We start from the raw sequence: 57,671 nt of genomic DNA, 5'->3' as shown, positions 1-57,671 counted from the left end.
GGATCCGGGCGAGGTCGGCAGGATCGTCTCCACGGACCCCAGCGAGGCGCTCGCGGGCCACGAGGTCATGGAGATCGACAGCGGCACCCTGGGCCGCTCCGCGCGCGGGAAGGTGCCCCTGCGCGACGCACAGGGCGACATCGTCGGGGCCGTCTCGGTGGGCATCGAGTACGACAGCGTCAGGGCGCGGCTCATCCACGCCATTCCGGGCCTGTTCGCGTACGCGGGCGGCGCCCTCGCGGTGGGTGCACTGGCCGCCTACCTGATCTCGCGCCGGGTCCAGCGGCAGACCCGTGACCTGGCGTTCTCCGATATTTCGGGGCTGCTGTCGGAGCGTGAGGCCATGTTGCACGGCATTCGCGAAGGCGTCGTCGCACTGGACCGCGGCGGCCGGATCCGGCTGCTCAACGACGAGGCGCACCGGCTCCTGGGCATCGGCGACGAGGTGATCGGGCAGTCGCTCGACGACGCCCTGGGCCCGGGTCGTACGACCGATGTGCTGGCGGGCCGGGCCACGGGCACGGATCTCGTGACCGTCCGCGGACAGCGCGTCCTGATCGCCAACCGCATGCCCACGGACGACGGCGGCGCCGTCGCCACCCTCCGGGACCGCACCGAGCTGGAGCAGCTGGGCCGCGAGCTCGACTCGACGCGCGGCCTGATCGACGCCCTGCGCGCCCAGGACCACGAGCACGCCAACCGCATGCACACGCTGCTCGGCCTGCTCGAACTGGAGATGTTCGACGACGCCGTCGAGTTCGTCGGCGAGGTGGTGGGCGACCACAGGGCGACCGCGGAACAGGTGACCGAGAAGGTGCACGATCCGCTGCTCGCGGCGCTCCTGGTCGGCAAGGCGACGGTGGCCGCGGAGCGCGGAGTCGCCCTGTGGATCTCCGACAGGACACTCCTCCCCGACCGGTTGATCGACCCGCGGGGACTCGTCACGATCGTCGGGAATCTGGTCGACAACGCGGTGGACGCGGTCGCGGGCACCCCCCACGCGCGCGTGGAGGTCGATGTACGGGCGACCGACGACCACACAGTGGAGTTGCGGGTACGCGACACGGGACCCGGCGTCCCCGCCGCCCGACGGGAGTTGATCTTCACGGAGGGGTGGTCCACCAAGAAGCTGCCCTCCCACGGGAAGCGCGGCATCGGCCTGCCCCTCGTGCGCCGGCTCGCGGAACGGCAGGGCGGCAGCGTCCGCGTCGGCGAGCCGGACGGCGGGGGCGCCGAGTTCACCGTCGTCCTGCCCGAGGCGCTCACGGATCCCGGCCTCGCGCAGGACGCCACCGAAGCACCCACGACCACCACGGCCGACACCGTCGCCGATGCCATGGCCACCCCCACGAAGGAGGACCCACGATGATCGAAGTGCTGGTCGTGGACGACGACATCCGCGTCGCGCGCGTGAACGCGGCCTACGTGCAGAAGGTGGCGGGCTTCCGCGTGGTGGCCGAGGCGCACAGCTCGGCCGAGGCCCTGCGCGAGGTGGAGGCCCGGCCGCAGATCGACCTGATCCTCATGGACCACTACCTGCCGGACGAGACGGGTCTGGCGACCGTTCAGGAGATCCGGCGCCGCGGCCACCAGACCGACGTGATCATGGTGACGGCGGCGCGAGACGTCTCCACCGTGCAGGCCGCCATGCGACTCGGGGCGCTGCAGTACCTGGTCAAGCCGTTCGCGTTCGCGGGGCTGCGCGCCAAGCTGGAGGCGTACGCGGGGCTGCGCCGCACCCTGGACGGCGGCGGCGAGGCCGAACAGGCCCAGGTCGACCGGATCTTCGGCGCCCTCTCGGCCGACACCGAGCCGGACCTCCCGAAGGGGCACTCCCTCGGCACGGCGGAGCTCGTCCGCAGGGCGCTGGTGGACGCGGAGGGCCCGCTCTCGGCGCAGGAGGTCGCCGACCGTACGGGGCTGAGCCGGCAGACGGCCCAGCGCTACCTGAAGCTCCTGGAACGTACCGGTCGGGCCGGCCTGACCCTCAAGTACGGCGATGCGGGCCGCCCGGAACACCGTTATGTCTGGGCGACCCGCACCTGAGCCACGTACATAGCGCTGACGTGGTCAGCCGGCGGCCTTGTCCACGAACTCGGTGGTGTAGGTCTTGCTCAGGTCGACCTTGGCGTTCTTGATGTTCGGGTTGAACGCCTTGAGCACACTCTCAACGGTCTCGGGGCCGTTCTTGGGCATCACGCCGTCCGTCGTGAACATCGGCAGCGTGGCCTTGATCGCCTCGGCGTACAGCTTCTTGTCGCCCTGCGAGTAGTCGGCCGGCATCTTGGCCGCGATCTCGTCGGCGCTGTGCGTGGACATCCACTTGAGCGTCTTCACGAACGCGTTGGCGAGCTTCTGGACCGTCGGCTTGTGGCTGTTGACCCAGTCGGTCTGCATGTAGAGGCTCGACGACGGGTACGGGCCGCCGAGCGCCTCCTGGGAGCCCTCCGGGGTCCGCATGTCGACGAGGACCTTGCCGAGCTTTTTGTCCAGGATCGTGGCGACGGTGGGGTCCGTCGTCATACCGCCGTCGATGGCGCCCTTCTGGAGCGCGGAGACGAACGTCGGGCCGGCGCCGACGGCCACCGGCGAGAACTGACTCGGCTGGACGCCGTTCTTGACCGCCAGGTACTTCGTGAGGAAGTCCGTCGAGGAGCCGAGGCCCGTGATGCCGAGCTTCTTGCCCTTGAAGTCCTTGGGCGAGGAGATGGCCCCGGACGCCTTGTTGGAGACGATCTCCACCTCTCCGGGAGCGCGTGAGAACTGCACCACGGACTCGACGGCCTTGCCCTTCACCTGAAGGTCGAGGGTGTGGTCGTAGAAGCCGACGGCCCCCTGGACCTGGCCGGAGACGAGCGCCGTCTCGGCCTGGACACCCGCGGGCTCACTCAGAAGTTGGACATTCAAACCCTCATCCTGGAAGTAGCCGAGCCGGTCCGTGAGCATCGCCGGCATGTAGATGACCTTGTCCAGGCCACCGACCATGATCTTGACGTGCTCACCCTTGCCGTCCGCCTTCTTGCCGGAGCCGGTGCTCGTACTGGCGGCGTCGTTGGCGCACGCCGTGAGCGAGGAGAGGGCGAGCAGACCGGTCGCTGCGAGGGCACAGAGCCGCGCGGTGTTACGCATGGTGGTTCACGTCCTTGTGAAGAGACTGAAGAGACTGAAGCGAATGAAGCGGGTGGGAAGAGCGGTGCGGGGAAGCGCCGGTGGCGCGCCGAAAGGCAGCCGTCAGCTGTCCGAATCCGCCGGCTTCCAGCGGAAGATGCGGCGCTCGGCAAAGGTGAGCAGCCCCTCGGCGAGCAGGGCCACGACGGCGAGGATGACCATCGCCGCGTACACACCGGCCGCGTTGAACGTGCCCTGCGACTGCGCGACGAGCAGGCCGACGCCCTTGGTCGCGCCGATGTACTCGCCGACGATGGCGCCGATCAGCGCGAAGCCGAAGCTCACATGGAGGCTGGTGAAGATCCATGACGTGGCGGACGGGATGACGACCTGAAGCGTCACGCGGCGGTCGCTGGCGCCGAGGATGCGGGCGTTGGCGACCAGGTTCCGGTCGACCTCACGGGCTCCCTGGAAGGCGTTGAAGAACACCGGGAAGAACACCAGGACCACGGCGGAGGCCACCTTCGAGGCCGGGCCGAGGCCGAACCAGATCACGAAGATCGGGGCGAGCACGATCCTCGGGATCGAGTTGAGGACCTTGATGTACGGGCCGAGGACGTCGGCGAGGAAGGTGATGCGCCCGAGCGCGATACCGAAGACGACACCGGCGATCACACCGATGATCCAGCCGACGAGCGCTTCGTAGAGCGTGAACCAGACCTGTTCGCCCAGCGAGCCGAGCGCCGTGCCATGGGTGGTCCACGTCCAGATCTGGTCCCAGATCTTCGAGGGCATCGAGAAGTTGAACGGGTCGATGATCGCGGCGCGCGAGAGGACCTCCCAGAGGCCGAGCACGGCGACGAGAAGCAGGACCCGGGCGCCGCTGATCAGTACCTTGCGCCGACGGGCGGCGCGGGCCTTGGTGACGGCGCGTTCCGGCTTGGCGGCGTCGGTGACGGGCACGGCGGTGGCGGTCTCAGGCGACATCGGCGGCACCCCTCTCGCGCGTGATGCGGACCTCTTCGCCCAGGGACTCCCAGATCTCGCGGTAGATCTCGATGAACTCGGGCAGCAGGCGTACCGATTCGACCTTGCGGGGGCGCGGCAGGCCGATGTCGAAGACCTGCTTCACGGTGGCCGGGCCCGCGGTCATGACGACGACCTTGTCAGCCAGCGCGATGGACTCCTCCAGGTCGTGGGTGACGAAGACGACCGAGGCACCCGTCCCCTCCCACAGCTCCAGGAGCTCGTCCGACATCAGGGCCCTGGTCTGCACGTCGAGCGCCGAGAACGGCTCGTCCATGAGCAGGATCTCGGGGTCGTTGACGAACGTGGCGGCGAGCGCGACCCGCTTGCGCTGGCCTCCGGAGAGCTGGTGCGGGTACCGGTCCTCGAAGGAGGCGAGGCCGACGCGGGCCAGCCACTCGCGGGCCTTGGCCTTCGCCTCGGCCTTCGGCACGCCGCGGAAGCGCGGACCGGCCATGACGTTGGACAGCACCGTTCGCCAGGGGAACGTCGCGTCCTGCTGGAACACGAATCCGACCTTGTCGCCGACTCCCTCGACGGGCTCGCCGGCCACCAGAACCTCGCCGTCGGTGGGTTCCTCCAGACCGCTGACGAGGGTGAGGGTGGTCGACTTGCCGCAGCCCGTGGGGCCGACGACGGCCACGAACTCGCCGCGTCCGACGGTCAGATCGAGCTCCCTGACCGCGGTGTGCAGGCCGCCCGAAGGTGTCCTGAAGGTTTTGCTCGCGCCCCGCAGTTCGATGGCGGGGCCGGTGTCTGTGCTCATGGCCGGAAGGTAGATGTGACCTGGGACACCGCATCAGTCTTCTGGGCGCAAGGTGTACTTCTGCTTGCAAGAGGCTGTTGTGCTCGTTTTGCTCGCGCTACAACAGCTGAGCCGAAACACGGGCTTAACAGCTCGCCTGGGCTTGAGGGAGAGAGGCCCGATGATTGACGTCCTGGTCGTGGACGACGACTTCCGTGTCGCCGAGATCAACGCGAAGTACGTGGGAAAGGTTCCCGGCTTCCGGGTGGTGGCCCGCGCTCACAACGCCGCGCAGGCACTGGCCTTCGTGGAGCGCCAGCGCATCGACCTCGTGCTGCTCGACCACTACCTGCCCGACATGACGGGCCTCGAACTCGCCCACCGGATGCGGGAGAACGGCCACAACACCGACGTCATCATGATCACGGCGGCCAGCGACGTCCTGACGGTGCAGGCGGCGATGCGCCAGGGAGCCCTGCACTACCTGGTCAAACCGTTCACATTCGCCGCGCTGCGCTCGCGGCTCGACTCGTACGCGGCGCTGCGCCGCACCGTGGACCGGGTCAGCGGCCGCGGCGCTGCGGGCCAGGAACAGGTCGACCGGATTTTCGGTGCGCTACGGGCACTGCCCATGCCCGCGTCGCCCGGCCTGCCGAGCGGTCAGTCGGAGCCGACCACGGATCTGATCTGCGATGTGCTGCACCGAGCCGACCATCCGCTGTCCGCCCACGAGGTGGCGGCTCAGACCGGCCTGAGCCGCTCCACGGCGCAGCGGTATCTGCGCCACATGGAACAGTCGGGCCGGCTCCACCTCTCGCTCAAGTACGGGGATACCGGGCGTCCGGAGCATCGCTATGTGTGGGTGGCGCCCTGAGGTGGCCGGCGGTGGCCCGACGTGACCTGAGCACTCTGGGGCAGCCGCGCGGGGGCCGGCCACCCCTGTGGGGCGCGGTCCTCAGACGGCTCCCGCCCCGGTCAGCGCACGCACCTCCGTCTCCGCGTGCTTGGCCTCGTCCGGTGGCTCATGTGAGGTGACCGTGCCGAGCCAGCCCGCCAGGAAACCGAGGGGAATGGAGACGAGGCCGGGGTTCTCCAGCGGGAAGTACTGGAAGTCCACGCCGGGGAACAGCGAGGTCTCGCTGCCGGACACGACCGGCGACAGGACCACCAGGACGAGGGCGGGCACGAGACCTCCGTATACGGACCACACGGCGCCGCGGGTGGTGAAGTTCCGCCAGAACAGGGAGTAGAGCAGCACGGGCAGGTTCGCGGAGGCCGCCACGGCGAAGGCGAGGCCCACGAGGAACGCCACATTGAGGTCGCGGGCGAGCAGTCCCAGGGCGATCGCGACCACGCCGATCCCGGCGGCGGCGACGCGGGCCACGGCGACCTCGCTGCGCGGCTTGGCGTGGGGGCGGCGCAGGGACGCGTACAGATCGTGGGCCACGGAGGCCGAGGAGGCGAGCGTGATCCCGGCGACTACGGCGAGGATCGTCGCGAAGGCGACGGCCGCGACGACGGCGAACAGAACCGTTCCACCTGTGGAGTCCGGGCCGCCGCCCAGGTCGAGCGCGAGCAGCGGAACCGCCGTGTTCCCCGCCGCGTTCGAACCCCGCACGGCGTCGGAACCCACGATCGCCGCCGCACCGAAGCCGAGCACGATGGTCATCAGGTAGAAGCTGCCGATGAGTCCGATGGACCAGATGACCGAGCGGCGCGCGGCCCGTGCCGTCGGAACGGTGTAGAAGCGCGACAGGATGTGCGGCAGTCCGGCCGTGCCGAGCACGAGCGCAAGGCCCAGGCTGATGAAGTCGAGCCTCGCGGTCCAGTCGCCGCCGTACTTCAGTCCGGGCGCGAGGAACGCGGCTCCGTGTCCGCTGCGCTGCGCCGCCGTACGCAGCAGCTGGTCGAAGTCCCCGTGGAAACGCACCAGGACGAGCACGGTCAGGGCGATCGCCCCGCCCATGAGCAGGACCGCCTTGACGATCTGGATCCAGGTGGTGGCCCGCATCCCTCCCAGCGACACATAGATGACCATGAGCCCGCCGACGCCGACGACCGTCCACGCCTGTACGGCTCCGCCGGTGCTGCCGAGCAGCAGCGCGACCAGGCTGCCCGCACCCACCATCTGCGCCACCAGATAGAGAACGGACACCGTCACCGAGGAGGTTCCCGCCGCGATCCGCACGGGACGCTCTCGCATCCGGGCGGCGATGACATCGGCCAGGGTGAACCGCCCGCAGTTGCGCACGAGTTCGGCAACCAGCAGCAGCACGACGAGCCAGGCCACGAGGAAGCCGACCGAGTAGAGCAGGCCGTCGTAGCCGAAGAGCGCGATCAGGCCGGAGATCCCGAGGAAGGAGGCGGCCGACATGTAGTCGCCCGCGATGGCGAAACCGTTCTCCATGGGCGAGAACAGCCGGCCGCCCGCGTAGAACTCCTCCGCCGATCCCTGCCTGTTGCGGCTCACCCATGTGGTGATCGCCAGCGTGACGGCGACGAACACGCTGAACAGCAGCAGCGCCAGTGTCTGATGGTTCCCGGTCACCGCTGGCCACCCTCGATCACCCGGGTCATCTCCTGGGTGTCCCAGCGCAGTTCGAGTGCCGCGCGGTCCCTTCGCAACCGCGCGTGGCGTGAGTAGAGCCACGTCAGAAGGAAGGTGCTGAGGAACTGCCCGAGCCCCGCCAGCATCGCCACATTCACCGCGCCCGCGACGGGCCTGCCCATCAGACCGGGGGCCGTCGTCGCCGCGAGGATGTAGGCGAGGTACCAGGCGAAGAAGGCCGCGGCGGCCGGAATGACGAACCTCCGGTAGCGGCTGCGTACTTCCTGGAAGGCCGCGCTGCGCTGCACCTCCAGATAGATCGCCGCCGCGCTCCGCTCCGGGGAGGCGGCCTGGGGAGGTACGGCCGGGGCCGGTGCCCCCGTGCCGTCCAACTCGCCCCACCCGGAGGCCAGCGCGTCGTACCAGGGATCGCCGAGAACACCGCGATCACCGGGCCGGGTCTGCGCCGCCTCGCGCCCGTCGTGCTTCTCCACCGAACTCTCCTTGTCCGCGGGCCACTTAGGCCGCGAGCCCAAGGATGGGCAGAACGGGAAGATCCCGGACTCTTCTCACATCTCCCTTCACCCCATTAGGTGATGGCCGACCCCGGTGGCTGAACAAGGCCGTGCCGATAGGCGTACCGCACTGCCTGAGCCCGGTCCTTGAGGCCGGTTTTGGCGAAGAGATTGTTGATGTGTGTCTTCACCGTCGCGGTGGAGACGTGCAGGGCGCGGGCGATCTCCTGATTGGTGAGCCCTTCGGCGATGAGCCCCAGAACTTCGGCCTCTCGCGAGGTGATTCCGTCGGGCGGCTCCACGGGCGCGAGGGCCGGCGCAGGCTCCGAAAGACGCTCCAGAAGTCGGCGCTGGATCTTCGGGGAAAGACCCGCGTCACCGGAGAGCACGTCCTCGACCGCCCGCACGATCTCGTCGCCGCCCGCATCCTTGGTCAGATAACCGCGGGCTCCGGCCTTCAGCGCGGGGAACAGCGACTCGTCGTCCGCGTAGGTGGTCAGGATGACGACCTGGGTCCCGGGGTGCTCCGAGCGGATGCGCCGCGTCGCCTCCACCCCGTCACAGCGCGGCATACGCAGGTCCATGAGGACGACGTCCGGGGCGAGTCGGGCAACCAGCGCGACGGCCTCGTCGCCGTCGCCGGCCGCTCCGACGACCTCGATGCCGGGCAGTAGCCCGAGCAGCATCACGATGCCTTCGCGCACGACCGTCTGGTCATCGGCGACCACCACTCTGGCGTCCCTACGCGCCGCACCGCCCCCTGGCGAACCTGTCGCGTCCGCCGCGCCTGTCTGCGAGCCTTCCGCGTCCGCACCGCCCCTTTGCGAACCTGCCGAGTCCGCAACGCGATCCGTCCCGTTCGCCCCCGGCTCCGTCCCGCTCATGCGGGTACCTTCAGCTTCACTGCGAAACCCTCCTCGCACGGCCCTGCCACGAGCGTGCCGCCGAGCAGCTCCGCACGCTCCCTCATCCCCAACAGACCGTAGCCGGAGCCACTGACAGTGAGCTCCCCCGTCGGCGTGGCCGAGCCCGAATCCCTTACCTCAAGGGTCACTTCGGCGGTGCCGTACTCCAGTCTCACCTGGGCCTTCGCGCCGGGCGCGTGCTTGCGTACGTTCGTCAGGGCCTCCTGGGCGACCCTGCGTACTGTCTGTGACGCCTCGACGGACAACGGCCGCCGCACCCCCTCCACCGAGACCGTCGCACCGTCCGTGGCGACGAGTTCGCGCAGGAAGTCCTCCAGCGGGGTCATCTCTCCGCGCAGTGCCGAGAGTGCATGGCGCGTCTCGGTGAGCCCGTCGCGTGCCATGCCCCGGGCGGCGACGACGCGCTCGTGGATCTGGTCGAGATCCGCGCCCCGCTCGATGAGCAGGCGTGCCGCTTCGAGGTGGACGAGCTGGGCGGAGAGGCTGTGCGCCAGCACGTCGTGGATCTCCCGCGCGATCCGGGCTCGCTCGGCCAGGGCGGCGGATTCCGCCTCCGCGGCGCGCGCGGCCCGTTCCTGGCGGAGCAGCCGCTGGGCACTTCCTCTGGCCTCCGCGTCTAGGCGCAGGACGTATCCCGCAAGGCAGAGCCCGATGGTGGTGACCGCTGTGGTGAACCATGCGTCGTTGTTCAGGACCGCGAACCCTGTGAGCGCGCCGGCCGTGAGGGGTATGGCCGCGACCAGGGGCAGCCGCTCAAGAGCGGTGACGGCGCAGCCGCACCAGAGGACGAGCGCCGGTCCTCTGAACCCCGTCTGCTCCGCCGCGAATGCCGCACCCAGCAGGACGGCGAGCAGACCCACGGAGGGCCACAGCTGGTGTTCCAGCGTGGTCCGGAAGAACCCCCAGGCGGCGGCGCCGCAGGCGATGAGCGCGACCGGCGCCAGGGCAACGGTCCAGCCGTGCACGCCACGCTCCGCTGCCGCGGTCCACACGAGAGCCGTGAGCGCGACCGCTCTCACGACGCGAGCAAGGACCCGCCGCGCCCGCGTGAGCCCTTCGCGGGAGAGCGCCTCCCGCGAAGGCCAGCTGGTCCAGGCTCCGGACGTCACACACGGTCCTTCCACGACGGCACGGGCACGCCGTCACGGTACGCCCCGGCCCCCTGGGGTGCAGGCCGCAGGGACTGCGCACGCCAGATGAGGACTCCGGAGCGGACGAGCAGTGTGGCGGCCAGGGCGAGCATGAGCGCGGCGCTGCCCTGTTTGATACCCAAGGCCGCGCCGGCTGCGTAGAGACCGGCCCGTACGGCGATTCCGACGACCCAGACGGCGCCGCCGGCCTTGGTGCTCTTGCTCCACACGGTGCCGTCCTGCGCGGTCCAGATCCGGGTGGTCCAGGCCCAGCCGGTGCCGAGGGCGATACCGACGAGCAGCTCAAGGCCCATGAGCGAGGCCGAGAGGGCCTGGTGGTGGGAGTCGAGGAGGCCCGGCTCGCGCAGCGCCATGAAGACGAGCACGGCGGGCACGACCCACCAGCGCTTGTCCATGGTGATCTGCTGCGCCTTGAACTGACGGACGACCACCAGCACGACGACTGCGACGATCACCAGCACATTGGTGAGCCCGGACATGGCGGCCTCCGACTTTCCGTGACTTCGAGGACTTAGAGCAGTTCGAGAACTTCGCCGCACGACGCCGAGCAGCGGCGTCGAGCAACGTCTTCGAAGTTACGGAAAAGGCCAGTTCACGGGATCGGAGCTGGGGTGGATCGTGGGTGGATCAGCCGGCTCCACCCACGGGTGGAGCCGGCGTCCGGGTCGCCCCTAGGCGTCGATGCGCGAGCGGTCGAGCGTCGCGGCCGAGCTGCTGATGAACTCCTTGCGCGGCGCCACGTCCGTGCCCATGAGCAGATCGAAGACCTGCTCCGCGGCGTCCAGCTCGCCGATGTTGATACGGCGCAGCGTGCGGTGACGCGGGTCCATCGTGGTCTCGGCCAGCTGGTCGGCGTCCATCTCTCCGAGGCCCTTGTAACGCTGGATCGAGTCCTTGTAGCGCACGCCCTTGCGCTGGTACTCGAGGAGCGTCTCGCGCAGCTCGCGGTCCGAGTACGTGTAGACGTACTTGTCCTGGCCCTTCTTCGGCTGGACGAGTTCGACGCGGTGCAGCGGCGGCACCGCGGCGAACACGCGGCCCGCCTCGATCATCGGCCGCATGTAGCGCTGGAAGAGGGTCAGGAGCAGGGTGCGGATGTGCGCGCCGTCGACGTCGGCGTCGACGAGCAGGATGATCTTCCCGTAGCGCGCGGCGTCGATGTCGAAGGTCCGCCCGGACCCGGCTCCTATGACCTGGATGATCGCGCCGCACTCGGCGTTCTTCAGCATGTCCGACACGGACGACTTCTGAACGTTGAGGATCTTGCCGCGGATCGGCAGCAGCGCCTGGAACTCGGAGTTCCGGGCCAGCTTGGCGGTGCCGAGCGCGGAGTCCCCCTCGACGATGAAGAGCTCGCTGCGCTCCACGTCGTCGCTGCGGCAGTCCGCCAGCTTGGCCGGCAGCGACGACGACTCGAGGGCCGTCTTCCTGCGCTGCGCGTCCTTGTGCTGGCGGGCCGCGATCCGCGTACGGGCCGCGGCGACGGCCTTCTCCATGACGGCGCGGGCCTGGGCCTTCGCGTCGCGCTTGGTGGAGGTCAGGAACGCCTTGAGCTCCTTGGCCACGACGTTCGCGACGATCCTGTTGGCCGCCGAGGTGCCGAGCACCTCCTTGGTCTGGCCCTCGAACTGCGGCTCGGCGAGACGCACCGTGACGACGGCCGTCAGGCCCTCGAGGGCGTCGTCCTTGACGACGTCGTCCTCGGCGACGCGCAGCAGCTTCTGAGCGCGCAGCACCTCGTTCATCGTCTTGGTGAGCGAGCGCTCGAAGCCGCTCACGTGGGTGCCACCCTTGGGGGTGGCGATGATGTTGACGAACGACCTCAGTGTCGTGTCGTAACCGGTGCCCCAGCGCAGCGCGATGTCCACGCCGAGCTCGCGGGTGACCTCGGTCGGCGTCATCTGACCGTGGTCGTCGAGGACGGGGACGGTCTCCTTGAAGGTGCCCTGCCCTGAGAAGCGGACGACGTCGCAGACCGGCTTGTCGGCGGCGAGGTACTCGCAGAACTCGCTGATGCCGCCGTCGAAGCGGAAGGATTCCTCGCCCTTGCTGCCGCCGTCACCGAGCCCGTACTCGTCGCGCACGACGATGGTCAGGCCCGGCACGAGGAACGCGGTCTGGCGGGCGCGCTGGTGCAGGTTCTCCAGGGAGAGCTTGGCGTCCTTGAGGAAGATCTGGCGGTCGGCCCAGTAGCGCACGCGCGTGCCGGTGCGGTTCTTAGGGATCCGCTTGACCTTGCTGAGCCGTGCGGCGGAGTCGAAGGTCGCGTCTGGTCCCGGCTTGGCGAAGGCGCCGGGGACGCCGCGGCGGAAGCTGATGGCGTGCGTGTTCCCGCCCCGGTCGACCTCGACGTCGAGTCGCGCGGAGAGCGCGTTCACCACGGAGGCGCCCACGCCGTGCAGGCCGCCGGAGGCCGCGTAGGAGCCTCCGCCGAACTTGCCGCCCGCGTGCAGCTTGGTCATGACGACCTCGACCCCGGAGAGTCCGGTCTTCGGCTCGACGTCCACGGGGATGCCGCGGCCGTTGTCCCGCACCTCTACGGAGGCGTCGTCGTGGAGGATGACCTCGATGTGGTCGCAATAGCCGCCGAGGGCCTCATCGACGGAGTTGTCGATGATTTCCCAGAGGCAGTGCATCAGGCCACGGCTGTCCGTCGACCCGATGTACATGCCAGGGCGCTTGCGTACGGCCTCGAGCCCCTCAAGGACGAGCAGGTGCCGCGCGGTGTAGTTGGAACTGTCCTTGTCCACGATGCCGCCTGCTCCGGTCAGCAGCGCTGTGGACGGCACGGACGTTTCGGCGGTCACGCAGTTCGCTCCTCGCTGAATTTCAGTTGGAACCCTTTTGGGTAAGGGGTCGGCTTCGGTCGCCGCTCAGAGGGTACCGAGGCCTGGTAGAGCCGTTGTAACGCAACCCTCGCCTCTGCCCAGACTAGTCCAGCATCGTATGAGTGTTCGATCCCTCGATGGGGTGAAGCGCACATCACGTTCCCTTCGAGGCATGAACCATTTAGGCTCCGGGCACGTCCTCATGAACAACCGACAAGCCAGTCGGCGGGGACCGACCTGACGGAACGCGCGAACCCGTAAGACACGTTAAGAGACGTAATACGGCACATTCGCCGCCAACCGGCAGCAGACAGCCCCTCGGAAAGATTTTTCGAGGAAAAGCCACGAGCGGGAACGTTTTCGGCCTGGTTGGATGTTGACCCTGGTACGACAGCTCGTCGAGCTAGAGAAGAGGCGACGTGACTACTGTTCTGACCCCCGCGAGCCCACTGACGGCCGCTGACCGCTGTGACCGTTGCGGCGCCCAGGCGTACCTGCGTGTCGTCCTCATCAGCGGTGGTGAACTGCTCTTCTGCGCCCACCATGGTCGCAAGTTCGAGCCGGAACTCAAGAAGATCGCCGCTGAGATACAGGACGAGACGGAGCGCCTGACCGCCGTTCCGGTAAGCGCCGAAACCGAGGAACGCTGACGCCTCGCACAACGACGAGCCAGCTCCGGCCCAGGCCGGTGATCGGGCGGCCATCCCTGCACCACAGGGGTGGCCGCCCGTCCTCGCATCAGCCCACATGTGCCCGTGGGGCACCCTGGGCGCCTCAGACAGGCTTCGGCATGACGCGCATGGCCTCCGACACGCGGGTGTAGACGCCGGGGCTTCCAGGGCGCCCACAGCCGTTCCCCCACGACACGAGCCCGATCAGGCGCCCGTGCGCCACCAGAGGGCCGCCGCTGTCCCCCTGGCAGGCATCCCGCCCGCCCCGCAGCACTCCCGCGCACAGCATCGTGCGAGCGAGGAACGTCCCCTCGGAGCGGCCCGGATAGGCCGCCTTGCACACGGAGCCCCGGAGCACCTTCACGTCCGCGGCCCGCAGCATGGTCGCGTAGTCACCGGTCCCGGTAGTGTCGCCCCAGCCGTAGACAGCGGCGCCGGTCCCGGCCGCGTACGCAGAGTCCCCCGCCCCCGCCATCGGGATCACGTACCGCTCGGGTAGCGGCTCGTCCAGTGTGACGATCGCCACATCCCCGGAGTTGGTCTCGGGGTCGTAGTCGGGGTTGACCCAGGTGCGGCGTACCGGGATCTCCGTGCCCGAGTGGGTCCGCAGGTCATCACGCTTCGCGATGACCTTGAGGTCATCCACGGCGCGCGGCGTGGTGCGCAGGACCTCGGGGCTGAGGCAGTGGGCGGCGGTCATGACGGTCGACCGCCCGACCACGACGCCCCCGCAGAACTGCCCGGACCGCGTACCCCCGAACCGGTCACGACTGGAGAGCGCCACCACCCACGGACTGTCGGCCACCCGGACCGGCCGGCCCCCGATGACAACACTGTCCGCCGCTGACGGGGCGGGGGAGGCCAGGGGCAGCAAGGCCGCCGCCGCCAGCAGGGCAGGCGCCCGGAACAGGGTTCGGACGAAGGGACGACGCATTCGCTGTCCTCACACTGGGTTGTATCGACCCACCCAGCGTGAGCGAACTTCGTGCGTCATGCACACGAGCACATCGAAGGGCCCGGCCCCCACAGGGGAGCCGGGCCCTTCGATGACTACCTACCTACCGACCGGATCCGGTCCGGGCGGTCGCGCTTTTAGTCCAGGTAGTCGCGCAGCACCTGCGAGCGCGACGGGTGACGCAGCTTCGACATCGTCTTGGACTCGATCTGACGGATCCGCTCACGCGTGACGCCGTAGACCTTGCCGATCTCGTCGAGGGTCTTCGGCTGACCGTCAGTGAGACCGAAACGCATCGAGACGACGCCCGCCTCGCGCTCCGACAGGGTGTCGAGGACGGAGTGCAGCTGCTCCTGGAGGAGGGTGAAGCTGACCGCGTCGGCCGGCACGACCGCCTCGGAGTCCTCGATGAGGTCACCGAACTCGCTGTCGCCGTCCTCACCCAGGGGGGTGTGGAGGGAGATCGGCTCGCGGCCGTATTTCTGGACCTCGATGACCTTCTCCGGGGTCATGTCGAGTTCCTTGGCCAGCTCCTCCGGGGTGGGCTCGCGGCCCAGGTCCTGGAGCATCTGACGCTGCACGCGCGCGAGCTTGTTGATGACCTCGACCATGTGCACCGGGATACGGATGGTGCGGGCCTGGTCGGCCATCGCGCGGGTGATCGCCTGACGGATCCACCACGTCGCGTACGTGGAGAACTTGTAGCCCTTGGTGTAGTCGAACTTCTCGACCGCGCGGATCAGACCGAGGTTGCCCTCCTGGATCAGGTCCAGGAAGAGCATGCCGCGGCCGGTGTAGCGCTTGGCCAGGGAGACCACCAGACGGAGGTTGGCCTCCAGGAGGTGGTTCTTGGCGCGGCGGCCGTCCTCGGCGATGATCTCCAGCTCGCGCTTGAGCTTCGGCGCGAGCTTGTCGGCGTTGGCGAGCTTGTCCTCGGCGAACAGGCCGGCCTCGATGCGCTTGGCGAGCTCGACCTCCTGCTCGGCGTTGAGCAGCGGGACCTTACCGATCTGCTTCAGGTAGTCCTTGACGGGGTCGGCGGTGGCGCCAGCCGCGGCGACCTGCTGCGCGGGCGCGTCGTCCTCGTCCTCGTCGGACAGGACGAAGCCCTGCGCGCCCTCCTCGCCGGGCTCGCCTTCGGCCTTGGCCGTGCCGGGGGTCTCCTCGGCCTCGTCGTCGGCCTCGTCGTCCTTCTTGCCGGACGTCTTCTTCGCCGCCGCCTTCTTGGCGACGGTCTTCTTGGCGACGGCCTTCTTGGCCGTCGTCTTCTTGGCTGCGACCTTCTTGGGTTCGGCGTCCTCAGCCTCGGCCTCTACGGCCGGGGACTCGGGAGTGGCCGTGGCAGCGACCTTCTTCGCCGTGACCGTCTTGGCGGCGACGGTCTTGGTGGCGGTGCGCTTGACCGGGCTCTTAGCTGCGACGCTCTTGCGGGGGCGCTTCGGCTCCGCGGCACTGACCATCAGCGTCACACCCTCTTCCTCGAGGATCTGGTTGAGGCTGCGCAGAACGTTCTTCCACTGAGTGGCCGGAATCTGGTCGGCCTCGAAGGCACGGCGCACGTCGTCGCCGGCGATCTGGCCATCAGCCTTTCCCCGCTCAATGAGCGCCATGACAGAGACGGACTCGGCGATCTCCGGCGGGAGCGTACGGGATGTGCTGGCCGACACGAACAACCTCTCGGAACGTTGGAAAACGGCTTCCGGCCCCGTCCTGTGAGGACCGGAGCCGACGACCGCCGGCTTGGGGATGGGCCGACGGCGCGGGCGGGGGCCGGGGAGATGGACAGCGCCATACGCGGCTGCTGTATTCCCTCCTCGACTGTCGCCTCTTAGGTCATCGCGCTGTTCCGAGGAGCGTTACGCCCAATCTGCGTGGCCCGAGTCACACCCCGTAAGCGCTCAAAAACTAATGGATACGGTCAAACATGGCCACTCTTCGGGTACCCAGCTCGAACCGGCGGAACCCGCGATCCACGCATGTGTCGCCGGATCGCGCCGGGTCCGGGGGGATCGGGCGCGATCCGGCGACACATGCGGAACAGATGGTGGGCTCACCCGGACCGTGCGGTGCATCGGACACCAGGGGCCTGCACCGAGGCGCCGGATCACCGAATCGCCGTGGAAGGCGTCAGTGCTCGCGGGGCGCCGGGACCACACGTTCGACATCGGGGTGGACGGTGAGCAGCTGCCGCATGGCGGCCTCCGCGCCCGTGCCGTCACCCGCGGCGAGGGCGTCGGCGATCCGGCTGTGGTGGGCGACGGCCGCCTCGTTCGGACGGTCGCAGCCCGTGACGGGTCCACCGGAGACCTGGAGGGCCGCGGAGACGATGCCGGACAGGTGCTCGAGCATGCGGTTGCCCGCGAGCTGGATGAGCAGGGAGTGGAACTCGGCGTCGGCGCGGGCGAAGGTGATCGGATCGCCCTGGCCCAGGGCGTGCCCCATGATCTCGACCATGTCGGCGAGCCGCTGCTGGACGTCCTCACGGCCGTGTCCGGCCGCGAGCCGGGCGGCGAGGGGCTCGATCGTCCAGCGCAACTCGTTCAGCTCCCGGCGCTGGTCGTCGCGCTGCGGGCCGAAGGCGCGCCATTCGATGATGTCCGGGTCGAGCAGGTTCCAGTCACTGACGGGGCGGACGCGGGTGCCGACATTGGGGCGGGCGCTGACCAGGCCCTTGGCCTCGAGGACGCGGAGCGACTCGCGGACGACGGTGCGAGACACCTCGAATCGCTGGCCGATCTCCTCGGGGACGAGCGGGCGGTCCGCGCCGAGGTCCCCGGAAACGATCATCTGGCCCAGCTGCTGGACGAGCTGGCCGTGCAGGCCGCGGCCGCGGCTGCCGGCGGCGCGCCGCCCCATCCGGCCGAGATCCTGATCCGCGACATCCCAAACAGGAGCGCCGACACGGTCGGCACCATTGGCCTCCCCATAGGGGTAGCGGTCGAGTTCGCCCGGGCCGGTCAGGCCGGAGTCGGCGGAGCGGGCGGCGGTCATCATGGTGTGCGCAAGGGTACTCACGGATCTGTTGTCGGCGCCGCTCCCAAGTCCCTTGAGGTCTTTGGTGAAAAGCACACGAAAGGGTGATCGCTTACCCCATCGCAATTGACGCCTTATCGGACGGAAATGGGCGATCATCGGGGAGTTGTGCGCGCGGCCGGACCGGAAGGCGCCGGACGGTCGTCATCGAGCCCTGGGACGCACCACTGTGAGCAGATAAGCGCAGAGCAGAGCGGTCAGCGACAACATCAGGGCGCCGCCCACAGGTTGAGCGATCATCCGCAGTCCCGCGGCCAGAAGACGCTCCGCCCCGAACGGCCAGTGCACAAGTGCCAGATCACGAAGCCTCGACGGAAGTCCCGCCGCCGTTCGCACAGATGGACCCGCCAAGGCCTCCTGTACGAGGGGTACGACGAGGATCGGAACAGCGAGTACGGCGGCCAGTCCGGCCGTCGTGGACCGGAAGACACCGGCGGCCAGCACCCCGGCCCAGGCGCACCCCATGACGAGCGCGAGCCAACTCGCGCTCGATGAAAGCCAGTCGGCGGGAACCTTGGTGAGCTCTTCTCCGTATACAAGGTGAAGCAGCACCGCGTCGGACGCGACGACGAGGAAGGCCAGCGAGACGGCGGTGGCCGCTGCGACGACGAGTTTCGCGCAGAGAAGTCCCAGGCGACGGGGGACGGTGCCGCGGTCGGCGGCCAGCGCGGGGTGACGAAATTCGTCGCCGAACGCGAAGGCCCCGAGCAGCCCCGCACCGAGGGCGGCCGGCGGAAGCGGCAGCTCCTGCGGCCAGGCTGCCAGGAGACGGGACTGCGGCGTGTGACCGGTCCGGGCGAGCAGTACGGCGACGATCGCGGAGGCGACGAGGACGGCGGCCGCCGTGAGGTAACCGGTGGCGATCCCGGTCGCCCGGCGAACCTCGTAACGCAGCGGACGGAGCGGGCTGGGTGCGGGGTGGACCGTGATGGGAGGTGGGAGGGGGGGCAGGGGGGAGGGGGGAGGGGCGGGGGCTGGGATTGACGAAGTTCCGGGCGCCCGAGGGCCCGCGTCGTCGCGCTGCGGCGACTCATCCGGGGAGGAGGCGTCGGCAAGCTCCGCGCCGGGTTCCGACGACTTTGTGGCCGGAGGCGGCGTCTCGGCGTGCGATGCCTTCGCGAGGGTTGTCTGAGGCGCGGTCGGCTCCGCGCCGCGGACTGCTTCAGTGTGCGCCCGCGCCGGAACGCTCACCGTCGGCCCCGCATCCCCGACCTCGTCCGCGAGTTGGTGGACCAGGATGCTGTGGCGGAACGCGGTTTCGCCGACGTCCGCGCAGTTACTGCCGTATACGGAGAGGCGGTTGCCGTCCTCGTTCACGACCTCGACGGACCGCTGCGTCGCGCGCGCCTCCTTGGCCAGCAGGACACCGAGCCGGGCGGCATGCGGGCTGCGCACGGCGACGCGGGGGCGCAGCCGCGTACGGGAGAAGTCGGCGACTCCCTGATCCGCGATGACGCGTCCTGCCTCCATGGTGACCACGCGGTCAGCGGTCCGCGCCGCTTCCTTGGCGTCGTCGGTGGAGAAGAGCACGGTGCCGCCGAGCGACGCGTGGGCCCGCAGGATGCCGTGCAGCCACTTGCCCTCACGCACCGAGAGCCCGTCGGCGGGTCCGTCGAGGACGAGGGTGTGGGGGTCGGCGAGAAGCGCGCAGGCGAGGCCGAGGCGCCTGTCCATGCCTCGCGAGAGCGTGCCGAGTCGCTGCTCCCGCAGGCTGACGATGCCGACGACTTCGAGGACCTCGTCGGCACGCTGTACCGGCACGCCCGCGGCCGCGCACAACATACGCAGTTGTCCGCGCACGGTTCGGGACGGATGCCCCTGGACCTCGCCGAGCAACACGCCCACCTCGCGGGATGGGTGGGGGATGCGGTGTAGGGGGCGGCCTCTGAAAAGCGTGATTCCACGGCCTTGTTGGAGTTCGAGCATCAGCCGAAGCGCCGTCGTCTTGCCGGACGCGCGGGCACCGAGCAGCGCCGTGACGCGGCCCGTCGGTGCCTCGAAGGACACGTCGTCGACAGCGGGCGGGAGCTCCTGGCGTGGGTTGCTGGTCAGTCCGAAGGCCTGGATCATCGCTTCTCTCGCAGGATGTGCGACCGCTCGGCGGCCGGGACCCGTCCGCCGAGCGGGGACGGACGAACCCCGTGGGTACCGCAGCAAGATAACGCGATATTTCTGGCTTTTCGGGCAGGGTGGGCGCTTCGGGTGTCCCTGCGCGGCGTGGGCGGGCAGAGCCCGGGGGCGGGCCCGGTCAGCTCCGGGTCACACCTCGGGGCGCAGCATCGGCGGGTTGAGCAGTGTCGCGCCCCCGGCGCGGAAGAGCTGGGCCGGCCTGCCGCCCTGGCGGGTGGTGGTCCCGCCGGTGGGCACGAGGAAGCCCGGGGTGCCTGTCACCTTGCGGTGGAAGTTGCGCGGATCGAGCGCGACGGCCCACACCGCCTCGTACACGCGCCGCAGCTCGCCGACCGTGAACTCGGGCGGACAGAAGGCCGTAGCGAGCGACGAGTACTCGATCTTCGATCGGGCGCGCTCCACGCCGTCCGTGAGGATCTGCGCGTGATCGAAGGCCAGGGGCGCCGCCTGCTCACCCTCGCGCCCGTACCCGCTCTCGTTCAGCAGTGCCTCTACGGGTGCCCAGCGCGCGCTGCGCGCGTCGCCACCCGCACGCGGTGCGGGCAGATCCGGCGCCAGGGCCAGATGAGCGACGCTGACCACGCGCATACGAGGGTCGCGCTTGGGGTCGCCGTAGGTGGCCAGCTGCTCCAGGTGCGCGCCGTTTACCTGGTCCGGATCCGCGGGATCATGGGCGCAGAGCCCGGTCTCCTCGATCAGTTCGCGCGCCGCGGCGGACGACAGGTCCTCGTCGTCCCGTACGAAGCCTCCGGGGAGTGCCCAACGGCCCTGGAACGGCGGTTCGCCTCGCCGTACCGCGAGCGCACAGAGCGCGTGACGACGCACGGTCAGCACGACCAGGTCGACGGTGACTGCGAAGGGCGGGAAGGCCGACGGGTCGTAGGGCGACATGCCGCGATCATAGTCGTCTTCCTGACGATAAACACTCCCTTCGCGATCGTCGATCAAGGCCTTCTTCGAAGTCCCCGAGGCGGGACTCCGCCGATCTCCCGAACTCACGTCCGCCCCGGTCACACCCCCAACTGCAACCCGTCGGCCGCCTCCTCGACCATGGCGAGACCGAGTCTGCTGACCCGCACCGAGAATGGTGCGCCCGCGACCCGCAGCCCGGCCAGTCCGATCTCGCCCAGGGGTGCGCTGCGCATCGGTCTCAGCGTCACCGTCCCGGCGGGCGCGTCCGGCCGGATCCCGGCGAGGGCCGCGAGGATCTGCACCCCTGCCGCCGCTGCGGTGGCCGCGGGTCTGCAGGCGGCCGGATGCGGAAGCGGCGCGCCCCCTTCGGAACGCTGCTCCCCCGCGTACATCTCGGGCAGCCGGAACCCGAATGCCTCGGCCGCCGACAGGACGCCCCGCAGCAGCGAACTCGACTCCTTCTCGTAGCCCGCAGCGGCCATGCCGCCCACGGCCAGCGCCGTCTCCTGCACCCGTACGGCTCCGCCACGGTGCCCGAACGGGTTGTACGACGCCTCCCGTACGCCCAGACTGCGCAGCCCCCACCCTGAGTCGAGTGCCGGACCGCCCAGGAGCCGTGCGAGCTGTTCGGTCTGCACCTTGTCGAGGAGTCCCGGGGCCAGCACACCGCCGCCGAGCAGCCCTGTGTCGAGGAGGTGGGCCGCGGCACTGCCCAGGTGGGTCAGGAGGCGTCCGTCCGGCATGCGGGCGGCGGCGGGCCGGCCGCCTCCGCGGTCCTCGGCCCAGAAGTCCTCCCTGAAGCGTGTCCGCAGCACTTCGGCCCATTGGCACAGTTCTACGGCCCCGGGTCGGCCATGGGCGTCGAGGAGATCCGCGCCGAGCAGGGCGGCCCGGTGGGCGTGGGCCTGGGTCTCGCAGCGCAACAATCCTCCGGGGCCGGGGTCCGCCAGGTACGTCCCTTCGCCAATGGCTGCCCGCAGCCAGTGCAGGCAGCGCTCCGCGGTGGGCAGCAGCTCGGCGACCTCCTGCTCGGGCAGGCCCCAGCGTCTCGCCTCCGCGAGGAGCGCCGGAAACAGGAGCGTCGCTTCGGTTCCCGTACAGCCGGGCGGCAGATGCGGGCCTGCGTCTCTCAGCGGGCCGGGGATCATCCCCGACTCCCTTCCTGTTCCCGGGAGTTGGGTCCGGGCGAGGGCCTTGAGCGTGCCCGCGGCCAACCGTGTTCCCAAAGGCAGCGCCAGCCGCGCGGCCGCCAACGCCTCGGCCGGGGCCAGGCCACAGCGCCAGGGCGCGCCTGCGGCGAGGTAGAGGTCCGAGGGGTGCACAGGGTCGCGCAGCAGCAATGCGTGCAGGTCCTCGGCGCAGGTTCTCAGCAGCGGCCCCACGCGTGCGTCGTCCCCTGCGGCCTGCGCCCCGGCGAGCGGACGTACGGTGCCATGCCCGACGGGCCCTCCCGTCCCTCCGCCGTCGGCCCGTACCCGTAGTTCGACACTCCACGTGCCACCCGGAGGCAGGTCGAACTCCCAGCGCAGCAGGCCGGCGGAGGCGAGCGCATCCCGGGGCGGCGGGTCGGCGGTGACGACGGCGTGGCCCGCGGGCGACGACCATCGCATGCCGGAGTCGTGGACGGTGGCGGACAGTGCGCGCCCCGGCCGTCCGGCCGCCACCGCGCCCAGCTCGGCCAGATCCGTACCGAGCGCGACCTCCACCGGCAGCCGCAGCGGGCGTGTGGCCGAGCTGCGCAGCGTGATCCGCTCCGTGCCGTCGGCATGCCGCATCCGCTCGACCATGATGTCCGGATCGGGTCCGCCGTCCACGACAGGCCTCAGCGTCGCCACGAACCGGGCCCGGTCGGCGGCGACCATACGGGCCTGAACCGCGACCGGCTCGCGCCCCGCGACGCGAAGCAGGCAACGCGACAACACACGGCGCCCGGCGCGGTAGAACCCCTCCAGGCCGTCGCCCGTCAACTGCCCCTGCTGCGAAGAAATCGCGAGCGAGGGCAGGGCCACGCAGATCAGCGCCGTGTGCGCCGGCGGCAGCTCCGCGGAGCGCCGGTGAGCGGGGGTGTTCGTGCGACCGGCCTGCGCGTTTAGGGGCTGAGCGTTGCGGGGAGCAGGGGGAGCCGGGTCCTTGCGGTGCGCGGACGAGACCGCTGGGGCGATTGCAGATGTCACTGCATGAGCGGACGGCGCTCCCGCGATGGCGGTAGACGGCCGCGCGGTGCCGGATGGCGCTCCCAGCCCTAAGGTCGCGGACGACACCCCAGCGGGCGCGGTCGACACCCCAGCCGGTGGAGGGGCCGACATCCCTGCGGGAAGTCCAGAGGCCCGGCCCACACCTCCGCCGAGGCGGTCGACGAACGAGTCACCCAAGTGACTCTCGAAGGACGCCTTGATCGAGTCTCCGGGCTCCGGCGCGCGTGCAGCTGAAGGCATCACCGCCGCCCCATCCCCGGCCAACCAGCGGTACCGGTCTCGCAAGGCGGTCCGACGGCACCTGGTGGGGCGTCGTTCTCCAGGGCGAGCAGCACCGGCACGGCGCAAGTCGATACGGCGGACACGGGCGACGACGCGGGGGGCGGCATGGGGTGGCTCCTTCCGCGCTGGGCGCGCGCGAGGCGCCGATGGCGCTCCGAAGGGTCGGCGGGGAGACAACGGCGCAGCCCGATCACGGGCTGTGCCACAGAGGTGAACGGGCCTGCACCACCCCAAGTCACGCCCACGGCAAAGGAAGCCCAGCAGCCGACGCCCCATTCCCCTCCCCAACTCCCCCACACCGGCCGATGCCCGCGCTACTACACAGGCGGGCATGCGGAGCCTGCGCCGCGAGCCGGTACTCATCCCTCCCGCCTCGTCCCCTGCCGCCCCACTCGGCGACGTCCCTGCGGTCGCCTCGGCGCATGCGCCCCAGCCTGGGCGGGCCTCTTTCCCGCGCCTGCACGTCGCGATCCGCGCCGGCGCAGGGCCGCTTCCAGGGCCCGCGTCACTCGATCCTCGGCCGGTTCCCGCGAGTCCTCGGCACTTGGCCGCCCAGAGGATCCTGCGCCCTTAAGGCCAGCGGCGCCTTCGGTATTGACGCCGGAAACGGGCCCCGCGCCTACCGCTACTCCGGCTCCGGCTCCGGCTCCGGCTCCGGCTCCGGCTCCGGCTCCGGCTCCGGCTCCGGCTCCGGCTCCGGCTCCGGCTCCGGCTCCGGCTCCGGCAGAGTCTGCCTCGGAACCCACCCCGGACGGCGCCACGTTCCGCTCGTCCCGGGTCTTGCGCAGGCTTCGCCGCACCGGCTCCGGATCCAGGTCCGCGCTGCACGCCTCCATGAGGAGCCGGGCGAAGACGTACCGGGGATCCGCCGCCAGAGCCATGTCCAATGCCTCGCCTGCCTCCACTCGGTCGCCCAGAGACCACGCGACCCAGCCGGCGAGCGTCAGCGGCGCCGCCGCGTGTTCGCCGTACGGGCCCACGCAGCGGCGGGCCAGGGCTCGCCACAGACGCAGAACAAGCGGTGCCTCGTCGCCCTCCATCCACTCGGCGGCGTGATCCCGGGTCAGCCGGTCCTGGAGGCCGAGGATCAGCCTCGCCGCTTCGTCATGCGCGAGCTGCTCGTCGTCTTTGAGATCGGCTTCGAGCGTGTCGCCGCCGGTCGGCAGGTGCCCGAAACGGCTCCAGACCCGCCGTGCGAGATCGAGCGTCTCGTCCGCGACCTCAACGCGCGGGACTCCGGCGAGGATCCTGGGGACCAGAGCCATGGCCGCGGCATCCAGCGCACGTACCTGCTCCGGCACTGCCGCCGTCTGCCACGGCGTGAGCCTGGCCCTCATCTCCCTTGGCGGGCGCCGCACTTGGATACCCGCGTAGGTCATCGCGGCCGCCGTGACGGACGTACCGGACGCGGCGAGCGGCGTGCCGTCGGGCGGGCAGCACTCCGCGACCGGGCAGCTGTACGACCAGAAGTGATCGTCGGCGATGCAGAGGGTCTCGACCACGGGCACGTCGAGGCGACCGCACGCCAAGCGCAGCATCTGCGCCAGTGGGTGCAGGCGCTCCATGATCTGCCGACCGGTCTCGGTGGTCTTCGGATCCCGGCACAGGAACGCGACGATGCCGTCCGGCGTTCCGTCCTTCCTCTCGCATCCACTGATCAGGCACTTGGCCATCTCGTCCGCGACGGAGGGCCAGTCGCCGGGGCGCTCGGGGATCCCGAGTCGCACGCGCCCGCCGAAGCGTCCGCGGTGCAGGGCGACCAGCACGATGCTGTCCTCGGGCTTGAACCCGAGCAAGTACGGGAGCGCTTCGGCCAGTTCGGACGGGTTGCGCAAGGTGACCTGTTCCGTGCCGCGTGTGCCGGCTGCTTCGCTGTGATTCGTCATGTGACGACCATGCCGCGAATCTCAAGATTCCGTTTTGACCTGTGGATAACCCGGATCAGGGACACGACAGGAGTTGTCCACAGGCCGGCAGGGTCACTCGCGCGAAGCCGACCCATCAGGCCATGCTTGTCCCAGCCATGTCGTTGACTTGCTGACGTCAGCTCAGCGGCCGTACGCGGAGCCCTGCGCAGGACCTCGCCGGGCCGGCCGCCTGCCGGACGGCTCCGGTCAGTGACTCAGCTCAGCGCCTCAGCCCTGAGCACCCCATGACTCAGCTCGCCGCAGCCAGCACCAACGGCAGAACGTGCTCGCTCCCCGCCTGCCGGAGCAGCCGCGCGGCGACCGCGAGGGTCCAGCCGGAGTCCGTGTAGTCGTCCACGAGCAGGACGGGCCCCGGAGCGCCGGCCAGGGCCGCAGCCAGATCGTCAGGAACGGTGAAAGTGCCGGACAGTGTCCTGAGCCGCTGGGCGGAGTTGCTGCGGCGTGCCGCGTGTACGTCCCCCGGCCCCGTATACGCAAGCGTGCCCAGGAAAGGGAGGCGGCCGATCGTCGCGATTCCCTGGGCGAGGGAACCGACCAGTTGCGGCCGGGCCAGGGACGGCACGGCGACGACTCCCACCGGCCGGGCAGAGGCGTCCGGAACACTCGGCGCCCAGCCCCCGGGCGAGCGCGCCCAGTCGGCGATGACGGCTACCGCGGCCTTCAGGACGTCGTCGGGGACGGGCCCGTCGGGCGCGTTCTCGGCCAGCAACGGGCGCAGGCGGTTGCCCCAGCCGATGTCCGAGAGCCGCCCCAGAGCGCGCCCGGTGGAGCACTGTTCCTTGGCCGGGATACGCCCCTTGAGGTCAATGCCCAGCGCGGGCATCCCCGTCGGCCACATGCGGCGCGGCTCGACCTCCACCCCCGGGCGGTCCAGCTCCCTGGCCGCCCCCGTCAGCATCTCCGCCGAGACCGAGGAATCGGCCCAGGCCCCCGCACAGTTGTCGCAACGGCCACACGGAGCCGCGCCCTCGTCATCCAGTTGCCGGCGCAGGAACTCCATCCGGCACTGGGACGTGCTCGCGTAATCACGCATGGCCTGCTGCTCGGTCGTCCGCTGCTTGGCCACCCACGCGTAGCGCTCGGAGTCGTACACCCAGTCGGCTCCCGTGGCCGTCCAGCCGCCCTTCACTCGCCTGACCGCGCCGTCGACGTCCAGCACCTTCAACATCGACTCGAGTCGACTGCGCCGAAGATCCACCGCCGCCTCCAGGGCGGGCACCGACAGCGGCCGTCCCGCACCAGCGAGAGCCGAGAGGGTCTGACGGACCTGCGCCTCGGGCGGGAAGGCCGTATCGGCGAAGTAGCGCCAGATGGCCTCGTCCTCCTTGCCCGGCAGCAGCAGCACATCGGCGTGGGCCACACCACGGCCCGCACGCCCCACCTGCTGGTAGTAGGCGATCGGCGAGGACGGCGAGCCGAGATGGATCACGAATCCCAGGTCCGGTTTGTCGAAGCCCATCCCCAGCGCGGAGGTGGCGACCAGCGCCTTCACGCGGTTCTCCTGGAGATCGATCTCGGCCTGGAGCCGGTCGGCGTTCTCCGTCTTGCCCGTGTACGACGCCACGTTGAAGCCGCGCTGGCGCAGGAAGGCGGTGGCCTCCTCGGCCGCGGCGACCGTCAGCGTGTAGATGATGCCGGAGCCCTGAAGTTCATCCAGGTGTTCGGCAAGCCAGCCCAGGCGGTGTGCGGCATCCGGCAACTGGACCACGCCCAGGCGCAGACTCTCCCGATCCAACGGGCCTCTGAGCACCAGTGCCTCGCCGGCTCCCGTACCCAGCTGATCGGCGACATCCGCCGTGACCCGCGCGTTCGCCGTAGCGGTGGTGGCCAGCACCGGAACACCGGCGGGGAGCTCGGCCAGCATCGCGCGCAGCCGGCGGTAGTCCGGCCGGAAATCATGGCCCCAGTCGGAGATGCAGTGCGCCTCGTCGACCACGAGCAGACCGGTCGTAGCCGCGAGCTTGGGCAGGACCTGATCTCGGAAATCCACCGAATTGAGGCGTTCCGGACTCACGAGGAGAACGTCGGTCTCGCCACGCTCGACCTCCTCATAGATCGTGTCCCACTCCTCAGGGTTGGCCGAGTTGATCGTGCGCGCCTGGATACCGGCCCGCGCCGCCGACTCGACCTGGTTACGCATCAGCGCCAGCAACGGCGAGATGATCACCGTGGGACCGGAACCACGCCGCCGCAGCAGGGCCGTGGCCACGAAGTACACCGCCGACTTGCCCCAGCCGGTGCGCTGCACCACGAGGGCACGCCGACGCTCCTCGACCAGGGCTGCCACCGCCTGCCACTGATCCTCCCGAAGGCGCGCCGAACCCCCCGGATCGCCGACCAGCTCAGCGAGGATGGCGTCGGCTTCGGCACGCAGCTCCTGGTTACTCATGCCCCCATGCAACCCCACACCACTGACAACGGCCCAATCGCCCGCCGCGGTGATCACCGCCGGCCCCCTCCGTCCGGCCGCCTGGAGGGTGCCCCGCCAGGTGCCGAACCCTTCTTGATCCGAGCCCTTCTTGATCCGAACCCCTCTTGATCCAATTCTCGGGGCGCCCGGATCACCGAGGTCAGGGGGTGTCACCGCTGGTCGTGGCGGTAACGACGTGATCCTGGCGTCTGGTCGAAGCCGCAAAGACGTGATCCTGGCGTCACGGGCGGCGGCGGTGGGCAGGGATATAGCCGACGCTTCCCCAGATACCGGCCCCCGGCCTCGATTGCTCGTTGCCGCAAGCCAGTGCGAAGGGAAGAATTGGAATCGCTCCCGCGCGGCTCGATCGTGGTCCGGTAGGGCTGTGCCGCGGTGCGCTCCCGCAGTCCGACCCCGCCCGCAGTGTGGGCGCGTAGCCGAAGGGAGGACCGTGACCTTCGGATTCGCTCCGTCCTCGGCGACAGCATTGTCGACGTCATCGACGCGTGCCGACATGTTCGCCGACTCCGCCAATCAACTCGCCAGGGTGCTCGAACCCGCGGAATGGGCCGCGGCCGGGATCCCCTTGCTGCGCAATCCGCGCGAGGTCGTCAGCGGCCTGCACGCCCGGCACCGCCCCAAGCCTCAGACGGCCGTCGTGGCCGTTCTTGACACGGAGGAGCGGCTCAGCGCCAGCGCGTCGTTCACACGGCGCGCGAGCGCGGCGGACGGCTGGGTGTTCCGCAACGCGCTGCTCACGCACCTACGCCGCGTCATCCCGCACGACCTCCGACGCCGCACACCGGTGCGTACAGCTGTACTGCTCTACTGCCGTGAGGGCGAGGCGCGTTGGACGGAGGAGGACGGTGCGTGGATGTGGGGGCTACGGGATGCCTGCACACTCCATGGGCTGCGCTGCGGGGCGTACATCACCATGACGCGGGACGGCTGGCAGGTACTCGGCGAGGGACGTGGCGGCCGGCGGCCGAGCCTTGGGTCGACGCCCGAAGCGTTCGAGGGCGGCGTCGAGCCGCCACTGCCGCGCGCGGGAGGAGCCGCGTCGGAGGTACTGCGCCGCGCGGCCGCCCGCTGAGAGCTGCCGCTGGAACGAGTCCGTCGCGACGTGGGCCGCAGTCACACGACGCCGCCGGCCGCCCGCGGAACCGTCGAGCGGTCCGGGCAGCCGGCGCGCGGCGTGTCAGACTCCGGCGCCCAGCAGGGAGTTGATGCGCTGCGGGTCGCCGCACACGATCAGCAGGGCGCCCGCCCGGCCGAGGGCGAGAGGCATTGCCGCGGCGGCCACCTCATCGGCACCGCCGTTCAGCGCGACGACGACCACAGGCCGCTTGCCGGCACGCTCAGCGGCAGCGGCGTCGGCGTAGAAGACGTCGTCACCCGCGTCGTGCTGCCCCCAGTAGGCGGTGTCGCCGAAGGACAGCTCGTGCGTGGCCCACGGGTGCGGGTCACCGGTGGTGATCACCAGCACCTCGCCGGGCGCACGGCCCGAGTCGAGGAGCAGGTCGACGGCTTCCTCCGCGGCGTCCAGGGCGCCCTCGACCGAAGCCGGGATCAGCTGGATCTGCGGCTGCGCACTCGCGTCCGCCGCGACGGGCGCGGTCGGCACGGCGGCGGGGGCGGCCGGAGCCGCAGGCCCCGGCTTGGCGGCGGACACCGACTCGCGCGACGTGCGCTGCGCGGGCGGCATCGGCCGTGCGGGACCCGGGCGTCCGGGTCGCGGCGGCGCCGCGGGACGCGGGCCGGGTACAGGGCGGGGGGTCGGCGCGTTGCGGCCGCTGGGGGCCGAAGTGGCGCGGGGACCCTGGGCACTCTCGTGAATCTGAGGCTCCTCGGGAAGGAGAGGCATGAGCTGATGTCTATCAAACGCCGGTGCGGGCGGCACCGGCGGGTGGCACATGAGTGCGAACGGAAGATCAGAAGTCGAAGCCGAGTTGGCCTTCGATCTCCGGAACGTTTCCGTCCGCCCAGATGCGGGCCTTCTTGAGGTGCCGCCACTGGGGCAGCGCATCAAGATACGCCCACGTGAGCCGGTGGTACGGGGTGGGCCCCCACACCTCCAGCGCGGCTTTGTGGACCGGCGACGGATAACCGGCGTTGGCCGCAAAACCGAAGTCTGCATGTTCGATGCCCAGTTCGGCCATCATTTTGTCGCGCCGAACCTTGGCGATCACCGATGCCGCCGCGACGGCCACACAGGACCGGTCACCCTTGATCACCGTGCGGACCTGCCAGGGAGCGCCGAGGTAGTTGTGCTTGCCGTCGAGGATGACCGCGTCCGGACGGACCGGAAGGGCCTCGAGGGCGCGCACCGCGGCGAGCCGCAGAGCGGCCGTCATCCCCAGCTCGTCGATCTCCTCGTGGGAGGCGTGACCGAGAGCATGTGCCGTCACCCAGCCCTCCAGCGTCTCGGCGAGCACTTCGCGCCGCTTCGGGCTTATCAGCTTGGAGTCGGTGAGACCTTCGGGCGGCCGGCGCAGCCCGGTGACGGCGGCGCACACAGTGACCGGTCCCGCCCACGCACCGCGACCGACCTCGTCCACACCGGCAACGATCTTGGCTCCGGTGGTGGCGCGCAGTGAGCGCTCGACGCTGTGAGTGGGTGGTTCGTACGGCATGGCGCCAGATAGCCTACGCCGCTTCGACCCCACAGCGACACCCCGGTACGACCGGCCCGTTCTGCGTCCACGCGGCGCGATGCCGCCCCACACCCCGGAGCCGGCTCGGACCCACGGCCGGCGCCGCCCCGCGTCACGCCCCCCGCGGCCGCAGCAGCGGAACCATCACCTGATCGATCATCTCCGTGAGATCACGCTCTTCCCATTCGCTCGCGCACACCTTGGAGCGGTACATCATCATCGCCGGGATGACATCACAGACGTACGCGTCAGCGGCGCCGGGGCGAACCTCTCCCCGCTCGATCCCGCGGTTCACGACCTCTTTGATCAGCTCGACGCTCGGCTGGACGACACCCTCGAAGATCACCTCATGGAAGCGCTGCGCCGTCGCCGAGTCGCATTCGTGAAGAACCGAACGCAGTGCGAATCCGGGGCGCGAGTACATCGCCTCACGCATCAGGCCGCACAGCTCGATCAGGTCCTCCCGGACGCTGCCGCGATCCGGCGCTCCGTCGAGCGTGGGCAGCGCCGCCTGGAGGGCGTCCGCGACGAGATCCTCCTTGGACGGCCAGCGACGGTAGACGGCGGCCTTGCCCGTCTGCGCTCCGGCGGCGACGCCTTCCATCGTGAGTGCGTTCCAGCCGACCGTACTGAGCTGCTCCAGCGCGGCTTCCAGGATGGCCCGCTCCAGTACGGGGCCACGCCGGCGCAGGGTGGCCGTCCGAGCGGGGGCGGCCGTCCAGCGCGAAGTATCCATCGTCTTCTCTCCGTTGGGGAACCGGGTGTTCGAGGCAGCTTCTTCAGTGAACGGTTGCGTTCACTGATGGGGAGTCACTACCGTTCGAGGCGACAGTGAACGGTTGCGTTCACTAACGCACTTGTGGGGGATCCATAGTGTCAACCTCTCAGTTAACTCAAGATCAGAAGCCGAACAAGCCGGGGAAGCCGGGGCAGGCACGACGGGCGGGGCGCCCCGGCATAGCCCTCGCCGTCATCGCGGCCTGCCAACTCATGGTGGTACTGGACGCGACGATTGTGAACATCGCGCTCCCGCACATTCAGGGCGCGCTCAAGTTCTCCACGACAGACCTCACTTGGGTCGTCAGCGCGTACACGCTCACCTTCGGCGGCCTGCTGCTTCTCGGCGGCCGCGCGGGAGACATCCTCGGCCGCCGCCGGGTCTTCATGTCCGGCATCCTGCTCTTCACGCTCGCCTCCCTGCTCGGCGGACTCGCCCAGGAACCCTGGCAGTTGCTGGCGGCCCGGGTCCTGCAGGGCGTCGGTGGCGCGATCGCGTCGCCCACCTCGCTCGCCCTCATCACCACGACGTTCCCCGAAGGCCCGGAGCGGAACCGCGCGTTCGGCGTCTTCGCGGCCGTCTCCGCGGGCGGCGGCGCCGTCGGTCTCCTCGCCGGCGGCATGCTCACGGAGTGGCTCGACTGGCGCTGGGTGCTGTTCGTGAACGTACCCATCGGCGTCCTCATCGCGGTGCTGGCGCCGATGTACATCAACGAGTCCGAACGCCATCCGGGGCGCTTCGACATCGCGGGCGCGCTCACCTCCACGGCGGGCATGGCCTCGCTCGTGTACGGCTTCATCCGGGCGTCGGAGGAGGGCTGGCGGGACGGCATCAGCGTGGGCTCGTTCGTCGCCGCCGTGGTGCTGCTGCTCGCCTTCGTGTTCATCGAGAGCCGGGCGAAGGAACCGATCACTCCACTGCGGATGTTCGCCGACCGCAACCGCTCCGGTACGTACGTGATCATGCTGAGCCTGGCCGCGGCGATGTTCGGCATGTTCTTCTTCATCGTCCTGTTCGCACAGAACGTCCTCAACTACACGCCGATCGAGGCGGGCCTCGCCTTCCTGCCCGTGACGGCCGCGATCATCGTCGGCGCGGGCCTGTCGCAGCGGCTGCTTCCGGTCCTCGGCCCCAAGCCGTTCATGATGACCGGCGCGACGCTCGTCCTGCTCGGCCTCGGCTGGCAGACGTTCATCTCTCCCGACAGCTCGTACGTGGGTGGGGTGCTCGGCCCGATGCTGCTGTTCGGCATCGGGATGGGGCTCAACTTCGTGACGCTCACCCTGACCGCCGTCTCCGGAGTCGCCCAGCACGAGGCGGGCGCGGCGTCCGGGCTGCTCAACGCGATGCAGCAGGTGGGAGGTTCGCTCGGCCTCTCCATCCTGACGACCGTCTTCGGTACGGCCAGCAGGAACGAGGCCAAGGACCAGATCCCCTCCTTCATGGCGCAGGCCACACCCGAGCAGAAGGCGGAGTTCGCCAAGACCCATCAGCTCCCGGCTCCCTGGGGTCACCAGGTCCTGGCCGAGGGCATCTCGACCGCGTTCATTCCGGCCGCGGCGATGGCGCTGCTCGCCCTGATCGTCGCCACTGTGGTGATCCGGGTACGCAAGAGCGACCTGGAAGCGCTCGCGGGTACCGCGGGTGCGGCCGGGCCGGCAGGCGGCTGACTGGGGAAGCCGTCCACCGGGGAGGTGGATGCCGGGCCGTCCGACTCGACGTGGGCGGCCCGGCATCCATCACACCCAAGCCGATGCGTTCACCAGAGCCACGGGTGTATCCGTCACACCGAGTGAGGCGTGAGGAACCCACAGGTCAGACCGGCAGTCCGGGCGCCCACTCCGGCAGGGGCTCGGTCCGCCGCAGCCACAGGTCCGCCGGAGCGCCACCCAGGCCTGAAGCGACCACTCCGCCCACGATCGCGCACGTCGTGTCCATGTCGCCGCCCACCTGGGCCGTCTCCCAGAACGCGCGCTCGAAGTCGCCGAGCCCGCGCGCCGCCGACCACAGGGCGAACGGCACGGTGTCGTGCGCCGTGGTGCGTCGGCCGCAGCCGAGGACCGCGGCCACCGTCCCCGGGTCGCCGTAGTCGAGCATGTCCCTGGCCCGCCGGAGCCCCGCGCCCACCGCACTGCGCGGCACGAGCGCGATGACTCCGTCGAGGAGCGCCTGCGGCGTCGGCGGTCCAGCCGGATCGGCCACGATCGCGGCAGCTGCGGCCACGGCCATGGCCCCGACCACGGCCTCCCGGTGCTGATGCGTCGGATAGGCGGAGATCTCGGCCTGATGCGTGGCCTGCTCCGGATCGTCCGCGTACCAGGCCCCGAGCGGGGCGATCCGCATCGCCGCGCCGTTGCCCCAGGAGCCCTGGCCCTTGAAGAGCGCGGAGGACAGCGAACGCCAGTCGCCGCCCTCGCGGATCTGCCGGAGCAGCCGGTTCACCGCGGGACCGTAGCCGCGGTCGAAGTCGTGGTGCTCCGCGAAGGACCGGGCGAGCGCGTCCTGCTCGATCCGGTTCTCGGCGGCCAGGACCGCCACTACGGAGCACGCCATTTCGGTGTCGTCGGTCCACTGCCAGATGCCGTCGGGCAGCTCGCGGCGCTTGAGCAGCGGATGGTTGGCGGGCACGAAGAACTGGGAGCCCAGCGCATCCCCCACCGCCAGGCCGCGCAGGCTGGACAGGGCGCGGTCAAGCCGCACATGAGGAGAGGAGTCAGCGGTCATCGCCCTGCCACTCTATCCGGTGACTCCGTACGGCTCCGGGTCACGCCATCGTTCGAACGGCCGGTCCAAGGTGTATTTGCCGTCCTTCCCGAGAACGAGTGCCCGCGTCTCACCGTTCCTGGGATTCGACAGACATTCGAAGTCGGCGACGGTCCAGTGGAACCAGCGCATGCAGAACAGCCGCATGGTGAGCCCATGGGTGACGAGGAGGACATTCGAGGGGTGGTCGTGCGCCTCGAAGCTCCGGTACAGACTCTCCAGAAAAGCACCCACACGGTCGTACACGTCAGCCCCGGACTCGCCCTGGGCGAAGCGGTAGAAGAAGTGGCCGTACGCGTCGCGGTACGCCTTCTGGAGGCGTACGTCGTCCCGGTCCTGCCAGTTTCCCCAGTCCTGCTCCCGCAGCCGCGGCTCCTCGCGCACCCGTACGAGTTCGGGGTCGAGCCGGAAGGCGCGGAGCGTCTGGTGCGTACGGCGGTACGGCGACACGTACACGCTCACCTGCTCTCGGCCGAACAGCTCCCGCAGGTACCGCCCTGTCTCGTCCGCCTGCCGGTGCCCGGTCTCGGTGAGGGCCAGGGCGTGGTCGGGCTCGCGTTCGTAGACGGTGTCGTCGGCGTTGCCCTCCGACTCTCCGTGCCTGACAAGGACAATGCGCCGCGGTCGTGCCATGCGAAAACCCTAGATCGTAAGGGCCCGGTTCGAGCACCCGTACGGGCTCCATCCGGCGTATGCCACACGGCGGCCGCTGCTGTGGCCGGTCCGGATCAGACCGTCCAGGAGGGTTCGAGCTGGACGATGTCGCCCGTGATCCCGGCGATGTCGGTCTCCGTCTGGGCGCGGGTCGAGAGCCGCTCCACGCGTTCGGCCTGGTACTTACCGTGCTCGGCCACGGAGTGCCACATCGACAGGACCAGGAACTCGTTGCCCGGCGCCTCACCGAACAGTCCGCGCACCATCCCCGGGGAGCCGGCCATCGCGGGGTTCCAGACCTTCTCCTGCATGAGCGCGAAGTGCTCCTCGCGGTCCGCGTGCACCCGGCAGTGCGCGAGGCGCACCGTGTCCGCATCCGTGAAGCGCGGCTCGAAGCCCGTCTTCACGTCGAACCGGTGGTCGAAGAGCTTCACTTGGATGTCTTTGTACGTGCCCGACTGGGCGGCCGCGAGCCGGTCGTGCGAGCGCGCCATGAAGGAGTCGTAGAAGGCACGGCTCTCCCAGAAGCCGAGGACATGAGCCACCCCCGGCCGATTTCTGCTCCAGCCCCCGCCCTGTCCCCGGAATCCCGGCTCCCCCAGAAGCCCCGCCCACTTTCGCTGCCCCCGCTCGAATCCGCGTCGATCGGTCACGGTGCAGCGAATCCACTTGACCAGCACCGCGCCATCGTACGGCCCACGCCGTGCGTTCGGTCACGCTCCGGCGTCGCGCATCCTGGCCAGTCGTGCCGCGTCCTCGTCACTCAGTTCGATCCCGAACTCACGGGCGAGAAGGTCCCTCAACTCGCCTTCCTGTACGTCCCGTTCGTACCGGGTGCCGTCCGGGAGCTCGACCGACATCCGCATGTCGATAAGTGCGCGCTGGCTGTCGACGGCGGCACGCTGGACGACGGGCCGGTGAGTGAAGGCGGACCGCGGATGCGTCGACGTGTAGTGGTTCATCACTTCGTAGTCGACGGGGTGGCGCTCCTCCAGGGTGAAGGCGTATATCTCCTCCCAGCCGCCGGGACGCAAGCTGCGCAGGACCAGAACGCCGGCGTCCTCCGACACGAGGCCGAAGGTCCACGGTCCCTGACGCACCTCGACGCCGTCCCGCAGGGGGATCGGTTCGCGCAGGCCCTTGGCGCCGAAGCCCACGTCGCACAGCCACTCCTGGCCGTCCTCCACGGTGACGCGGGTCAGCATGTGAGTGACCGCGCGAAGCGCCGTGACGCCCACCCGGACGCGGGCTCCAAGTCCCTTCACGGGGTAGCCGATTCGCTCCAGCACCGCCGCGAAGAGCAGGTTCTGCTCGTAGCAGTAGCCGCCGCGGCGCTGCCGCACGAGCTTCGCCTGCAAGGCGGCGAGGCTCAGGTCCACCGGCCGCCCGAGCATGATCTTCAGGTTCTCGAACGGGATCGCCGCGATATGCGCCCCGTGCAGCGCGCGCAGCGTGTCCAGGTCCGGTTTGACGTCCCCCATGAAGCCGATTCGCGCCAAGTAGGCGTCGAGATCAAGGTCTTCCCCGTTCCAGTTCATGGTCACAATCGTAGGACGTAGCGTGTCCGTAGCAGTCAAGAGCAGTCTTGAGCTGTCAGTGATGAACAGCCGTAACCAGCAGCCGAGAAGGGGGAGTTCGGTGAGCAGCTTCAAGAAAGGGCTCAAGAAGGTCGAGGTCGCGCTGAAATGGGACCCGAGCCCGATCGGCCGGCCGCCCCATGATCTCGACATCATCGCGGCGACCTACACATCCGACGACTTGGGCGGAGAGCCGGCCTACGTCGTGCACTTCGACAGCCGCTCCCCCGACGGGACCATCACCCTCAACCGGGACAGCACTACGGGCCAGGGCTTCGGATTCGACGAAGTCATGACACTGGAGCTGGAGCGCCTGTCGCCCTCCTACGCGCGCGTGGTCGTCGGTATCGCCATACAGCAGGGAGAGCGGGCAACGGTGTTCGGGGCGGTGGCGAACACGGCGGTCCGTATCCGCGAGGGGTACACCGACCTCGCACAGAACGACTTCTCCGAAGTGTCCGATTCCACGGCGGCCGTCATCGCCGAATTCGCGAGGGACGACTCCGGAGAGTGGGCCTTCCGCGAGTTGCTCCAGGGCTACGACAGCGACCCGACGTCGTTCGCGGCCGCGATGGGCGGCGCGCACTGAGCGCCCCGGGAACACGGAACGGGTGAGGGGCGGCGGGCCTGGTGGCCCGCCGCCCCTCACCTCACTGCGTCAGCGGATCAGCTGCAACCGCTGGTCGAGCCGCAGCCCTCGCAGATGTAGCAGGAGCCGGCGCGCTGCATCTTCGTGCCGCAGGAGAAGCACAGCGGGGCGTCCGCCTGGATGCCCAGCTGCATCTCCACCAGCTCGGCGCTGGTGTGCGCCTGCTGCGGAGCGGGCACCGCGGCGACGGCCTCGGCCTTGGGGGCCTCGGCGACGGCCTTCAGGGCCTCGGTCTGCCGCGGGGCGGACTGAGCCAGACCCTCGACGTCGACATCGTCGATGGACTGCTCGTACGAGCCCGTCTCCAGGTGACGCTGACGCTCCTCGGCCGAGTGGATGCCGAGCGCGGAGCGCGTCTCGAAGGGCAGGAAGTCGAGCGCCAGGCGGCGGAAGATGTAGTCGACGATCGACTGCGCCATCCGCACGTCCGGGTCGTCCGTCATGCCGGCCGGCTCGAAGCGCATGTTCGTGAACTTCGAGACGTACGTCTCCAGGGGGACGCCGTACTGCAGACCGACGGAGACGGCGATCGAGAAGGCGTCCATCATGCCGGCGAGGGTGGAGCCCTGCTTCGACATCTTCAGGAAGACCTCGCCGAGACCGTCGTCCGGGTAGGAGTTGGCGGTCATGTAGCCCTCGGCGCCACCGACGGTGAAGGAGGTGGTGATCCCCGGGCGGCCCTTGGGCAGACGCTTGCGGACCGGACGGTACTCGACGACCTTCTCGACCGCGGTACGGATGGTCTCCTCGGCCTTGGCGGTGACCGCCTCCTTCTCCTTCTCCTTGGTCTTGGCGGAGAGGGGCTGGCCGACCTTGCAGTTGTCGCGGTAGATGGCGAGCGCCTTGACGCCCATCTTCCACGCCTCGAAGTAGACCTCTTCGACGTCCTCGACCGAGGCGGTCTCGGGCAGGTTGACCGTCTTGGACAGCGCGCCGGAGATCCAGGGCTGGATGGCGGCCATCATGCGGACGTGGCCCATCGCGGAGATGGAGCGCTCGCCCATCGCGCAGTCGAAGACCTCGTAGTGCTCGGTCTTCAGGCCGGGGGCGTCGATCACATTGCCGTTGTCGGCGATGTGGGCGACGATCGCCTCAATCTGCTCCTCCTGGTAACCCAGGCGGCGCAGGGCCTGCGGGACGGTGCCGTTGACGATCTGCATCGAGCCGCCGCCGACGAGCTTCTTGAACTTGACCAGGGCGAGGTCGGGCTCAAGGCCGGTGGTGTCGCAGGACATCGCGAGACCGATGGTGCCGGTCGGGGCGATGACCGAGGCCTGCGAGTTGCGGAAACCGTTCTTCGCGCCAAGACGGACGACGTCCTGCCAGGCCTCCGTGGCGGCGGCCCAGATCGGCGTGTCCAGATCGTCCATGCGGACGGCCTTGGCGTTGGCGTCGGCGTGCTGCTTCATGACGCGCTGGTGCGGGGTGGCGTTCTTGGCGTAGCCGTCGTACGGGCCGACGACCGCGGCAAGCTCGGCGGAACGCTTGTACGAGGTACCGGTCATCAGCGACGTGATGGAACCGGCCAGGGCGCGGCCGCCCTCGGAGTCGTACGCGTGACCCGTGGCCATCAGCAGGGCGCCGAGGTTGGCGTAGCCGATGCCCAGCTGGCGGAAGGCGCGGGTGTTCTCGCCGATCTTCTGCGTCGGGAAGTCCGCGAAGCAGATCGAGATGTCCATCGCGGTGATGACCAGCTCGACGACCTTGGAGAAGCGCTCGACGTCGAAGGACTGGTGGCCCTTGCCGTCGTCCTTCAGGAACTTCATCAGGTTCAGCGACGCGAGGTTGCAGGACGTGTTGTCCAGGTGCATGTACTCGCTGCACGGGTTCGAGCCGTTGATACGGCCGGACTCCGGGCAGGTGTGCCACTGGTTGATGGTGTCGTCGTACTGGATACCGGGGTCGGCACACGCCCACGCGGCCTCGGCCATCTTGCGGAAGAGCGACTTGGCGTCGACCTCCTCGATGACGTCACCGGTCATCCGGGCGCGCAGACCGAACTTGCCGCCGGTCTCCACGGCCTTCATGAACTCGTCGTTCACGCGGACCGAGTTGTTGGCGTTCTGGTACTGGACGGACGTGATGTCGTCGCCGCCCAGGTCCATGTCGAAGCCCGCGTCACGCAGCGCGCGGATCTTCTCCTCTTCCTTCACCTTGGTCTCGATGAAGTTCTCGATGTCGGGGTGATCGACGTCGAGGATGACCATCTTGGCCGCGCGGCGCGTGGCGCCACCCGACTTGATCGTTCCTGCGGAGGCGTCGGCACCGCGCATGAAGGAGACGGGACCGGAGGCATTGCCGCCCGAGGACAGCAGCTCCTTGGAGGAACGGATCCGCGAGAGGTTCAGGCCGGCGCCGGAGCCGCCCTTGAAGATCATGCCCTCTTCCTTGTACCAGTCGAGGATCGACTCCATGGAGTCGTCGACGGCAAGGATGAAGCAGGCGGAGACCTGCTGGGGCTGCGGCGTACCGACGTTGAACCACACCGGAGAGTTGAAGCTGAAGATCTGGTGCAGGAGGGCGTACGCCAGCTCGTGCTCAAAGATCTCGGCGTCGGCGGGCGAGGAGAAGTAGTTGTAGTCCTCTCCGGCCTTCCGGTACGTCTTCACGATCCGGTCGATGAGCTGCCTGAGGCTCACCTCGCGCTGCGGGGTGCCGACCGCGCCGCGGAAGTACTTGCTGGTGACGATGTTGACCGCGTTCACCGACCAGAAGCCGGGGAACTCGACGCCACGCTGCTCGAAGTTGATCGAGCCGTCGCGCCAATTGGTCATGACGACGTCACGGCGCTCCCACTCCACCTCGTCGTACGGATGCACGCCGGGAGTCGTGTGGATGCGCTCGATACGCAACCCCTTGTTGGCCTTGGCTCCCTTGGCGCGGGAACCTCGTGCCGGGCCACTCGTCGTCTCTGTCATGCCGCCTCCCTATACCGGGCTAAAACGCCCCGAAGTGCCTCGATCTTCCCGTGGCACGGTGTGTGTCTTGTATTGCGGACGCCGCTCTTGCCGCCCGCAACAGGTCTGGATGGCCGCCGACCGACCCCTGGGCCGGTCAGTCGGCAGCGTTGGCGGGCACGGGGACTTCGACAGTCCCTCCGGGCCCGCAGCCACATGGTTCGCGCTCTCCGCCCGCGTCCCCCCGGCTCGCACCGGGCAGCTGTTCCCTCAGCTCCGCGATGGCCGAGTCGAAGTCCTCCAGCGAATTGAACGCCCGGTACACGGACGCGAAGCGCAGGTAGGCGACGAGGTCGAGTTCCTGAAGCGGGCCGAGTATGGCCAGGCCCACGTCATGTGTGGTCAGCTCCGCGCTGCCGGTGGCACGCACCGCCTCCTCGACCCGCTGGCCGAGCTGGGCGAGGGCGTCCTCGGTGACGGGGCGACCCTGGCATGCCTTGCGGACGCCGTTGATCACCTTCGTACGACTGAAGGGCTCGGTCACCCCGCTCCGCTTGACCACCATGAGCGAGCACGTCTCCACGGTCGTGAAACGACGGGAGCAGTCGGGGCACTGGCGGCGCCGGCGGATCGACGTGCCGTCGTCGGTGGTGCGACTGTCGACGACACGGCTGTCGGGGTGCCTGCAGAAGGGGCAGTGCATGGAACTCCAACCCTCCTTCACAGCACGACTCAATGGCCTCGCGAGGCCCTTCAGGCCCCTCGAAGCAGCCCCAAGCATAGGCGATGACCGAGGCCTCGATGGACCGGGACCACAACTTCTGGGCTACTGATGCAATCGAACCACTAGATCTGGGGTTTGGTCGCTAATTCGCCCCCACGCGTGTCGCTTTCACCTCACGAACACCGGGGCGGGAGCGCGCCCATGACGGATGCGCGCAGATCACGGGCGGCGGCGCACGGAGAGGGGGCCGGTTCCGGGTTGACGGACCACCGGATGGCACACTGGGAGCCCCACGGAGCGGGTCTCGGCCTCGGCGGTGAAGCGTACCGTAATGAACCGAATTGCCACTCCGGCGAAGCGCAAGGCATACACCCAGCCACATGATCACGACAAGCAATCTGCGATTTTTCACTCGAACGTGTGTTTGGCGCAACCTTTCGAAAGCAACTACCGTTGGCTAACTAGGGAGAACATCTCGAGAGGGGCCGACCGACGTGACCACCACCGCAGACAGCGCCACCATCACTGCCCAGGACCGTTCCCAGGGCCGACTCGAGCCGGTGCATGCCATGAATGACGCATCCATGAGCGCGGAGGGGCCAAGGCCCGCGCGCTCCTTGCCGGGCCGACCTCCCGGAATCCGCGCGGACAGCTCGGGGCTCACGGACAGGCAGCGCCGCGTCATCGAGGTGATCAGGGACTCCGTGCAGCGGCGTGGTTACCCGCCGTCGATGCGGGAGATCGGCCAGGCGGTGGGCCTGTCGAGCACGTCGTCGGTCGCGCACCAGCTGATGGCCCTCGAGCGCAAGGGTTTCCTGCGCCGGGACCCGCACCGCCCCCGCGCCTACGAGGTCCGTGGATCCGACCAGCCGAGCGCGCAGCCCACGGACACCGCGGGCAAGCCGGCCGCGTCGTACGTCCCGCTCGTCGGCCGCATCGCCGCCGGTGGCCCGATCCTCGCCGAAGAATCCGTCGAGGATGTGTTCCCCCTCCCCCGGCAGCTGGTCGGAGACGGTGAGCTGTTCGTCCTGAAGGTCGTCGGCGACTCGATGATCGAGGCCGCGATCTGCGACGGCGACTGGGTCACGGTCCGCCGCCAGCCGGTCGCGGAGAACGGCGACATCGTCGCCGCGATGCTCGAGGGCGAGGCCACCGTCAAGCGCTTCAAGCGCGAGGACGGACATGTGTGGCTGCTCCCGCACAACTCCGCGTACCAGCCGATCCCAGGTGACGAGGCGACCATCCTCGGCAAGGTGGTGGCCGTTCTGCGGCGGGTGTGACCCCGCGCCCCTGACCGGGCCCCGGAACCAACTGCGCCGGTTCCGGGGCCCTGCTGTGTCCTGAGTCCGATGTGTCCTGGGCCTGCCGAGTGTCATTGGCCTGCCGGATCCCGGAGTCTGCCGTGTGGGCGGAGCCCCGGGTGTCCGGGGCTCCGCCCACGCGATGGCGCGGTCCGCGCGGCTACGCGCTCTCGTCGGTTTCGGCGGTCGCCTTCGCGTCGATCGCGGCCAGCGAGCGCCGCACCTGGTTCCGGTCCGTCGTGTACCAGAAGTCCGGCATCGAGGCCCGCAGATAGCTGCCGTACCGGGCCGTCGCCAGCCGCGGGTCCAGGACCGCCACCACGCCGCGATCCCCCGTCGCCCGGACGAGACGGCCCGCGCCCTGGGCCATCAGCAGGGCCGCATGCGTCGCCGCAACGGCCATGAAGCCGTTGCCGCCGGCATCCTCGACGGCCTTCTGCCGGGCGCTCATCAGCGGGTCGTCCGGCCGCGGGAACGGGATCTTGTCCATGACGACGAGCTGGCAGCTGGCGCCCGGCACGTCCACGCCCTGCCAGAGGGAGAGCGTGCCGAACAGACACGTCTTCGGGTCGGCCGAGAACCCCTTGATCAGCTCGCCGAGCGTCTCCTCGCCCTGGAGGAGGATCGGGTACTCGGGAAGCCGGGTCCGCAGCTCCTCCGCCGCGGCCTGTGCGGCGCGCATCGACGAGAAGAGCCCCAGCGTCCGGCCACCGGCGGCCTGCATCAGCTCGGCCAGCTCGTCCATCATGTCGCTGCGGGTGCCCTCACGCGCGGGGCGTGCCAGATGCTTGGCGACATAGAGAATGCCCTGCTTGCGGTACTCGAACGGCGATCCGACGTCGACGCCCCGCCACTGCGGGAGGCCCTCGCCCTCCTGGCCCTCGGGGGCCAGGCCCAGAGAGGCACCCACCCCGTTGAAATCGCCGCCGAGCTTGAGTGTTGCCGAGGTCAGGACGACGGAGCGGTCCGAGAAGAGCTTCTCCCGCAGCAGGCCGGACACCGACATGGGGGCCACTCTGAGGGACGCGCCGAAGCGGTCGTGGCGTTCGTACCAGACGACGTCGTATTCGGAGCCGTTCGTGATGCGCTCCGCCACGTCGTGGATGCTCTCCACGGAGGCCAGGGCCTGCTTGCGTACCGCGTCCTCGTCCTGGACGGACTTGTCGCGCGTAGTGCCCATGGCCGAGATGACAGTCCTCGAGGCGTCCCGCAGCGCCATCAGCGCGTAGCCGAGGTCCTCCGGGATCTCCTCAAGACGGCCGGGCAGCGCCAGCTCCATGAGCCGCTCGAAGCCCTCGGCGGCGGTCTGGAGCTGATCGGCCGCCTTCTCGTTGACGAGCTTGGCGGAACGGCGCACCGCGCGGTTCACCTGCCCCGGGGTGAGCTCGCCGGTCGCCACACCCGTGACCCGGGAGACGAGCTCGTGCGCCTCGTCCACGATCAGCACCTCGTGGGACGGCAGGACCGGCGCTCCTTCGATGGCGTCGATCGCCAGGAGCGCGTGATTCGTGACGATCACATCGGCGAGCTTGGCCCGCTCGCGGGCCGCCTCGGCGAAGCACTCCTGCCCGTACGCGCACTTGGTGGCGCCCAGGCACTCCCTGGAGGAGACCGACACCTGGGACCAGGCCCGGTCGGAGACTCCGGGGGTCAGATCGTCCCGGTCGCCCGTCTCCGTCTCGTCGGCCCAGTCCCGCATCCGCAGCAGGTCCTGGCCGAGCTTGCTGGTCGGGGCGGCCGCCTCGAACTGGTCGAAGAGCCCCTCCTCCTCGTCCTGCGGCGCTCCTTCGTGCAGGCGGTGCAGGCACAGATAGTTCGACCGGCCCTTGAGCATGGCGAACTGGGGGCGCCGGCGCAGCAGGGGGTGCAGCGCGTCGACCGTGCGCGGCAGGTCCCGCTCCACGAGCTGGCGCTGGAGGGCCAGCGTGGCCGTCGCGACCACGACCCGCTCGCCGTGCGCCAGGGCAGGGACCAGGTAGCCGAGGGACTTACCGGTACCCGTGCCTGCCTGGGCGAGCAGGTGGGAACCGCCGTCGATCGCCTCGGCGACGGTCTCGGCCATGGTCACCTGGCCAGGTCGTTCCGTACCGCCGACGGCGGCGACGGCGGCGTGCAGGAGCTCGGGGAGAGAGGCGCGAGGGGAAGCAGTCATAGCTCGACCACCCTACGGGGCACCACTGACAATCCCGCGATCAAGGCTGGTGCAGAGGATTGGGGACCGTGCCGTGCACGGCCGCGTGGGGGCGCTGGGACCGGTCGCGGTAACCGTCCAGGTGCAGTCGGTTGCGATTGAGGCAGAGCCGCTCGATACGGGGGGTGAGGAGGTCGAACATCTCGTACCGCTCCTTGAGCTCGGGGAAGCGCGCCTGATGCCGCAGGATCTCCGCCCGCAGCAGGAACCAGAACTTCTCTTCCGTGACCCCCAGTTGTTCCTCGCACAGGGGCGCCAGATATCGGAAGACGCCGACGAAGAGCCCCGAGTGGATGAACTGGGTCAGGAAAGCGGGCGGCTCGGTGAGCAGGATCTCGCGTACGTCCTGTGGCATGCGGTCGTGTTCGGGCAGCCGCTCGGCGCTCACGTTCACGTCGTCGACGAAGTCCTTCACCGCGAGCCGCACGGGCACGTCGTGGTCGTCGAAGACGACGATGGCGTTCTCTCCGTGCGGGGAGAACACGGTCCCGTAGCGATAGAGGAAGTGGAGGAGCGGGGGCAGCAGGGCCGCGAAGAGCCGGCGCAGCCACACCTCGGGGGTCAGTCCGGAGCGGGCGACAAGCTCCGTGGTGAATGCCCGGCCGTGCGGGTCCACGTGGAGCAGCGAGGCCAGTGTGCGGGCCCTCTCCCCGGGGGCGAGATACCGGGACACCGGTTCGCGCCAGATGGCGCCCAGCAGCTCCTTGTACTGGTAGGGGACTTCTTCGAGGCCGTCGTACGCGGGGTGCTCGACGGCAACGGAAGCCACCTCTCCCAGGAGGATGACCCCGCATTCGTCCTTCAAGAAGGGGTCTGTTTCGCGGAGGGAGTGCATCCACGCGGTCACCGAAGGCGCCGCGAGCGTGCGCTCTGTGGGCAGGCCACGCCACACAAGGGTGTTGAGCACGGACAGCGGGAGCTTCACCGTGTGGCGGTCGGGGCGCGAGATGTTGAGGAACGTACGGATGGACTGCTGGGGCAGGCGTACGTCGCCGTCGGTGGGGAGCGGCACGATGGCGTCCGTCGCGACGGCGCCGGCGAAGAGCGGCAGCACGATATTGCTCCACTGCCATGGGTGTACCGGTAGGTACAGGTAGGCCTGCGGGTCCAGGCCGCGCTCCCGTAGGGTCTCGGCGAAGAAGTCCCGCGCCGCCGGGGAGAACTCACGGTCGTAGAGGCGTTCGGCTGTCGCCAGGTCCGCGACGCCTCTGTAGGCGGCGATCCTCGTGTGGACGGCGATCCACGGGAGCGTCCCGGGGATACGGGCCTCGGGGGCCCAGCGGGCCGTGTCGGCCGCCGAGAATCCCATGCGGCCCTTGTTGAGGACGAGCCAGGGGTGGCCCGTCTGATGGCCTTCCAGTTCGGCGTATCCGAGATCGGCGAGCTGGGCCGCGTCGAGCGCGGTGTCGGCGAGACGGGCGTCGGCGGCAAGGGTGACGGTGAGCTCGCGGATGAGATGCCCGAGCGTGGCGCCGTCGAGGCCGAGGACGTGCTTGGCGCGGAGGAGGAAGGCGAGGGGGTCGGTGAAGCGTTCCGGCGGGTTCGCTGCGGTGAGTGACGGCTCGGGCTCGCCGGCGTCCGCGTCCCTGTCCGTCTGCGCGGGGCGGCCGGCGGTCTCCTCTGGGCGGCCGGCGATCCACCGGATGCTGCCCGGATCTACGAGCCAGCTGCCGTACGCGCCCCGGCGTGCCCTGAACCGGAACGCGCTGCCCGGCGGCACGTGGGATCCGTCGACGGGAAGGGTGTACAGGTCTGTCCGCAACGGCCCCGGCCCATGCCCCGCCCCATTCCCCCGCTGCGGATCCGGCTCCGGCTCCCGTTTCGGTTCGATGATCTCCTCGTACGCGAACTCCCCGATCATCTTCGCCAGCAGCCGGGCTGCGGCTCGCTCCCAGTTCTCGGAGGTCAGTTCCGCTGGGTCGTACAGAGCGGAGGACGCTGCGGACATCTGGGGCTCGGACGGATTCGGCACGAGGACTCCTCGGGAGGGAACCGGATCGGGGTGAGCGGTGTACTAAGAGTGACGGGCTCACAGCAGAGCGCGCAGGGCCCGGTCTCGGATCATGAGTGCGGCTCGCTTGTCGGGGAGGTCCACCTCGGCGGAGAAGCGGAAGCCGGCACTCAAGAACGCTGATACGGAGGGGGTGTTGCGAAGGTCCGGCTCTGCGACGACACGCGCGCAGCGCGGGCGATGGTCGAGTACGAGGTCGGCGACAGCCTTGAGCAGGCCTGTGCCGAGCCCTCGGCCGCGGTTGGCGACACCACCGATAAGGAGGTGAACACCTGTGTCGTGCGGGCGGGCGGGGTAGTGGCGCGCCAGCGGGTCGAGGTCGGCGCGGTAGATCTCCCAGTAGCTCATCGGGGTGCCGTCCAGTACGCCGAGGCAGGGGACGCTGCGCCCGTCGCCGTCCAGCTGGGGGCGGAGATGGTTTTCCGTGACGCTCTCCGGGCCTTCAAGTTCCCAGAAGGCAGTTACGGCTGGATCGTTCATCCAGCGACTGATCAGCGTCAGGTCGCGTTCGATACGGACGGGAACCAGCTGGAAGACGCCGGAACGTGTGGTGACCGGTCGCCACGCTCCGACGTTGTCGAGCAGGTCGTCGTCCACCAGGGCCGTCGAGGTGCCGCCCAGTACGTGCGCTCGCGTTCCGTCGTCTGCGTGCCCGTAGTCGCCGGACCCCGCATCGGTCACCTGGCCCGCGCTGCCGTTGACCTGTCCGCCGTGTTCACCCTGCCCGGCGATCAGGTCGATGAGTTCGTCAGGCAGTCGCAGGTCCAGGGTGTCGGCGACATCCGCACCGCCGCCGGGGTCGGAGCCGGTGGTCTCGTCGGCGCCGGGGCCCGTGTCGGTGATCTCGTCGGTGACGGCATCGGTGACGCCATCGGTAAGGGCGGTGGCGGGCGTGGCTCCGGCGTCGGTGCGCGCGTCGGTGGGTGACACGGCGACGTTCCTCTCAGGGGATGGAGTGGGGCATGTTCCTCAGGAATCAGGAATGAAGGGGGTTGGCGATGGTGACGTAGACGGACTGGGTGTCGACGGGGCCGACGAGTTCGTCGAGTCCGTGCAGGCGGGTGAGGAGGTTGGCCTTGCAGCGCAGGGCCGGGGAGTCGAGGAGGTATTCGGGCAGGGGGGTGCGGAGCTTGTACGGGCCTGACGCGACATCGGAGAGGAACCCGCGGAAGGCAGCGAGCAACAGCCGTTCGTCCGCGAGCTGTTGGGAGCCGAAGGCACCGATGAGACCGAAGATGTTGTTGATCCCGAGGTAGTAGGCGAACCTTTCGTCGGTGACGTCGTCGGAGACGAAGGTCTCGCTGTGGCTGCCGATGCCGGGAAGCCGGCCGTCCAGCTCGGCGCGCCGGGACTCGCGGAAGTAGTAGCCCTGGTTGTCGCGATAGCGGCCGCCGACGGGCCAGCCTTCGGGGTCGAGCAGCAGCAGCGTGTTCTGCTGATGGGCCTCCAGGGCCACGCCGGCGGTGCTGTCGAGCCAGAGCACGGGGCGCACGACGTGCTCGAGGTAGCGCAGGAACCACTCGGCGGCGACGGCACCGCGGGGGCGTCCGGTGCGGCCGGCGAGGCGGGTGATGGTCTCCACGAGACGGGAGCGCATGAGCTGGCGGTCCCGTTGCCCGTGGGGCAGAGCCGGGGGCCTGGATGACACGAACCCGGCAATACAGGCTGCGTCGTCCCCGGGTGCGAACGGGTTGTTCCGGATCATCACGTCCAGGCCGGGCACCGGTTCGCCGTCCGGGCCGTTGACGGCGAGCCAGGCCGGGTCGCGAACGATGTCGAATCCCGGGTGAGCGGCCTGCCACTGCTCGAAGAGGCCGGTGCGCAGCAGTCGGTGAACCTCGACGCCGCGGTGGAGTTCCTTACGGAGGTTCTCCCGACGGGAGTTGGTGATGCGCAGGCCGAGCGAGAGCTTCAGCATGGCCGACGCGTCGGGCTGGTAGAGGGTACGGACGGAGGAGGTGGGGTACCAGGGGGCGCCGTGCGGACCGAGGTCACGCAGAAGGCCGGCGTCCAGAAGGGCCGCGGTCTGGGGGCGGTGCTTGAGCTCGCGTACCTGCCAGGGGTGCAGGGGCAGCGCGGCGTGGCCGTCGGGCAGGGGCAGGTCCGTCCCGGCCAGCTGGAGGGCGAGCTGGTCCGCGGGGAGGGGGCGGCCTCGCTGGGTCCAGGCCGAGTCCATCGCGAGCACCGAGCGGTTCACCGCCATCCAGTGCACGGGGAAGGACCCCTGCAACTCGGGTGAATAGAGCCGGGATTCGGCCTCGGACAGGCCCTCGCGGCTCTTCGGGGTCGGGTGCAGGGGGTGGCCGAGCAGGAGGGACTGTTCGGCGGCCAGGAAGAGGTCGGTCGTGTCGCGGGGGTTGCTGCGTCGGTGAGCGATGAAGTCGGCGGTGCGGCGAACCGAGTCGGCCACGCGCCCCACCAGGTCGGCTCCGTCGCCGGAGGGGGTGGGGTGGGAGTGGTGGGGGGTGGTCGGGCGAGAGGGCTCGGGGTGGGGTGACTGCGCCTCCGAGTGAGGGGCCACAGGGGCGGAGACAGCAGCGATGGTCTCCGGGTCGGACTGCGTGCGCGCGGGAACGCTCGGGGTCTGCGACGAAGCGGTCGACGACGAGGCGGTCACCGACTCGGGCCCGTCCAGCGGGCCGGACGTGGTGTCCGGCGTACCCGCCGGCCCCGGGACGACCCCCTCTCGTGCGGCGACATCGGCGCCGCTTGTCCCGGCGTCCCTCGCCGGGACACCGCCCCGCACCGCGGCAGCGCTTCCCGGCCCCGATGCCTCGCGGCTCAGGAGGGCGGCGACTGTGACGGCGTCGACGCGCGGGGCGTCGAGCGGGCCGTCCTGGAGATGGGGCATGCCGAACCGGTGCCAGCCGGTCACGGACCAGTAGTGGACAGGGATGAGGAGGGCGGTGCCACTTGCGGGCAGAGGGATACGCAGAGTGCCGTGCGGGGGTTCGGCCAGATCGTTCTCCCGCACCCAGCAGCGGAGCAGGTTCTCGACGGCCGCGGCCTGGGCCGCGGTGCCGGGGTCGGGATGCTCCAGCAGGTCGGCGGTGGAGCCGTGCAGATGCTCGGCCTCCTGGCCGCCGTCCTTCTGCCGGGGGACCGTCGTCCCGCGTTCCGGGGCTGGATGGGGCTGCGTGTCGCAGGCTCCGCTCGCCTGGGGGCGGTGTCGGTCGTCGGGTGCGGGAGTGGCGTTCAACGGGGCTTCCTCGTGGGGTAGTTGACTCCGTGATGCGGTTGTCCGGACTGTCCGGTGTTCCGCGGCTGTCCGTGGTGGTCCGTGTCGTCGTCGGTGTCGTGGTCGTGGTCGTCGGCGTCGTGGCGGTCCTGGCCTGGTGGGTGGGGGGCCTCAGAACGCGGGCGTCCTGGCTGGGCTATCCCCTATGGGTGCGCGCCGCTTCGGCCAGGGCGTCGGCGAGACGTTCGACGACCGCGGCTGCCTGTTCGTCGGTAATCGTGAGGGGCGGCAGGAGGCGTACGACGCTGGAATGGCGGCCGCCGAGCTCGACGATGAGTCCACGACGGAGGCATTCGCGCTGCACGGACGCGGCGAGTTCGGGCGCGGGAAGATGCGGGCTCGCGTCGGGTCCGGCGGGCCGGTTCGGGTCCCGGGCGGCGCCCACGTCGACCAGTTCGACGCCGATCATGAGGCCGCGGCCCCGTACGTCCCCGATGCAGGGGTGTTCGGCGGCGAGACCCTGGAGCTGGCCCACCATGCGGGCGCCCAGGAGGGCGGCGCGTTCGGCGAGACGGTTCTCCCGGACATGGGCGAGGGTCGCGGCACCGGCGGCCATGGCGAGTTGGTTCCCGCGGAACGTGCCGGCGTGGGCTCCGGGCTGCCAGACGTCGAGGTCGTCCCGGTACACGACGACGGCCAGGGGGAGGCTGCCGCCGATCGCCTTGGACAGGACCATGACGTCGGGCACGACTCCGCTGTGTTCGACGGCCCAGAAGGTGCCGGTCCTGCCCACTCCGGTCTGGACCTCGTCGGCGATCAGCGGGATGGAGCGCGCCGCCGTGAGTTCGCGCATCCGGCGCATCCAGGAGTCGGGCGCGGGAATCACTCCGCCTTCCCCCTGGACGGGTTCGAGGATCATGCCGGCGGGGTGCGGCACGCCCGACTTGGGGTCATCGATGAGGGATTCGGTCCAGCGCGCGGAGAGTTCGGCGCCGCGCTCGCCGCCGACGCCGAAGGGACAGCGGTAGTCCTGCGGATAGGGCAGCCGTGCGACCCTGACGTCCTGCGCCCCGCCGGACGCTTCGAGCGCCCCGGTCGTCATCCCGTGGTAGGCGCCGGTGAAGGCGAGCATTCCGCTGCGGCCGGTGGCCGTGCGGACGAGTTTCAGGGCGGCCTCCACCGCGTCGGTGCCGGCCGGTCCGCAGAACTGGATCCGTGCCCGCTCGGCGAGCCCGGCGGGCAGCGTCCGGAAGAGTTCCGTCGTGAAGGCGTCCTTCACGGGGGTGGCCAGATCGAGCACGTGCAGGGGGGCGCCGGAGTCGAGTACGCGTCTGATCGCTTCGAGGACGACGGGGTGGTTGTGACCGAGGGCCAGCGTGCCCGCGCCGGAGAGGCAGTCGAGGTACCGGCGTCCGTCGGCGCCCTCGATGGTCAGGCCGCGTGCCCGCACGGGCACGATCGGCAGTGCGCGCGCATAAGTGCGGGCCGCCGACTCCCGCGCGGACTGCCGCCGCAGGATCCCCTCTTGGGCAGCGCCCTCACGGGCGGCGCCCCCCTCATACCCCGCGGGCACCGCCGCGGGCGCAGGCTCGGTGACGGCCACGACTGCTGGTCCTCCCCTGGATCGCGCTGGATCCGGTCGAATTCTCGGTGTGGGGGGATCAGTTGACGTACGTGTGTCCGGGGCCGAACCCCAAGGACCGAGCGACGACGGCGAATCCCCCGTACGTACCAACGACGGTGACTGCGCGGGATCACGGGTCGGCGGAAAATCCTTGGCCCGCGGAAGATCGCTGCCGTGACGGAACCGTTGCCGTTCCGTGGGTAGTCACCCACAGCGCGCGCATAGGGTGGGTTGCCGTTCGACGGAGGGCGGAGGGTTCGGTCGCGGGGCGAGGCACGTCAAGTGCCGAGCGTGACGCGACCGGTTCACGACCGCCGGCGGCCGGCACTGCACAGTTCTCGAAGCCCAGGGGGATTCACGACATGCGACCCATACGTCCGCTCTTGACCGTTCAGCGCGGGAGGAGCGTGCGCCGCAGAACCTCCCCCGTGGCGGCCGCTCTCGCCATCGGTGCGGCGCTCGCGCTCACCGCCACCGCGTGCGGTCCCGGCGACGACAACGCGGACTCGAAGCCGACCGCGTCCGCGGCGCAGGGCGGCAGCGACAAGATCCAGATCCCGGACGACATCAAGGACCGGCTCAAGGAGCACGGTATTGATCTGGACAAGTGGAAGAACGGCGAGTGGAAGAACTGGGACAAGGACAAGTGGCTGCGTGAGGCGCAGGACTACGTCAATCCCATCATCGACGGTCTGTGGGACCCGGACCGGATGCGTGACGCCGACAAGAACCCGGACAACGAGGTCGACGACAACGACATCTCGGGCGACCAGGGCGTGACGGACCCGACGCCGCAGCCGGTGAAGGCCGCGGCCGTCGGCACGCCGTACCACGAGAGCGCGCCGTACGCCGGAAAGCTCTTCTTCGACGGCCCCGAGGGTTCGATGGTCTGTTCGGCGACGGTCGTCACGGACCCCGCCCACCCGGGCAAGTCGAACATGGTGTGGACCGCGGGCCACTGCGTGCACGCCGGTAAGAACGGCGGCTGGTACCGCAACATCGCCTTCGTGCCCTCGTACAACAACGCGGGCCTGTCGGACGAGCAGCTCAAGACCGCCACCAAGGAAGAGGTCGCTCCGTACGGCGTCTGGTGGGGTGCGTGGGCGCAGACGTCCGACCAGTGGATCGAGCAGGGTGGTCCGACGGGCGGGCAGGGTGCGCCGTACGACTTCGCGGTCATCCAGGTCACGCCGGAGAAGGGCAGCGAGGGCAAGTCCCTCGAGGAGGCGGTCGGTACGGCCGTGCCGGTCGACTTCAACGCGCCCGCGGTGCCCAAGATCGCGACGATGACGGCGAAGGGCTACCCGGCGGCGCCGCCGTACGACGGCCAGACGCTGTACCAGTGCGCCGACAAGCCGGGCCGGCTCTCGCTGGCGAAGGCCGAGCCGACGATGTACCGCATCGGGTGCACCATGACCGGCGGTTCGTCCGGTGGCGGCTGGATCGCGCAGGGCTCCAGCGGCAAGCCGTCGCTGGTGTCGAACACGTCGATCGGCCCGGTGACGGCCGGCTGGCTCGCAGGCCCCCGCCTCGGCAAGGAGGCCAAGGGAATTTACGACGCAGTCAGCAAGAAGTACGCCGGTCAGTAGGCAGGCATCGCCCGTAGGACGCCCGTAGGCGGGCACCGCCAACAGGCAGGCAATGGGCGGCGGCGGGGTGACGAAACCTTCACCACCCCGCCGCCGTTCGTCCCCAACTCCACAGGCATAGTGGGGTGCTGCGTTCGAGATCTCCGCACGGAGCCCACTCCGGACCTGACAAGCTCATGACACATTCGCTCAACGGGGGTAACTGCACCATGCGTTCCACACGTCCGTCATCCACGCGGAGCCGGGGCCGGCGTACCGTCCTCGCCGCTACGGGGCTCGCCGCGGCCCTGGCGCTCACCGCCACGGCCTGCGGCCCGAGCGACGACAAGACGAGTGACAAGTCGGCCGCCTCCGCTTCACAGGGCGCCGACGACGGATCCAACGGCCAACTGCCCGGGGGCATCGCCGACCAGCTCAAGAAGCACGGCATCGACCCGGACAAGTGGCAGAACGGCGCCTGGAAGAACTGGGACAAGGACGACTGGCTGCGCGAGGCCAAGGACTTCGTCAACCCGGTCATCAAGGACCACTGGAAGCCCGAGCGGATGAAGTCCGCCAAGGACCCGGACAAGACCATCGCCGCGAAGGACGCCTCGGCCGACCAGGGCGCCACGGACCCTGAGCCGCAGCCCGTCAAGGCCGTGCCCGAGAAGACGCCGTACCACGACAACGCCGCCCCGGTCGGCAAGGTCTTCTTCGATTCGCCCGAAGGTTCGATGGTCTGCTCCGGCACCGTCGTGAAGGACCCGCGCAACCCGGGCAGGTCCAACCTCGTCTGGACCGCGGGTCACTGCGTGCACGCGGGCTCGGCGGGCGGCTGGTACCGCAACATCGCCTTCGTCCCGGCCTACAACGACCTGGGCAAGTCCGAGGCGCAGCTGCAGAACGCGGCCCCGCAGGAGATCGCCCCGTACGGCACCTTCTGGGCCGACTGGGCCTCCACCTCCAACGAGTGGATCGACACCGGCGCCGAATCGGGCGGTGCGGGCGCTCCGTACGACTACGCGGTGCTGCACGTGAAGCCGGAGCACGGTTCCAAGTCGCTTGAGGAGACCGTCGGCAACGCGCTGCCCGTCGACTTCTCCGAGCCGGCGGTCCAGTCGGTCAGCAGCATGGGCGCCTGGGGCTACCCGGCCGCGCCGCCGTTCGACGGCCAGCTGATGCACAAGTGCATCGACCGCCCGGGCCGCCTCTCCCTCAGCCCCGACATGCCGACGATGTACCGCATCGGCTGCACCATGACCGGCGGTTCGTCCGGTGGCGGCTGGTTCCGGATGGTCGACGGAAAGACGCAGCTGGTGTCGAACACGTCGATCGGCCCGGCCGAGAACACCTGGCTGGCCGGACCGCAGCTGGGCAAGGGCGCCCAGCAGGTCTTCGACACGATGAGCGAGAAGTACGGCAGCCAGTAACCGCCGGCTTCACCGAACGAACGAGGGCCCGCCCCCAGGAAGTCGGGGGCGGGCCCTCGCCGTCGGCACCGGAGGCCCGGCTGCTGCCGGAGCGTCAGCTCGCGGCCGCCGCCGGAAGGTACGGCGTGAACTCCGCGGCGAGTTCCTCGTGCACCCGCGCCCTGAGCAGGGTGCCGTCCGGGGTGTGCTCCTCGGAGATCACCTCGCCGTCGGCGTGCGCACGCGCGACCAGCTGGCCGTGCGTGTACGGCACGAGCGCCTCGATCTCGACCTCGGGACGCGGCAGCTCGTCGTCGATGATCGCGAGCAGCTTGTCCATACCGAGCCCGGTGCGGGCCGACACCGCGATCGCGCGCTTCTCGACGCGCAGCAGCCGCTGGAGGACGAGCGGGTCGGCCGCGTCCGCCTTGTTGATCACCACGATCTCGGGCACCTTCGTGGCGCCCACGTCGCGGATGACCTCGCGCACGGCGGCCAGCTGCTCCTCCGGCGCCGGGTGCGATCCGTCCACCACGTGCAGGATCAGGTCGGATTCACCGACCTCCTCCATCGTGGAGCGGAACGCCTCGACGAGGTGGTGCGGCAGGTGCCGTACAAAACCGACCGTGTCGGCCAGCGTGTACAGCCGGCCGCTGGGCGTCTCCGCCCTGCGGACGGTCGGGTCGAGGGTGGCGAACAGTGCGTTCTCCACCAGGACACCGGCGCCCGTCAGGCGGTTGAGCAGGGACGACTTGCCCGCGTTGGTGTATCCGGCGATGGCCACCGAAGGCACCTTGTTGCGCTTGCGCTCCTGGCGCTTGATCTCGCGGCCGGTCTTCATCTCCGCGATCTCCCGGCGCATCTTCGCCATCTTCTCGCGGATCCGTCGCCGGTCCGTCTCGATCTTGGTCTCACCGGGACCACGGGTCGCCATGCCGCCGCCGGAGCCGGAGGAGCCACCGCCACCCATCTGCCGGGAGAGCGACTGACCCCAGCCGCGCAGTCGCGGCAGCATGTACTGCATCTGCGCGAGGGCGACCTGCGCCTTGCCCTCTCGGGACTTGGCGTGCTGGGCGAAGATGTCGAGGATCAGGGCGGTCCTGTCGACCACCTTGACCTTGACGACGTCTTCGAGGTGGATGAGCTGGCCGGGGCTGAGCTCACCGTCACACACGACGGTGTCGGCTCCGGTCTCGAGGACGATGTCGCGCAGCTCCAGTGCTTTGCCGGAGCCGATGTACGTCGCCGCGTCGGGCTTGTCCCGGCGCTGGATGACGCCGTCGAGCACCAGGGCGCCTGCGGTCTCGGCGAGGGCGGCCAGCTCCGCGAGGGAGTTCTCCGCGTCGTTCACCGTTCCCGAGGTCCACACACCGACGAGCACGACCCGCTCCAGGCGGAGCTGCCGGTACTCGACTTCGGTGACGTCCTCGAGCTCGGTGGAGAGGCCCGCGACGCGGCGCAGGGCCGCGCGCTCGGAGCGGTCGAACTGGTCGCCGTCCCGCTCTCCGTCGATCTCGTGGCTCCAGGCGACGTCCTCTTCCATCAGGGCATCGGCCCGAAGACCTTCGGGGTTGTTCTGCGCGAAGCTCTGCGCGTCCTGGGAAGGGGAAGAAGAGGAGGTCATTGGATCCTTACGTCGAGGTGGTTCGTACTGATGACGGTCCGCGCATGACAGCGTGGTCCTTCGAATGACACAACGTCCCGGGGTGTCCGTAGATTCCCGGGGCGGCCGTGCCACCGACCTGGAAGATGGTCGCACGGTACGGCCCGTCTCGTCACCCGACTTATTTCCCGCGGGCGCCGGACCCGAAGCCTGTCCTGCCTGGGCTGTGGGCCCGGCTGCACCGCCGGTCGATGGCCTACCCCTTGGCCGGCTTCGCCTTGGCCACCGGCGTCGACTTCCAGTCCGGGTGCCCCGGCATCGGCGGCGTCTTCTTCCCGTAGAGCCAGGCCCGGAGGAAGCTCTGGAGGTCGCGGCCCGAGGTCTGCGAAGCGAGGCTGATGAAGTCCGCCGTGCCCGCCGTGCCGTCACGGTGTGTACGCACCCAGTCGCGCTCCAGTCGCTCGAAGGCCGGGGTGCCGATCTCCTGGCGGAGCGCGTAGAGGACGAGGGCGCTGCCGTCGTAGACCGCCGGCCGGAAGATGCTGATCTTCTGGCCCGGCTTCGCGGCCTTGGGGGAGGCCGGCGGGCCGCCCGCGGCGCGCCAGCCGTCCGAGGCGCGGTAGGCCTCACGCATGCGCTTGGCCATGGACTGGTGACCCTTCTCCTGGGCGTAGAGAGCCTCGTACCAGCTGGCATGTCCCTCGTTCAGCCACAGGTCGGACCAGGTGCGGGGGCTGACGCTGTCGCCGAACCACTGGTGCGCCATCTCGTGGACCATGATCGAGTCGATGTACCAGGCGGGGTACGCGGGCTCCGTGAAGATGTTCTTCTCGAAGAGGGAGAGCGTCTGGGTCTCGAGCTCGAAGCCGGTCTGGGCCTGGGCGATCAGGAGTCCGTAGTTCTCGAAGGGGTAGGGGCCGACCTTCCCTTCCATCCACGCGAGCTGGGCGGGTGTCTTCTTGAGCCACGGTTCGAGGACCTTGCGGTCCTTGGCGGGCACCACGTCGCGGATGGGAAGCCCGTGCGGCCCCTCTCGATGCAGCACCGCGGAGTCACCGATCGAGACCTGCGCCAGCTCAGTGGCCATGGGATGGAGGGTGCGGTACGACCAGCTGGTGTCCGCGCCGTGGCGCATCTTCAGGAAGGGCACCCCGTTGGCTACGACCGTGAGCCCCTTGGGCGCGGTGACCCGGAACGTGAACAGGGCCTTGTCCGAAGGGTGGTCGTTGCTCGGGAACACACGGTGCCCGGCGTCGGCCTGATTGGCCATGGCGAGACCGTCCTTGGTCTGCACCCAACCCCCCTCCTCCTTGCCGGGCACCGGGTTGCTGGTGTGCCGCACCGTGATCTCCAGAGGGGCACCCTCCGGGACGGCCCTCTCGGGCGTGACTACCAGGTCCTCGCCGCTGGTGTCGAACCGCGCGGGACTGCCGTTGACCTCTACGGAGCGGACGGTTCCGTGCGCGAAGTCGAGATTCACCTGCTCGAGGCGGGCGGTCGCCGTGGCCTCGATCTTGGTGACGGCATCGAGCGGCTTCTTGTTGTCGCCGTGGTAGGTGAACGCGACGTCGTACGACTCCACGTCGTAACCGGGGTTGCCCAGATGCGGGAAGAGCCGGTCGCCGACGCCCAGCGGGACGGCCGGCGACGGGGCGCTCGCGGCGAGAAGTGCGGTGGAGGCGGCCGCGGCGACGAGCGCGGTGCCCATGCGGATGGTGCGGGGGGTGAGCAGCATGAACTACGGCTACCAGCGCGCGCGCCCGGACCCCGGCGGGACGCGCCACACCCACCCGAACGAGACCCTACGAGCTGGTCTGGGCGGAGTGCTGCGCGCGGCTGACGTCGTACACCCCCGCGATGTTGCGCATGGCGCGCATCAGTCCGGGGAGCGTTGTCGCGTCGGGAAGTTGGAGCGTGTACGTGTGGCGCACGCGGCCCTGGGTCGGCGGTTCCACGGTCGCGGAGATGACAGCGACGCTCTCCAAGGCGATGGCTTCGGTGAGATCGGCCAGCAGATGCGGCCGGCTGAAGGACTCGGCGATCAGGGAGACCCGGCACTGCGTGGTGTCGCCCCATCGCACGCCGACCTCGGCGCGCCCCGCGCTCTTCATGCGCTCCACGCCATGACACTCAGCGCGGTGCACGGTCACGACACCGCCGCGTACGGCGAAGGCGGTCACCGCGTCGGGCGGCACGGGCGTGCAGCAGCCCGCGAGGCGGACCGTGGCGCCCGGCTGGTCCACGACGGCGTTCGCCTCGGCGAGGCGGCCCGCGGGCGCGCCCTGAGGCGTCCTGGGGGCCGACTCCGGGGTGCGCCGGCCCTCGGGTTCGGGCTGGGGTGTGGCCGGGTGGGTCGTGAGCCAGCGCCGGATGGCGATGCGCGCGGCGGGCGTACGGGCGTGGTCGAGCCAGTCCCTGGAGGGCTCGGAAGCGGGGTCCTGGCCCATGAGGAGCTGAACGGTGTCCCCGTCGCTCAGAACCGTGCTGAGCGTCGCAAGCCGCCCGTTGACGCGGGCTCCGATGCAGGCGTGGGCGTCCTCGCCGTACTGGGCGTACGCGGCGTCGACACAGCTGGCGCCCGCGGGCAGGCCGAGCGTGCCGCCGTCGGGCCGGAAGACGGTGATCTCGCGGTCCTGGGCGAGGTCTTCGCGCAGCGTCGACCAGAAGGTGTCCGCGTCCGGGGCGGCCTCCTGCCATTCGAGAAGACGGGAGAGCCAGCCGGGC

General features: G+C 69.8%; 44 protein-coding genes (2 of these 44 cut by a window edge). 10 read left to right on the top strand and 34 right to left on the bottom strand.

Features of this window, described 5'->3' with window-relative positions; translation table 11 throughout:
- Both ACWIGU_RS33430 and ACWIGU_RS33425 read left to right on the top strand, forming a co-directional pair.
- On the top strand, positions 1-1,369 hold the 3' portion of the coding sequence (locus ACWIGU_RS33430; protein WP_454405418.1) for a sensor histidine kinase. The gene continues 341 nt to the left of window position 1, outside the view; the window shows 1,369 of its 1,710 coding nt (coding positions 342-1,710); its start codon lies off the left edge, out of view; its stop codon occupies positions 1,367-1,369.
- On the top strand, positions 1,366-2,046 hold the full coding sequence (locus ACWIGU_RS33425) for a response regulator (RefSeq protein WP_454405417.1): 681 nt from the start codon (positions 1,366-1,368) through the stop codon (positions 2,044-2,046). The genes ACWIGU_RS33430 and ACWIGU_RS33425 overlap by 4 nt, the downstream gene beginning before the upstream one ends.
- Positions 2,047-2,070: 24 nt before the next feature.
- On the opposite strand, the gene ACWIGU_RS33420 is transcribed toward ACWIGU_RS33425, so the two are convergent.
- The 3 genes from ACWIGU_RS33420 to ACWIGU_RS33410 all read right to left on the bottom strand — a co-directional run bounded on the left by ACWIGU_RS33420 (position 2,071) and on the right by ACWIGU_RS33410 (position 4,900).
- Positions 2,071-3,129, bottom strand: a complete 1,059-nt coding sequence (locus ACWIGU_RS33420) for an ABC transporter substrate-binding protein (RefSeq protein WP_384269736.1) — start codon at positions 3,127-3,129, stop codon at positions 2,071-2,073.
- Between the two features lie 102 nt (positions 3,130-3,231).
- Positions 3,232-4,095: an ABC transporter permease gene (locus ACWIGU_RS33415; RefSeq protein WP_454405415.1), complete on the bottom strand. Its 864-nt coding sequence runs from the start codon at positions 4,093-4,095 to the stop codon at positions 3,232-3,234.
- Entirely contained in the window at positions 4,085-4,900 is an 816-nt protein-coding gene (locus ACWIGU_RS33410; RefSeq protein WP_454405414.1) for an ABC transporter ATP-binding protein, read from the bottom strand. Before ACWIGU_RS33410 ends, ACWIGU_RS33415 begins: the two co-directional genes overlap by 11 nt.
- Positions 4,901-5,060: 160 nt before the next feature.
- On the opposite strand from ACWIGU_RS33410, the gene ACWIGU_RS33405 reads away from it, so the two are divergent.
- Complete coding sequence (locus ACWIGU_RS33405) at positions 5,061-5,753, top strand: response regulator (RefSeq protein ID WP_454405413.1); 693 nt, start codon at positions 5,061-5,063, stop codon at positions 5,751-5,753.
- A gap of 81 nt (positions 5,754-5,834) precedes the next feature.
- Here the strand turns inward: ACWIGU_RS33405 and ACWIGU_RS33400 are convergent, their stop codons facing one another.
- The 6 genes from ACWIGU_RS33400 to ACWIGU_RS33375 form a co-directional block, all read right to left on the bottom strand.
- The gene (locus ACWIGU_RS33400) at positions 5,835-7,427 is read right to left on the bottom strand and encodes a solute symporter family protein (RefSeq protein WP_454405412.1); all 1,593 of its coding nucleotides are present in this window, start codon (positions 7,425-7,427) and stop codon (positions 5,835-5,837) included.
- The gene (locus ACWIGU_RS33395) at positions 7,424-7,921 is read right to left on the bottom strand and encodes a DUF485 domain-containing protein (RefSeq protein WP_454405411.1); all 498 of its coding nucleotides are present in this window, start codon (positions 7,919-7,921) and stop codon (positions 7,424-7,426) included. Before ACWIGU_RS33395 ends, ACWIGU_RS33400 begins: the two co-directional genes overlap by 4 nt.
- A gap of 95 nt (positions 7,922-8,016) precedes the next feature.
- Positions 8,017-8,673: a response regulator gene (locus ACWIGU_RS33390; RefSeq protein WP_454405410.1), complete on the bottom strand. Its 657-nt coding sequence runs from the start codon at positions 8,671-8,673 to the stop codon at positions 8,017-8,019.
- Positions 8,674-8,822: 149 nt separating this feature from the next.
- Positions 8,823-9,977, bottom strand: a complete 1,155-nt coding sequence (locus tag ACWIGU_RS33385) for a sensor histidine kinase (RefSeq protein WP_454405409.1) — start codon at positions 9,975-9,977, stop codon at positions 8,823-8,825.
- Entirely contained in the window at positions 9,974-10,498 is a 525-nt protein-coding gene (locus ACWIGU_RS33380; RefSeq protein ID WP_454405408.1) for a DUF1453 domain-containing protein, read from the bottom strand. The genes ACWIGU_RS33385 and ACWIGU_RS33380 overlap by 4 nt, the downstream gene beginning before the upstream one ends.
- A 192-nt stretch (positions 10,499-10,690) precedes the next feature.
- A complete protein-coding gene (locus tag ACWIGU_RS33375) occupies positions 10,691-12,826 on the bottom strand; it encodes a DNA gyrase/topoisomerase IV subunit B (protein WP_454405406.1) in 2,136 nt (711 codons plus the stop codon).
- Positions 12,827-13,266: 440 nt separating this feature from the next.
- Between ACWIGU_RS33375 and ACWIGU_RS33370 the strand changes: the two genes are divergently transcribed.
- Positions 13,267-13,497: a DUF7455 domain-containing protein gene (locus tag ACWIGU_RS33370; protein WP_127825940.1), complete on the top strand. Its 231-nt coding sequence runs from the start codon at positions 13,267-13,269 to the stop codon at positions 13,495-13,497.
- Positions 13,498-13,621: 124 nt separating this feature from the next.
- Here ACWIGU_RS33370 and ACWIGU_RS33365 read toward each other — a convergent pair whose 3' ends face one another.
- From ACWIGU_RS33365 to ACWIGU_RS33330, 8 genes are all read right to left on the bottom strand, one after another.
- On the bottom strand, positions 13,622-14,452 hold the full coding sequence (locus ACWIGU_RS33365) for a S1 family peptidase (RefSeq protein ID WP_454405405.1): 831 nt from the start codon (positions 14,450-14,452) through the stop codon (positions 13,622-13,624).
- A gap of 158 nt (positions 14,453-14,610) precedes the next feature.
- A complete protein-coding gene (locus tag ACWIGU_RS33360; RefSeq protein WP_454405404.1) occupies positions 14,611-16,140 on the bottom strand; it encodes an RNA polymerase sigma factor in 1,530 nt (509 codons plus the stop codon).
- Positions 16,141-16,600: 460 nt separating this feature from the next.
- Positions 16,601-17,488 carry a FadR/GntR family transcriptional regulator gene (locus tag ACWIGU_RS33355; RefSeq protein ID WP_454405403.1) on the bottom strand — a complete coding sequence of 296 codons (888 nt, stop codon included), beginning with the start codon at positions 17,486-17,488 and terminating at the stop codon, positions 16,601-16,603.
- 162 nt (positions 17,489-17,650) lie between these two features.
- Positions 17,651-19,576: an ABC transporter ATP-binding protein gene (locus tag ACWIGU_RS33350; RefSeq protein ID WP_454405402.1), complete on the bottom strand. Its 1,926-nt coding sequence runs from the start codon at positions 19,574-19,576 to the stop codon at positions 17,651-17,653.
- Between the two features lie 189 nt (positions 19,577-19,765).
- Positions 19,766-20,527 (bottom strand): NUDIX hydrolase, encoded by a 762-nt coding sequence (locus ACWIGU_RS33345; protein WP_356285215.1) that lies wholly within the window; start codon positions 20,525-20,527, stop codon positions 19,766-19,768.
- A 119-nt stretch (positions 20,528-20,646) separates the two neighbouring features.
- Positions 20,647-22,983 carry a glycogen debranching N-terminal domain-containing protein gene (locus tag ACWIGU_RS33340; protein WP_454405401.1) on the bottom strand — a complete coding sequence of 779 codons (2,337 nt, stop codon included), beginning with the start codon at positions 22,981-22,983 and terminating at the stop codon, positions 20,647-20,649.
- A gap of 401 nt (positions 22,984-23,384) precedes the next feature.
- Entirely contained in the window at positions 23,385-24,911 is a 1,527-nt protein-coding gene (locus tag ACWIGU_RS33335; protein WP_454405400.1) for a DUF4192 domain-containing protein, read from the bottom strand.
- A gap of 271 nt (positions 24,912-25,182) precedes the next feature.
- Positions 25,183-27,342 carry a RecQ family ATP-dependent DNA helicase gene (locus ACWIGU_RS33330; protein ID WP_454405399.1) on the bottom strand — a complete coding sequence of 720 codons (2,160 nt, stop codon included), beginning with the start codon at positions 27,340-27,342 and terminating at the stop codon, positions 25,183-25,185.
- A gap of 472 nt (positions 27,343-27,814) precedes the next feature.
- On the opposite strand from ACWIGU_RS33330, the gene ACWIGU_RS33325 reads away from it, so the two are divergent.
- The gene (locus tag ACWIGU_RS33325) at positions 27,815-28,456 is read left to right on the top strand and encodes a hypothetical protein (RefSeq protein ID WP_454405398.1); all 642 of its coding nucleotides are present in this window, start codon (positions 27,815-27,817) and stop codon (positions 28,454-28,456) included.
- A 105-nt stretch (positions 28,457-28,561) separates the two neighbouring features.
- Here the strand turns inward: ACWIGU_RS33325 and ACWIGU_RS33320 are convergent, their stop codons facing one another.
- The 3 genes from ACWIGU_RS33320 to ACWIGU_RS33310 all read right to left on the bottom strand — a co-directional run bounded on the left by ACWIGU_RS33320 (position 28,562) and on the right by ACWIGU_RS33310 (position 30,753).
- Positions 28,562-29,227, bottom strand: a complete 666-nt coding sequence (locus ACWIGU_RS33320; protein WP_454405396.1) for a hypothetical protein — start codon at positions 29,225-29,227, stop codon at positions 28,562-28,564.
- Positions 29,228-29,294: 67 nt separating this feature from the next.
- On the bottom strand, positions 29,295-29,996 hold the full coding sequence (locus ACWIGU_RS33315) for a ribonuclease HII (RefSeq protein ID WP_454405395.1): 702 nt from the start codon (positions 29,994-29,996) through the stop codon (positions 29,295-29,297).
- Between the two features lie 133 nt (positions 29,997-30,129).
- The gene (locus ACWIGU_RS33310; protein ID WP_454405394.1) at positions 30,130-30,753 is read right to left on the bottom strand and encodes a TetR/AcrR family transcriptional regulator; all 624 of its coding nucleotides are present in this window, start codon (positions 30,751-30,753) and stop codon (positions 30,130-30,132) included.
- 137 nt (positions 30,754-30,890) lie between these two features.
- On the opposite strand from ACWIGU_RS33310, the gene ACWIGU_RS33305 reads away from it, so the two are divergent.
- On the top strand, positions 30,891-32,465 hold the full coding sequence (locus tag ACWIGU_RS33305) for an MFS transporter (protein ID WP_454405393.1): 1,575 nt from the start codon (positions 30,891-30,893) through the stop codon (positions 32,463-32,465).
- A gap of 145 nt (positions 32,466-32,610) precedes the next feature.
- Here the strand turns inward: ACWIGU_RS33305 and ACWIGU_RS33300 are convergent, their stop codons facing one another.
- From ACWIGU_RS33300 to ACWIGU_RS33285, 4 genes are all read right to left on the bottom strand, one after another.
- The gene (locus tag ACWIGU_RS33300; RefSeq protein WP_356285188.1) at positions 32,611-33,519 is read right to left on the bottom strand and encodes an ADP-ribosylglycohydrolase family protein; all 909 of its coding nucleotides are present in this window, start codon (positions 33,517-33,519) and stop codon (positions 32,611-32,613) included.
- Between the two features lie 12 nt (positions 33,520-33,531).
- Positions 33,532-34,191 carry a histidine phosphatase family protein gene (locus ACWIGU_RS33295; RefSeq protein ID WP_454405392.1) on the bottom strand — a complete coding sequence of 220 codons (660 nt, stop codon included), beginning with the start codon at positions 34,189-34,191 and terminating at the stop codon, positions 33,532-33,534.
- Positions 34,192-34,286: 95 nt separating this feature from the next.
- Positions 34,287-34,892 (bottom strand): YdbC family protein, encoded by a 606-nt coding sequence (locus ACWIGU_RS33290; protein WP_454405391.1) that lies wholly within the window; start codon positions 34,890-34,892, stop codon positions 34,287-34,289.
- 33 nt (positions 34,893-34,925) lie between these two features.
- Entirely contained in the window at positions 34,926-35,750 is an 825-nt protein-coding gene (locus tag ACWIGU_RS33285; protein WP_454405390.1) for an arylamine N-acetyltransferase family protein, read from the bottom strand.
- A gap of 100 nt (positions 35,751-35,850) precedes the next feature.
- On the opposite strand from ACWIGU_RS33285, the gene ACWIGU_RS33280 reads away from it, so the two are divergent.
- Complete coding sequence (locus tag ACWIGU_RS33280; RefSeq protein WP_454405389.1) at positions 35,851-36,378, top strand: TerD family protein; 528 nt, start codon at positions 35,851-35,853, stop codon at positions 36,376-36,378.
- A gap of 77 nt (positions 36,379-36,455) precedes the next feature.
- Here ACWIGU_RS33280 and ACWIGU_RS33275 read toward each other — a convergent pair whose 3' ends face one another.
- Positions 36,456-39,356: a vitamin B12-dependent ribonucleotide reductase gene (locus ACWIGU_RS33275; RefSeq protein ID WP_454405388.1), complete on the bottom strand. Its 2,901-nt coding sequence runs from the start codon at positions 39,354-39,356 to the stop codon at positions 36,456-36,458.
- 136 nt (positions 39,357-39,492) lie between these two features.
- Positions 39,493-40,038: a transcriptional regulator NrdR gene (gene nrdR / locus ACWIGU_RS33270; RefSeq protein ID WP_454405387.1), complete on the bottom strand. Its 546-nt coding sequence runs from the start codon at positions 40,036-40,038 to the stop codon at positions 39,493-39,495.
- A 515-nt stretch (positions 40,039-40,553) separates the two neighbouring features.
- On the opposite strand from nrdR, the gene lexA reads away from it, so the two are divergent.
- The gene (gene lexA, locus ACWIGU_RS33265; protein ID WP_454405386.1) at positions 40,554-41,339 is read left to right on the top strand and encodes a transcriptional repressor LexA; all 786 of its coding nucleotides are present in this window, start codon (positions 40,554-40,556) and stop codon (positions 41,337-41,339) included.
- 181 nt (positions 41,340-41,520) lie between these two features.
- Here the strand turns inward: lexA and ACWIGU_RS33260 are convergent, their stop codons facing one another.
- From ACWIGU_RS33260 to ACWIGU_RS33240, 5 genes are all read right to left on the bottom strand, one after another.
- Complete coding sequence (locus ACWIGU_RS33260) at positions 41,521-43,512, bottom strand: ATP-dependent DNA helicase (protein WP_454405385.1); 1,992 nt, start codon at positions 43,510-43,512, stop codon at positions 41,521-41,523.
- Positions 43,513-43,552: 40 nt separating this feature from the next.
- Complete coding sequence (locus tag ACWIGU_RS33255) at positions 43,553-45,499, bottom strand: IucA/IucC family protein (RefSeq protein WP_454405536.1); 1,947 nt, start codon at positions 45,497-45,499, stop codon at positions 43,553-43,555.
- A gap of 81 nt (positions 45,500-45,580) precedes the next feature.
- The gene (locus ACWIGU_RS33250; protein WP_454405384.1) at positions 45,581-46,492 is read right to left on the bottom strand and encodes a GNAT family N-acetyltransferase; all 912 of its coding nucleotides are present in this window, start codon (positions 46,490-46,492) and stop codon (positions 45,581-45,583) included.
- A gap of 46 nt (positions 46,493-46,538) precedes the next feature.
- Positions 46,539-48,761: an IucA/IucC family protein gene (locus ACWIGU_RS33245; protein WP_454405383.1), complete on the bottom strand. Its 2,223-nt coding sequence runs from the start codon at positions 48,759-48,761 to the stop codon at positions 46,539-46,541.
- A gap of 175 nt (positions 48,762-48,936) precedes the next feature.
- On the bottom strand, positions 48,937-50,343 hold the full coding sequence (locus ACWIGU_RS33240; RefSeq protein ID WP_454405382.1) for a diaminobutyrate--2-oxoglutarate transaminase family protein: 1,407 nt from the start codon (positions 50,341-50,343) through the stop codon (positions 48,937-48,939).
- A gap of 383 nt (positions 50,344-50,726) precedes the next feature.
- On the opposite strand from ACWIGU_RS33240, the gene ACWIGU_RS33235 reads away from it, so the two are divergent.
- Both ACWIGU_RS33235 and ACWIGU_RS33230 read left to right on the top strand, forming a co-directional pair.
- Positions 50,727-51,953 carry a trypsin-like serine peptidase gene (locus ACWIGU_RS33235; protein ID WP_454405381.1) on the top strand — a complete coding sequence of 409 codons (1,227 nt, stop codon included), beginning with the start codon at positions 50,727-50,729 and terminating at the stop codon, positions 51,951-51,953.
- A gap of 209 nt (positions 51,954-52,162) precedes the next feature.
- Positions 52,163-53,365 carry a trypsin-like serine peptidase gene (locus ACWIGU_RS33230; protein ID WP_454405380.1) on the top strand — a complete coding sequence of 401 codons (1,203 nt, stop codon included), beginning with the start codon at positions 52,163-52,165 and terminating at the stop codon, positions 53,363-53,365.
- Between the two features lie 94 nt (positions 53,366-53,459).
- Here ACWIGU_RS33230 and hflX read toward each other — a convergent pair whose 3' ends face one another.
- From hflX to ACWIGU_RS33215, 3 genes are all read right to left on the bottom strand, one after another.
- Positions 53,460-54,968, bottom strand: coding sequence for a GTPase HflX (gene hflX / locus ACWIGU_RS33225; protein WP_454405379.1), 1,509 nt, complete (start codon positions 54,966-54,968; stop codon positions 53,460-53,462).
- Between the two features lie 235 nt (positions 54,969-55,203).
- Positions 55,204-56,682, bottom strand: coding sequence for a M1 family metallopeptidase (locus ACWIGU_RS33220; RefSeq protein ID WP_454405378.1), 1,479 nt, complete (start codon positions 56,680-56,682; stop codon positions 55,204-55,206).
- A 67-nt stretch (positions 56,683-56,749) separates the two neighbouring features.
- A protein-coding gene (locus tag ACWIGU_RS33215; RefSeq protein ID WP_454405377.1) for a RelA/SpoT family protein crosses the window boundary here: on the bottom strand, positions 56,750-57,671 show its end. 1,208 nt of this gene lie beyond the right edge of the window; only the last 922 of its 2,130 coding nucleotides appear in the window; its start codon lies off the right edge, out of view; it ends in the stop codon at positions 56,750-56,752.

It is taken from the genome of Streptomyces sp. NPDC055400 (genome assembly GCF_053644375.1).
Note: the sequence above shows the minus strand (reverse complement) of the source record. Positions and strands in the feature narration are given on the sequence as shown.

Coding starts and splice junctions, on each gene's coding strand:
- ACWIGU_RS33425 (WP_454405417.1), top strand. CDS start 1,366: ATGATCGAAGTGCTGGTCGTGGACGACGACATCCGCGTCGCGCGCGTG.
- ACWIGU_RS33420 (WP_384269736.1), bottom strand. CDS start 3,129: ATGCGTAACACCGCGCGGCTCTGTGCCCTCGCAGCGACCGGTCTGCTC.
- ACWIGU_RS33415 (WP_454405415.1), bottom strand. CDS start 4,095: ATGTCGCCTGAGACCGCCACCGCCGTGCCCGTCACCGACGCCGCCAAG.
- ACWIGU_RS33410 (WP_454405414.1), bottom strand. CDS start 4,900: ATGAGCACAGACACCGGCCCCGCCATCGAACTGCGGGGCGCGAGCAAA.
- ACWIGU_RS33405 (WP_454405413.1), top strand. CDS start 5,061: ATGATTGACGTCCTGGTCGTGGACGACGACTTCCGTGTCGCCGAGATC.
- ACWIGU_RS33380 (WP_454405408.1), bottom strand. CDS start 10,498: ATGTCCGGGCTCACCAATGTGCTGGTGATCGTCGCAGTCGTCGTGCTG.
- ACWIGU_RS33365 (WP_454405405.1), bottom strand. CDS start 14,452: ATGCGTCGTCCCTTCGTCCGAACCCTGTTCCGGGCGCCTGCCCTGCTG.
- ACWIGU_RS33350 (WP_454405402.1), bottom strand. CDS start 19,576: ATGATCCAGGCCTTCGGACTGACCAGCAACCCACGCCAGGAGCTCCCG.
- ACWIGU_RS33345 (WP_356285215.1), bottom strand. CDS start 20,527: ATGTCGCCCTACGACCCGTCGGCCTTCCCGCCCTTCGCAGTCACCGTC.
- ACWIGU_RS33340 (WP_454405401.1), bottom strand. CDS start 22,983: ATGCCTTCAGCTGCACGCGCGCCGGAGCCCGGAGACTCGATCAAGGCG.
- ACWIGU_RS33335 (WP_454405400.1), bottom strand. CDS start 24,911: ATGACGAATCACAGCGAAGCAGCCGGCACACGCGGCACGGAACAGGTC.
- ACWIGU_RS33330 (WP_454405399.1), bottom strand. CDS start 27,342: ATGAGTAACCAGGAGCTGCGTGCCGAAGCCGACGCCATCCTCGCTGAG.
- ACWIGU_RS33320 (WP_454405396.1), bottom strand. CDS start 29,227: ATGCCTCTCCTTCCCGAGGAGCCTCAGATTCACGAGAGTGCCCAGGGT.
- ACWIGU_RS33315 (WP_454405395.1), bottom strand. CDS start 29,996: ATGCCGTACGAACCACCCACTCACAGCGTCGAGCGCTCACTGCGCGCC.
- ACWIGU_RS33310 (WP_454405394.1), bottom strand. CDS start 30,753: ATGGATACTTCGCGCTGGACGGCCGCCCCCGCTCGGACGGCCACCCTG.
- ACWIGU_RS33300 (WP_356285188.1), bottom strand. CDS start 33,519: ATGACCGCTGACTCCTCTCCTCATGTGCGGCTTGACCGCGCCCTGTCC.
- ACWIGU_RS33295 (WP_454405392.1), bottom strand. CDS start 34,191: ATGGCACGACCGCGGCGCATTGTCCTTGTCAGGCACGGAGAGTCGGAG.
- ACWIGU_RS33285 (WP_454405390.1), bottom strand. CDS start 35,750: ATGAACTGGAACGGGGAAGACCTTGATCTCGACGCCTACTTGGCGCGA.
- ACWIGU_RS33275 (WP_454405388.1), bottom strand. CDS start 39,356: ATGACAGAGACGACGAGTGGCCCGGCACGAGGTTCCCGCGCCAAGGGA.
- nrdR (WP_454405387.1), bottom strand. CDS start 40,038: ATGCACTGCCCCTTCTGCAGGCACCCCGACAGCCGTGTCGTCGACAGT.
- ACWIGU_RS33260 (WP_454405385.1), bottom strand. CDS start 43,512: ATGACTGCTTCCCCTCGCGCCTCTCTCCCCGAGCTCCTGCACGCCGCC.
- ACWIGU_RS33255 (WP_454405536.1), bottom strand. CDS start 45,499: ATGTCCGCAGCGTCCTCCGCTCTGTACGACCCAGCGGAACTGACCTCC.
- ACWIGU_RS33235 (WP_454405381.1), top strand. CDS start 50,727: ATGCGACCCATACGTCCGCTCTTGACCGTTCAGCGCGGGAGGAGCGTG.
- ACWIGU_RS33230 (WP_454405380.1), top strand. CDS start 52,163: ATGCGTTCCACACGTCCGTCATCCACGCGGAGCCGGGGCCGGCGTACC.
- hflX (WP_454405379.1), bottom strand. CDS start 54,968: ATGACCTCCTCTTCTTCCCCTTCCCAGGACGCGCAGAGCTTCGCGCAG.
- ACWIGU_RS33220 (WP_454405378.1), bottom strand. CDS start 56,682: ATGCTGCTCACCCCCCGCACCATCCGCATGGGCACCGCGCTCGTCGCC.